The organism is Phycicoccus sp. Root101 (assembly GCF_001426245.1).
Classification (GTDB): Bacteria; Actinomycetota; Actinomycetes; order Actinomycetales; family Dermatophilaceae; genus Pedococcus.
Map to the genome: position 1 here is coordinate 455,752 of NZ_LMCM01000005.1, position 57,671 is coordinate 513,422.

The 57,671-nt window shown below is 72.2% G+C and carries 42 protein-coding genes (2 of these 42 only partly in view); 31 read left to right on the plus strand and 11 right to left on the minus strand.

Features of this window, described 5'->3' with window-relative positions; all coding sequences use genetic code 11:
* The 3 genes in view from ASC58_RS06835 to ASC58_RS06845 are tightly spaced (at most 14 nt apart) and all read left to right on the plus strand, a layout consistent with a single transcriptional unit that may run on beyond the window.
* Positions 1-1,425, plus strand: partial view of an NAD-glutamate dehydrogenase gene (locus tag ASC58_RS06835; protein ID WP_056918871.1) — the 3' portion only. The gene continues 3,459 nt to the left of window position 1, outside the view; only the last 1,425 of its 4,884 coding nucleotides appear in the window; the start codon falls outside the window, past its left edge; the stop codon is at positions 1,423-1,425.
* A complete protein-coding gene (locus tag ASC58_RS06840) occupies positions 1,422-2,117 on the plus strand; it encodes an MOSC domain-containing protein (protein WP_056918776.1) in 696 nt (231 codons plus the stop codon). The genes ASC58_RS06835 and ASC58_RS06840 overlap by 4 nt, the downstream gene beginning before the upstream one ends.
* Before the next feature lie 14 nt (positions 2,118-2,131).
* The gene (locus tag ASC58_RS06845) at positions 2,132-3,625 is read left to right on the plus strand and encodes a sensor histidine kinase (RefSeq protein ID WP_056916953.1); all 1,494 of its coding nucleotides are present in this window, start codon (positions 2,132-2,134) and stop codon (positions 3,623-3,625) included.
* Between the two features lie 89 nt (positions 3,626-3,714).
* Here ASC58_RS06845 and ASC58_RS06850 read toward each other — a convergent pair whose 3' ends face one another.
* On the minus strand, positions 3,715-3,963 hold the full coding sequence (locus tag ASC58_RS06850) for a WhiB family transcriptional regulator (RefSeq protein WP_056916954.1): 249 nt from the start codon (positions 3,961-3,963) through the stop codon (positions 3,715-3,717).
* Between the two features lie 426 nt (positions 3,964-4,389).
* Here ASC58_RS06850 and ASC58_RS06855 point away from each other — a divergent pair, with 426 nt between their 5' ends.
* The gene (locus ASC58_RS06855) at positions 4,390-4,866 is read left to right on the plus strand and encodes a hypothetical protein (RefSeq protein WP_200947749.1); all 477 of its coding nucleotides are present in this window, start codon (positions 4,390-4,392) and stop codon (positions 4,864-4,866) included.
* A gap of 103 nt (positions 4,867-4,969) precedes the next feature.
* Here the strand turns inward: ASC58_RS06855 and ASC58_RS06860 are convergent, their stop codons facing one another.
* The gene (locus ASC58_RS06860) at positions 4,970-5,368 is read right to left on the minus strand and encodes a PPOX class F420-dependent oxidoreductase (RefSeq protein ID WP_056918777.1); all 399 of its coding nucleotides are present in this window, start codon (positions 5,366-5,368) and stop codon (positions 4,970-4,972) included.
* 9 nt (positions 5,369-5,377) lie between these two features.
* Complete coding sequence (locus ASC58_RS06865; protein ID WP_056918778.1) at positions 5,378-9,652, minus strand: FtsK/SpoIIIE domain-containing protein; 4,275 nt, start codon at positions 9,650-9,652, stop codon at positions 5,378-5,380.
* 169 nt (positions 9,653-9,821) lie between these two features.
* Here ASC58_RS06865 and ASC58_RS06870 point away from each other — a divergent pair, with 169 nt between their 5' ends.
* From ASC58_RS06870 to ASC58_RS06975, 22 genes are all read left to right on the plus strand, one after another.
* On the plus strand, positions 9,822-11,045 hold the full coding sequence (locus ASC58_RS06870) for a CpaF family protein (protein ID WP_056916957.1): 1,224 nt from the start codon (positions 9,822-9,824) through the stop codon (positions 11,043-11,045).
* 10 nt (positions 11,046-11,055) lie between these two features.
* Positions 11,056-11,964: a type II secretion system F family protein gene (locus tag ASC58_RS06875; RefSeq protein WP_235529126.1), complete on the plus strand. Its 909-nt coding sequence runs from the start codon at positions 11,056-11,058 to the stop codon at positions 11,962-11,964.
* Positions 11,961-12,914: a type II secretion system F family protein gene (locus ASC58_RS06880; RefSeq protein ID WP_056916958.1), complete on the plus strand. Its 954-nt coding sequence runs from the start codon at positions 11,961-11,963 to the stop codon at positions 12,912-12,914. Before ASC58_RS06875 ends, ASC58_RS06880 begins: the two co-directional genes overlap by 4 nt.
* Before the next feature lie 22 nt (positions 12,915-12,936).
* Entirely contained in the window at positions 12,937-13,137 is a 201-nt protein-coding gene (locus tag ASC58_RS06885; protein WP_056916959.1) for a hypothetical protein, read from the plus strand.
* A gap of 3 nt (positions 13,138-13,140) precedes the next feature.
* Positions 13,141-13,545, plus strand: coding sequence for a TadE family protein (locus ASC58_RS06890; protein ID WP_082553033.1), 405 nt, complete (start codon positions 13,141-13,143; stop codon positions 13,543-13,545).
* Positions 13,546-13,565: 20 nt separating this feature from the next.
* Positions 13,566-14,009: a pilus assembly protein gene (locus ASC58_RS06895; RefSeq protein WP_157581523.1), complete on the plus strand. Its 444-nt coding sequence runs from the start codon at positions 13,566-13,568 to the stop codon at positions 14,007-14,009.
* Positions 14,006-14,476 (plus strand): pilus assembly protein TadG-related protein, encoded by a 471-nt coding sequence (locus ASC58_RS06900; protein WP_056916960.1) that lies wholly within the window; start codon positions 14,006-14,008, stop codon positions 14,474-14,476. The genes ASC58_RS06895 and ASC58_RS06900 overlap by 4 nt, the downstream gene beginning before the upstream one ends.
* Before the next feature lie 404 nt (positions 14,477-14,880).
* Complete coding sequence (locus tag ASC58_RS06905) at positions 14,881-21,660, plus strand: hypothetical protein (RefSeq protein ID WP_056918779.1); 6,780 nt, start codon at positions 14,881-14,883, stop codon at positions 21,658-21,660.
* Entirely contained in the window at positions 21,660-25,436 is a 3,777-nt protein-coding gene (locus ASC58_RS06910; protein ID WP_056918780.1) for a hypothetical protein, read from the plus strand. Before ASC58_RS06905 ends, ASC58_RS06910 begins: the two co-directional genes overlap by 1 nt.
* Positions 25,437-25,573: 137 nt before the next feature.
* Positions 25,574-26,776: an acetyl-CoA C-acetyltransferase gene (locus ASC58_RS06915; protein ID WP_056916963.1), complete on the plus strand. Its 1,203-nt coding sequence runs from the start codon at positions 25,574-25,576 to the stop codon at positions 26,774-26,776.
* Between the two features lie 60 nt (positions 26,777-26,836).
* On the plus strand, positions 26,837-27,799 hold the full coding sequence (meaB, locus tag ASC58_RS06920) for a methylmalonyl Co-A mutase-associated GTPase MeaB (protein WP_056916964.1): 963 nt from the start codon (positions 26,837-26,839) through the stop codon (positions 27,797-27,799).
* A gap of 118 nt (positions 27,800-27,917) precedes the next feature.
* Positions 27,918-29,519: a serine/threonine-protein kinase gene (locus ASC58_RS06925; protein WP_056918781.1), complete on the plus strand. Its 1,602-nt coding sequence runs from the start codon at positions 27,918-27,920 to the stop codon at positions 29,517-29,519.
* Between the two features lie 68 nt (positions 29,520-29,587).
* Positions 29,588-31,267: an FAD-dependent oxidoreductase gene (locus tag ASC58_RS06930; protein WP_369796211.1), complete on the plus strand. Its 1,680-nt coding sequence runs from the start codon at positions 29,588-29,590 to the stop codon at positions 31,265-31,267.
* On the plus strand, positions 31,264-31,704 hold the full coding sequence (locus ASC58_RS06935; protein ID WP_056916967.1) for a DUF4265 domain-containing protein: 441 nt from the start codon (positions 31,264-31,266) through the stop codon (positions 31,702-31,704). Before ASC58_RS06930 ends, ASC58_RS06935 begins: the two co-directional genes overlap by 4 nt.
* Positions 31,705-31,707: 3 nt before the next feature.
* The gene (locus tag ASC58_RS06940) at positions 31,708-32,292 is read left to right on the plus strand and encodes a GNAT family N-acetyltransferase (RefSeq protein ID WP_056918782.1); all 585 of its coding nucleotides are present in this window, start codon (positions 31,708-31,710) and stop codon (positions 32,290-32,292) included.
* A gap of 47 nt (positions 32,293-32,339) precedes the next feature.
* A complete protein-coding gene (locus ASC58_RS06945) occupies positions 32,340-33,413 on the plus strand; it encodes a GNAT family N-acetyltransferase (RefSeq protein WP_056918783.1) in 1,074 nt (357 codons plus the stop codon).
* 86 nt (positions 33,414-33,499) lie between these two features.
* Entirely contained in the window at positions 33,500-33,808 is a 309-nt protein-coding gene (locus ASC58_RS06950; RefSeq protein ID WP_056916970.1) for a thiamine-binding protein, read from the plus strand.
* Between the two features lie 132 nt (positions 33,809-33,940).
* Positions 33,941-37,033: an FtsX-like permease family protein gene (locus ASC58_RS06955; RefSeq protein WP_056918784.1), complete on the plus strand. Its 3,093-nt coding sequence runs from the start codon at positions 33,941-33,943 to the stop codon at positions 37,031-37,033.
* Positions 37,030-37,875 carry an ABC transporter ATP-binding protein gene (locus tag ASC58_RS06960; RefSeq protein ID WP_056918785.1) on the plus strand — a complete coding sequence of 282 codons (846 nt, stop codon included), beginning with the start codon at positions 37,030-37,032 and terminating at the stop codon, positions 37,873-37,875. Before ASC58_RS06955 ends, ASC58_RS06960 begins: the two co-directional genes overlap by 4 nt.
* Complete coding sequence (locus ASC58_RS06965) at positions 37,868-38,566, plus strand: ABC transporter ATP-binding protein (RefSeq protein ID WP_056918786.1); 699 nt, start codon at positions 37,868-37,870, stop codon at positions 38,564-38,566. Before ASC58_RS06960 ends, ASC58_RS06965 begins: the two co-directional genes overlap by 8 nt.
* Positions 38,567-38,576: 10 nt before the next feature.
* Positions 38,577-39,092: a MarR family winged helix-turn-helix transcriptional regulator gene (locus tag ASC58_RS06970; protein WP_056918787.1), complete on the plus strand. Its 516-nt coding sequence runs from the start codon at positions 38,577-38,579 to the stop codon at positions 39,090-39,092.
* 121 nt (positions 39,093-39,213) lie between these two features.
* Positions 39,214-40,965 carry a methylmalonyl-CoA mutase gene (locus ASC58_RS06975; protein WP_056918788.1) on the plus strand — a complete coding sequence of 584 codons (1,752 nt, stop codon included), beginning with the start codon at positions 39,214-39,216 and terminating at the stop codon, positions 40,963-40,965.
* Positions 40,966-41,029: 64 nt separating this feature from the next.
* Here ASC58_RS06975 and ASC58_RS06980 read toward each other — a convergent pair whose 3' ends face one another.
* A complete protein-coding gene (locus ASC58_RS06980; protein WP_056916976.1) occupies positions 41,030-41,677 on the minus strand; it encodes a TetR/AcrR family transcriptional regulator in 648 nt (215 codons plus the stop codon).
* Positions 41,678-41,823: 146 nt separating this feature from the next.
* Between ASC58_RS06980 and ASC58_RS06985 the strand changes: the two genes are divergently transcribed.
* Genes ASC58_RS06985 through ASC58_RS07000 form a run of 4 tightly spaced genes read left to right on the plus strand, consistent with a single transcriptional unit; the run spans position 41,824 to position 45,879 of the window.
* The gene (locus ASC58_RS06985; RefSeq protein ID WP_157598390.1) at positions 41,824-42,474 is read left to right on the plus strand and encodes a hypothetical protein; all 651 of its coding nucleotides are present in this window, start codon (positions 41,824-41,826) and stop codon (positions 42,472-42,474) included.
* Complete coding sequence (locus ASC58_RS06990) at positions 42,471-43,469, plus strand: hypothetical protein (protein ID WP_056918790.1); 999 nt, start codon at positions 42,471-42,473, stop codon at positions 43,467-43,469. Before ASC58_RS06985 ends, ASC58_RS06990 begins: the two co-directional genes overlap by 4 nt.
* Positions 43,470-43,523: 54 nt before the next feature.
* Positions 43,524-44,522 (plus strand): tetratricopeptide repeat protein, encoded by a 999-nt coding sequence (locus ASC58_RS06995; protein ID WP_056916979.1) that lies wholly within the window; start codon positions 43,524-43,526, stop codon positions 44,520-44,522.
* A 46-nt stretch (positions 44,523-44,568) separates the two neighbouring features.
* Entirely contained in the window at positions 44,569-45,879 is a 1,311-nt protein-coding gene (locus tag ASC58_RS07000) for a RimK family alpha-L-glutamate ligase (protein WP_056916980.1), read from the plus strand.
* A gap of 95 nt (positions 45,880-45,974) precedes the next feature.
* Here ASC58_RS07000 and ASC58_RS20925 read toward each other — a convergent pair whose 3' ends face one another.
* The 7 genes from ASC58_RS20925 to ASC58_RS07030 all read right to left on the minus strand — a co-directional run bounded on the left by ASC58_RS20925 (position 45,975) and on the right by ASC58_RS07030 (position 56,132).
* Complete coding sequence (locus ASC58_RS20925; protein ID WP_157581525.1) at positions 45,975-46,145, minus strand: hypothetical protein; 171 nt, start codon at positions 46,143-46,145, stop codon at positions 45,975-45,977.
* 69 nt (positions 46,146-46,214) lie between these two features.
* Positions 46,215-47,858: a phosphoglucomutase (alpha-D-glucose-1,6-bisphosphate-dependent) gene (gene pgm, locus ASC58_RS07005; RefSeq protein ID WP_056916981.1), complete on the minus strand. Its 1,644-nt coding sequence runs from the start codon at positions 47,856-47,858 to the stop codon at positions 46,215-46,217.
* Positions 47,855-48,406 (minus strand): VanZ family protein, encoded by a 552-nt coding sequence (locus ASC58_RS07010; protein ID WP_056918791.1) that lies wholly within the window; start codon positions 48,404-48,406, stop codon positions 47,855-47,857. The genes pgm and ASC58_RS07010 overlap by 4 nt, the downstream gene beginning before the upstream one ends.
* Positions 48,403-50,895, minus strand: coding sequence for a 1,4-alpha-glucan branching protein GlgB (gene glgB, locus ASC58_RS07015; protein ID WP_082553034.1), 2,493 nt, complete (start codon positions 50,893-50,895; stop codon positions 48,403-48,405). Before glgB ends, ASC58_RS07010 begins: the two co-directional genes overlap by 4 nt.
* Entirely contained in the window at positions 50,892-52,328 is a 1,437-nt protein-coding gene (locus ASC58_RS07020; RefSeq protein ID WP_056918873.1) for a hypothetical protein, read from the minus strand. The genes glgB and ASC58_RS07020 overlap by 4 nt, the downstream gene beginning before the upstream one ends.
* Positions 52,321-54,030, minus strand: a complete 1,710-nt coding sequence (treS, locus tag ASC58_RS07025) for a maltose alpha-D-glucosyltransferase (RefSeq protein WP_056918792.1) — start codon at positions 54,028-54,030, stop codon at positions 52,321-52,323. The genes ASC58_RS07020 and treS overlap by 8 nt, the downstream gene beginning before the upstream one ends.
* Positions 54,030-56,132, minus strand: a complete 2,103-nt coding sequence (locus ASC58_RS07030) for an alpha-1,4-glucan--maltose-1-phosphate maltosyltransferase (RefSeq protein WP_369796212.1) — start codon at positions 56,130-56,132, stop codon at positions 54,030-54,032. The genes treS and ASC58_RS07030 overlap by 1 nt, the downstream gene beginning before the upstream one ends.
* Before the next feature lie 144 nt (positions 56,133-56,276).
* On the opposite strand from ASC58_RS07030, the gene glgP reads away from it, so the two are divergent.
* Positions 56,277-57,671 carry the 5' portion of an alpha-glucan family phosphorylase gene (gene glgP, locus ASC58_RS07035; protein ID WP_056916984.1) on the plus strand. It continues 1,194 nt past the right edge of the window, so 1,395 of the gene's 2,589 nt are visible here — the first part of the coding sequence; its start codon is at positions 56,277-56,279; its stop codon lies off the right edge, out of view.

Sequence of the window (57,671 nt, forward strand, 5' to 3'; positions counted from 1 at the left end):
CTCTCGCAGCTCGGTCGCATCGAGGCGTCCCTGCACGGGGTGCGTGTCAACACCGACGCGATCGACAACAGCGCCGGGGTCGACACCTCCGACCACGAGGTCAACATCAAGATCCTGCTCACCGACCTCGTGCGCAACGGCGACATGACGCTCAAGCAGCGCAACACCCTGCTCGCGTCGATGACCGACGACGTGGCGCACCAGGTGCTGCGCGACAACTACGAGCAGAACGTCCTGCTGGGCAACGCCCGCGCGCAGGAGCACCCCATGCTTCCCGTGCACCAGCGGCTCATCCACTGGCTCGAGGAGCGTGGCGACCTCGACCGCGCGCTGGAGTTCCTGCCCAGCGACAGCGAGATCGACCGGCGCTTCCAGGACGGCCTGGGCCTGAAGTCCCCCGAGTTCTCGGTGCTCGTGGCCTACGCCAAGCTGGCGCTCAAGGACGACCTGCTGCCGACGGGTCTGCCCGACGACCCGTGGTTCCAGCAGACTCTCACCGACTACTTCCCGGCGGCCCTGCGCGAGCAGTTCGCCGGCGAGCTGGCCGACCACCCGCTGCGCCGCGAGATCATCACCAACTCGGTGGTCAACTCGATGGTCAACCGCGGTGGCATCACCTTCGCCTTCAGGGCGATGGAGGAGACGGGGGCGACGCCGGAGCAGATCGCGCGGGCGTTCGTCGTCTGCCGCGAGATCTTCGACCTGCCGAGCTTCGTGCGCGAGGTGGAGGCGCTGGACAACGTCGTCTCCACCGACGTGCAGAGCCAGCTCTACCTCGAGTTCCGTCGCCTCATCGACCGCTCCATCCGGTGGTTCCTCACGTCGCGTCCCTCGCGGCTCGACGTGGCCGGCGAGGTCGCCCGGTTCGGTGCGGTCGTGCGCGAGTTCGCCCCCAAGGTGCCCGAGATGCTCAAGGGCGCCGAGCTCAAGCGCCTCCAGCGCAACACCGCCAGGCTCGAGAAGCTCGGAGTGCCCGCCGACCTCGCCCTGCGCTCGGCCAGCCTGCTCGACCAGTTCTCGCTGCTCGACATCGTCGACATCGCGACCGACACGGGGGAGGAGCCGGCCGACATCGCCTGCCTCTACTTCGTGCTGTCCGAGAAGTTCGGCATCGACGGGATGCTCACGCGGGTCACGAACCTGCCGCGTGACGACCGCTGGGACGCCTTGGCGCGTGGTGCCCTGCGCGACGACCTGTATGCCGTGCTGGAGAGCCTCGTGCGCTCGGTCATGGACACCTCGACGGTCGGTGGCTCGCCGGGCTCCCGGTACGAGGAGTGGGCGAGGGCCAACGCCGAGTCGCTCACCCGGGCGACGACGGCCCTGTCCGGCATCGAGCGGCTCGACCACCCCAACATCGCTGCCCTGTCCGTCGCCCTGCGCACCCTGCGTTCGGTGATCCGCTCCGGAGCCGCCACCTCGTGACCGCGCGCGTGGTCGGGTTGTGGTGCTTCCCCGTGAAGTCCGCGGGTGGGCAGTCGCTGCCTGCCCTCGACGTCGAGGTCGCGGGTGTCGTCGGCGACCGCGCCTGGGCGGTCCACGACGCCGCGGACAAGCTCGCGTCCGGCAAGCACACCCGCCGCTTCCGGCGGATGGACCCGGTGTTCACGCTCGTGGCGAGCCTCTGCGGGGACGAGACCGTCCTGGTCCTGCCCGACGGCACCGAGCTCGTGGCGGGTGACCCGGCGACGGACGAGTCCCTCAGCCGCCACTTCGGCGAGCCGGTGAGCCTCCAGCGGGAGGGCGACATACCCCACCAGGATGCGGCACCGATCTCCTTGGTGGGCACCGCAACCCTCGCCGAGCTCGGCCGGCACGAGGGTGACGGCAGCCCGGTGGACCCGCGGCACGTGCGCGCCAACCTCGTGGTCGAGACCGAGCAGCCGTATGCGGAGGAGTCCTGGGTGGGCCGCGAGGTGACCATCGGTGGGGTGCGGCTGCGCATCACCGAACCCACGGAGCGCTGCCGGATGGTCGGGATCGCCCAGGTGGACCTGTCCGCCCGTCCGGGGATGCTCAGGGCCGTCGCGGACCACCACGACCTGGTCGCAGGCGTCTACGCCGAGGTCGTCACACCCGGCCGGGTGGCCCTCGGCGACGAGGTCGTCCGCGCCTGACCTAGGCTGCCCGGGTGCCCACGCTGAACGAGGTGCTCCACGCGTCGACCGACCTTGCCCCCGGTGAGGTCGAGTGGCTGCAGCTGCTCGTCGGGGACTGGCAGCTCATCTCGGACCTGTCCTTCGCCGACCTCGTGCTGTGGGTCCCCGGAGGGCTCGAGGGCTGGCTGGCCGTGGCGCACGTGCGCCCGACGACCGGACAGATGGTGTTCTTCGAGGACGTCGTCGGGCGGCGCACGCACCGGGGTCGGCAGTCGCTGCTGGACCAGGCGTACGCCGATCGCCGCATCGTCCGCGAGCGGGACCCGATCTTCCGTGACGACATGCCGGTGCGGGAGGAGGCCATCCCCGTCGTCAAGAACGGCCGGGCGCTGGCGGTCATCACCCGCCACACCAACCTCGCCGCGATGCGCACGCCGAGCCGCCTCGAGCTGACCTACCAGGCCTTGGCCGACGCCCTGGCCCGGATGATCGCTGCGGGGGAGTTCCCCAACGTGTCGGCCCCCACCGGCCAGCGGCGCGGCGCCCCGCGCGTCGGTGACGGCGTGATCCGCCTCGACGTCAACGGCATCGTGTCGTACGCCAGCCCCAACGCCCTCTCCGCCATCCACCGCCTCGGCCACGTCGGCGACGTCATCGGCGAGCTGCTCGCCAAGGTCGTCGCCGACCTGCTGCGCGACGAGTCGCCGGTCGACGAGTCGCTGGCCGTCGTCGTCACCGGTCGTGCCCCGTGGCGCACCGAGGTGAGCTCGCGCGGCTCGAGCGTCTCGATGCGCGCCATACCGCTGACCGAGGGTGGGCAGCGGGTCGGTGCCCTGCTCCTGCTGCGTGACGTCTCCGAGCTGCGCCGCCGTGAGCGCGAGCTCATCACCAAGGACGCGACGATCCGCGAGATCCACCACCGGGTGAAGAACAACCTGCAGACGGTGGCGGCCCTGCTGCGCCTGCAGGCGCGGCGGCTCCCCGAGGGGGAGGCGGGGCGCGTGGCGCTCGAGGAGGCGGTCCGCCGGGTCGGGGTCATCGCGCTCGTGCACGAGACCTTGAGCCAGGGCTTCGACGAGACGGTGGAGTTCGACGACATCGCCGTCCGCGGCCTGCAGGCGATCACCGAGGTGGCCAAGGTCGAGCACCCCATCACGACGAAGGTCGTGGGCTCGTTCGGGATGCTGCGGGCCGAGGACGCCACCGCGATGGCGATGATCCTGTCCGAGCTCGTGCAGAACGCCGTCGAGCACGGGCTCGCCGACGTCACCGACGGCACCGTGTGCGTCGAGGCGCAGCGGTCCACCGACGACCGGGGTGACGAGGTCCTGTCGGTGACGATCACCGACGACGGGGTGGGGCTGCCGCAGGGGTTCAGACCGGGTGCGTCCGGCCTCGGGACGCAGATCGTCGAGTCGCTCGTGCAGGACCTGCGCGGGCGGATCGTGTGGGAGCCGGCCGAGCCGCGCGGGACGCGGGCCAGGTTCGTGGCGCGGCTGCGGCCCCTGGGGCGCGACGGCTCCTAGGCAGACGGCTCGCAGGCAGCAGAAGGAGTGCCCCAGCTCGCGGGATCCGCGACCTGAGGCACTCGGAGAGGGTGGGGCAGGGGGCTGCGTCAGCCGGCGCGGCGAGCGCGAGCGTTACGACGCTTGAGCGCGCGACGCTCGTCCTCGGACATTCCGCCCCAGACGCCGGCGTCCTGGCCGGACTCGATGGCCCACTTGAGGCAGGTGTCGACGACCTCGCAGCGTCGGCAGACAACTTTGGCTTCCTCGATCTGGAGGATGGCTGGGCCGGTGTTCCCGATCGGGAAGAACAGCTCAGGGTCCTCGTCGAGGCAGGCAGCGCGGTCGCGCCAATCCATGAAGATCGTGCTCCTTGTTGTGCAGGGGGAAGTGCGCCGGTCCATGGACCCAGGGATGACGGGCCAGATGGGCACGGCGCGTCATTGCGGGGTGTGCAGGGTCATGCTCCCGGGGGAACAGGGACGACCGGCGAGCCTAGCCGACCCTCGAACCACGGGGGGTGAAAGAGGTGCGACTAGCCATTTTGGGGGGCTGGGCACAGTTCTGCCAACGGGCCGTCTCACGTTTCTGTTCCAGCGTCACAGATCGCGTCGCGTTTGGGCACCCCTGAGCGGAAGTAACCGACGTGTAACGGTGAGGTTTTGGTCACATTGCCTCCGTTGCGTGGGTATGACGCCGTGCCCGACCGTGCTCGGAAACCCGCGGGGCCCCGTTTCGAAGTGCCCGACCCGTGAGACGACGCCGACCGCGAATACCCTGTGGGGGTGAGCGACCAGCCCGGCCCGACCAGCCCTTCCGCCGCCCAGCCGACCCCGCACGGTGACCGCTCGCCGCGCGCCAGGGACGTCTACCGCGACCTGGCGGCCGCCCTGTCCGGCGCCCAGGCCCTGTCGTTGCTGGGGTTCGTCGTCTTCTACCTCTGGGAGCTGGCGCAGGGGGCCGGCAAGGACGCGGTCCTCGTGGTCATGTCGGCGCTGCTGATCCTTGTCTTCGCCGTCGGCATCGGCGCCCTCGCCCGAGGGTGGTGGCGCGGCGACAACTGGCCCAACACCCCGACCGTCGTCTGGAACCTGTTGCTCCTGCCGGTGGCGTGGAGCCTGTTCCAGGCGGGGCGGTGGGTCGTCGCCCTGCTCCTGGCGGTGGTGGCCGTCGTCGGCATCGTCGCGGCGGTCCGCGCGGACACGTCGGAGGCCTCGGACGGTTCCGACGCTGCCGGCGCCCGACCACCCACCCCTGGCTGAGGGGGTTGGACGCTACGTCACTGATCGCGCCACGCGATCAGTGACGTAGCGTCCGACGCCTCATCCCCAGCCCCTGGTGGAGGAGATCTCCGGGGCGGCGGGCTCAGGCCGACGTGATGCGCAGCATGGTGCGGTCGGTGTGGCCGCGGCGCATGATCTTCTCGATCGTCATGACGATGCGGTACTCGATCCCGTACTTGGGCCTGAGCACCGTGTCGAGCCTCCGCATCGCCTCGGGTCCCTGGACGATCTCGGCCACGGCAGCGACCGTGGGTGCCCCGTCCTCGACGGTGCCTCGCCGGGAGCACGGCTGGAGCTCGACACGGGTGTTGTTGCGCAGCCGTTTGACCTTGCCGCTCCCGCTGGGGGTGGTCACGACGAGGGCGTCGCCCTCCCTCCCGATCCACACCGGGGTCGAGACGCCGACGCCGGTCTTGCGGAACGTCGTCAGGGACACGAACTTCTCTTCGCCGAGGGCGTCGAGGGTGGGGGCAGTGGTCATGTCGCGACGCTACCCCGGTGCACCAGGGCCAGCGAGCGGGGCAGCCGCCGGGCCGTCGACGGCCCCGGTGCCAGGCCGGGCGACCTGCACAGGGCTGGCAGATCCCCGCCGCACCAGGTGACCTCGCCCCGGCCGGGCCCGGCGGTCCACGGGGACCCGCAACCCGAAGAGGTCCGCCTCCGCCGAGGATGCGGGGCCGAGGAGGAGACCCGTGCGGTGGCGTGCGACCTCGAGCGCCGCGCCGCGGTACATGGAGGACAGGGTGCTCGCGGCGGCGCCCACGACCAGGAGCCCCTGGTCACGGTCGGCTAGGTGGGAGACCTCGCGCAGGACCGCCTCGACGGGCTGGTCCAGCAGCGCGTCGACGTCGTCGGCCAGCACCACCAGCGAGGGAGCCCGCCGACGGGCCTCGACGAGACCGCCGCCGTCGGTGCCGTCGGACCAGCTGAGGACGGCCGGCTCGGCGCGCAGCACCTCCAGCGGGCCACCCCGCGGTGCGACGACCGCGACGGGTCGGCCGGCTGCGAGGTGCCGGCGAGCGAGGAGGAGCAGCGCGCTGGACACACCGGAGGCGGCGGGGCCCGTGACCAGCCAGCGTCGTCCGTCCTGCCGCGGGTCGAGCCCCAGCACGGTCGACTCGTCGCCCCCGATCCCGACGGGCACGATGCCGGCCGGGTACGGCGGCCGGTCCGGGTGCGGCCGGAGCTCCTCCTCATGCACCTCCAGGGGCAGCTCGTCCACCCGAAGGGGCGACCGCCCCGGCAGGTCGGTCGTCGGCGGACTGGTCGTCGGCGGGCCTTCCTCGTTGCGCGGCTCCGGCGGCAGGGCGAGCTGGACCTCGTTCCCCTCCATGGTGAGTCCCCGCCCGGGGCAGGTGAGGGCAGCGACCCGGCCCGGCGGCATACCGAGCAGGACCGCGTCCGTGGGATCGGCCAGGCGCAGCACGACGCGTCGGGTGACGGTGCCGGCCACCCGGCCCAGGAGGAGGGAGCGGCCGCCTGCGACGACCGCGGTGAGGCCGACTCCCTGCCCGTCCTGCAGGAGAGCGAGGAGCTGGTCGGTGAGGGTGCTGAGGGCGAGGTCGTCGGTCCGGCCGGCGACGAGGTCCCAGTCGTCGACGAGCAGGAGCATCGGCGGCAGGGCGGTCCCGTCGCCGCGGGCCAGGGCGGCACGGCGTTCGGCGACCTCGGTGGCGAGTCGCGAGACCAGTCGTTCGACCCGCCTGGGGTCGGTCCAGTCGACGACGGCACCCACCTGTGGCAGGGCCGACAGGGCGGCCAAGCCGCCACCGAGGGCGTAGACGTGCAGCGACGCGGCGTCGCGTTGGTTGCAGCAGGCCACGGCATGGGTGAGCAGGGCGGTGGTCCGGCCACTGCCCGGTCCGCCGACGACGGCCCAGTGACCGCGGGCGCGCAGGTCGAACGCCAACATCTCGCGCGACTGGCGTTCCGGCACGTCCACCAGCCCGAGGTGTGCGGTGAACGGGTCGTCGGTGGCGTCGAGGTCTGCGTGGGGAAGCTCGACGGGGAGGGGCGGCAGCCAGGCGGGGCTGGCCGCGACGAAGCCGCCCGCAGCCGTGGCCTGCCGCACGGTGTCGACGATGACGCCGAGCTCGGTGCGCGTCGCGGGACCCGTGCGCGGCTGTGCGGGAGGGTCGGCGCTCCACGCCCGGACGCGGACCGGTGTCGCCCGTGGCTGTGGAACCAGGGCGCCCACGTGCGCGGACTGGAACTCGACCAGGCCCGAACCGCCGACGCGGGCGTAGGCGCGGCCCGGCGTCGAAGGGGGCAGGGCAGCAGCCGCAGGGCTGTCGACGACGTCCTCGGAGTCGAGACGGTCACGCATGCGCAGAGCGATGCGGAGGTTGACGTTGGCCTTGATGTCGGCGGTGACCACACCCGCGGGGCGTTGGGTGGCGAGGACGAGGTGGATGCCCAGGGACCGGCCGAGGGCTGCAAGGTGGACCAGGCCGTCGACGAAGGCGGGGAGCTCGTCGGCGAGGGCTCGGAACTCGTCGACCACCACGACGAGCCGGGCCAACGGCAATGCCGCTCCTGCTGGACTCGCTTGGTACGCAACGAGATCGGCAACACCGGCAGCTCGCAGGATGCGTTCGCGGCGCGTCACCTCGGCAGTGAGCGACGTCAGTGCGCGGGCGGCCAGCTGGTCATCGAGGTCCGTGACGACGCCGGACACGTGGGGTAGGTCCGCGCACTCCCGGAAGGCCGCCCCGCCCTTGTAGTCGACCAGGACGAAGGACAGGTGCTGGGGCGCGTTGTGCAGGGCGAGGCTCGCGACCAGGGTCCTCAGCAGCTCCGACTTGCCCGCCCCCGTGGTGCCCCCGACGAGGACGTGGGGTCCGTCGGCGGCGAGGTCGATCGAGAAGACCCCGGAGCTGCTCGCCCCGATCGGCACCCTCGTGCGGTGCGGGTGGTCGTGCCAACGCCGTGCCAGGTCGGCGCCGTCCTCGCCCGCAGGTCGGTCACGGGCCAGCAGGCCGACGTTCGTGGGCAGGGCAGCCCGCCCGTCCGCCGGTGTGGCGTCACGCAGGGGAGCCAACGACCGGGCGAGCCGGTGCGGCCACCCGGGCCCGACGCCGTCCACGACGAGGTCGTGGTGCCGGTGGTCGGTGAGCGAGAGCGTGGGTGCGCCGTTGCCGGAGAGCTCGAGGACGGCACCGGCCTCGTTCGGCAGCTCACGGAGGTCCGAGCCCAGGGCCAGGGTGAGGACGCCGGCCCGTGGTCCGTCGGCGAGAACGGTCGCGAGGTCGGTCAGCTCCCGGGCCCCGACCATCGCGTCGACCACGACGACGGTGGTGGGGCCGTCCCACCGACCGGGCCGGCGGTCGGCACGGCGTAGACGGACGGTGGCTGCCAGGTCGGCGAGGGTGGTGTCGGTGTTGTCAGGCGACCCCCCTCGTCGGGAGCTGTTGTGGCAGTGCGGGATCCGGGTCACCCACTCCCAGGTCGCCCGTTCCGGGGTGTCGGCAAGGATGACGACCTCCAGGTCGGAGGGCGAGTGCATCGTCACCAGCTGGCCCACCAGCGACCGTGCACTGGCGAGGACGGCCGCTCGCTGACCGCAGAGCCCGAGAACGCCGACGTCGACGAGGGAGACGACGCACGGGACGTCCCGGAGGTGCGGCTGCACCAGGTCCCCGGCCGGTTCGCCACCGGACGTGAGGCGCAGCGAGGCATCGCGACCACACCGACCGACCGCGACGGTCCACGCGTCGTCGTCGCCGCGACGCCGCTCCCAGATCCGCTCCGTGGGTCCGGAGGCGATCCCCAGGATCGTGGCGGGGTCGGGGAAGGTGCAGTGGAGCGTGCTTGCCTCTGTGCGGCAGGTGGCCTCGATCCGTTCGCGCACGACCCGGAGCGCAGCGTCGTGCGCCGCCCGCTCACCGGCATACGTGCGGCGGGCGCCCCAGCGGTCGCTCAGCGCGGTGCCGACCATGAGCACCGGACCCATCAGGGCGAAGGCGAGCATGGTCGGGCCCACCACGACGGCGAGGACGCCGGCGACGGGTACCGGCAGGAGGACGGCGACCCATGGCACGCGGGCGCGCCGCGGGGGTGGGGGCGGGGTCGGCAGGGCGATCGTCGGTGTCGGCGCAGGGTCGACGACGCGGGGGCGGCGGTTGACGGCCACGGTGCCCTCGCCGGTCGCCCTCGTGGAGGCGGGGACCGCGCCGGTGTGGCGCAGGGCCACCACGGTGTCTCCGAGGTGGATGACGCTCGCCGTGGTGACGGGGACAGGCTGGTCGCCGACGAGCGTGCCGTCGACCCGGGAACCGTTGGTCGACCCCAGGTCCCGCAGGGTGACGCCGGACGCGTCGACACGGATCTCGGTGTGCAGCCTCGAGAGGCTGGGGTCAGCGATCTCGATGGTGGCCTCGGTGGACCGGCCGAGGGTGTGTCGTCCCGGCTGCAGGTCGAGGGTGCGCCCGCACTCGGGGCCGTGCGTGATGGCGAGGACGACCGTGGATCGGGAAGGCCGGCGAGAGCCATTGTCCTGCAACAGATGTGGAGGTTGCAGGGTGACTTCGGCTCCGTCGAGCAACGGCGGCTGTCCCACGACGGCCCCGGGCGCCACCACCCGGCCGGCAACGGCCAGGGACGGTGGCTCGGCCGTCGTGGCGGCCCGAGGTGCGAGGTGGTCGACCAGGGCATCGACGAGATCGGCCGCGGTGGAGCCGGTGACTGCGTCGACCTCCACCTCCACCGTGGCGAACCCGGCGGAGGCACCCGGGGCGCGGTGCGTGACGGTCAGCCGCAGGTGCATCTGCCGGACGCTAGGTCGTCGCCGTGTCCGTTGCGGCCGGTTATCCACCCTTGTGGATTCAGCGGGACGGCGGTGGGCGGTTCGCCCTATTATGCGGCAGACACACCGGGCTCGCGTCCGTGGCGGGGGCCACTGCGGGCACAGACGGCAGCTCGAGGGGGAGGTGACGATGGACGCGGTCCTGACCGTGGAGTCCGAGGTGCGCGAACTGATCCGGCGCTCCGGACTCGACCCCGCGCGCGACACCAAGGAGCTCACCCGACTGGTGCGTGATGCCGTGGCGGACTACGACGAACGCTCGCTGCACGGCGGACTGCCCAGCCTGCCGAACGTCGAGGACGCCGTGAAGTCCGTGATCGACGCGGTCGCCGGGTTCGGCCCGCTCCAGCAGTACTTCGACGATCCCGAGGTCGAGGAGATCTGGATCAACGAGCCGTCCAAGGTGTTCGTCGCCCGCGGTGGGGTGGCCGAGCTGACGACGACGTTCCTCACGGCCGACGGCGTCCGCGACCTCGTCGAACGCATGCTCAAGACCAGCGGGCGCCGGGTCGACCTCTCCAGCCCCTTCGTCGACGCGGTGCTCCCGGACGGCTCCCGGCTGCACGTCGTCATCCCCGACATCACGAGGTCGCACTGGAACGTGAACATCCGCAAGTTCGTCGTCCGGGCCTCGCACCTCGACGACCTCGTGGCGCTGGGCACCCTCACCCCCCAGGCCGCGACCTTCCTGGGTGCCGCCGTCGCCGCCGGGTTGAACATCCTCGTCGCCGGCGGAACGCAGGCAGGCAAGACGACCCTGCTGAACTGCCTCAGCTCCGCGATCCCTGCGCGCGAGCGGGTGGTCACGTGCGAGGAGGTCTTCGAGCTGAAGATCCCCCTGCGGGACGTCGCGTCCATGCAGTGCCGCCAGCCGAGCCTCGAGGGCACTGGCGAGATCCCGTTGCGACGTCTGGTGAAGGAAGCCCTTCGTATGCGGCCCTCACGCATCATCGTGGGCGAGGTGCGGCAGGCCGAGAGCCTCGACCTCCTCATCGCCCTCAACAGCGGCCTGCCCGGGATGTGCACCATCCACGCCAACAGCGCCCGGGAGGCGATCACGAAGATGTGCACGCTGCCGCTGCTGGCCGGCGAGAACGTCGGCAGCCGCTTCGTGGTCCCCACCGTCGCCGGATCCATCGACATCGTCATCCACGCCGCACTGGAGCACGACGGGGTGCGACGGGTCCGGGAGATCGTGGCGGTCCCGGGACGGGTCGAGGCCGACGTCGTCGAGGTCGCCGACCTCTTCGTCCAGCGCGAAGGAGTGCTGCGCCGGGCCGAAGGGTTCCCGCCGCACCCGGAGCGGTTCCGCCGGGCGGGGTTCGATGTCGCCGCGCTCCTGGCGCAGGGCTGAGGACGGCGTCGTGGACGGGTTGCGCGCGCTGGTGAGCGGGGTCGGGGGCAGCGCCACCGGCACCCTGCTCGGGCTGGTGCTGGGCTGTGGTCTGTTCTGCATCTGGTGGTCGGCCTGGGTCCCGGCTCCTCGAGCGGTGGCAACGCCTCGGGTGACCGTGTCGGACCGGCTGCGCGACGAGCTCGTGCAGGCCGGTTACGACTCGGTGGGACCGCGGAGCCTGGTCAGCGCCTGCGCCATCGCGTTCACCCTCGTGGTGCTGCTCGTGGCCGCGACCACCGGGGTGGCCCCCGTGGCGCTCTGCTTCGCAGCCATGGCCGGGTACGCCCCGATCGCCCTGGTGCGGATGCGGGCACGCCGTCGGCGCGCGAGCCTGCGCGAGCTGTGGCCGGACGCCGTCGACAACATCGCGTCGGCGGTTCGTGCCGGGATGGCGCTGCCCGAGGCGCTGAGCCAGCTGGGTCGGCGTGGACCGGAGGAGCTGCGACCGGCCTTTCGCGCGTTCGCCGAGGACTACCGCACGACCGGCCGGTTCCAGGAGAGCCTGGACCTGCTGAAGGTCCGGTTGAGCGACCCGGTGGGGGACCGGCTGGTCGAGTCGTTGCGCATCGCACGCGAGGTCGGCGGCAGTGACCTCGGTCGGTTGCTGCGGACGCTGTCCACGTTCCTGCGTGAGGACAGCCGGACCCGCGCCGAGCTCGAGACCCGCCAGGGGTGGACGGTGAACGCGGCCCGGCTCGCCGTCGCTGCGCCGTGGATCGTCCTGGCGATGCTGTGCACCCGACCCGAGTCGATCCAGGCCTACGCCAGCCCCACCGGCACGGGTGTGCTGCTCGTCGGTGCTGCCATCTCGGTCGCCGCCTACCGCATCATGATCCACATCGGACGACTGCCCGAGGACGAACGGGTGCTGCGATGACGAATCCCGTTGCGGGCGTCGAGATCTCGCTCCCCGGGGCACTGCTGGGGCTGGGCGCCGGCGTGGGCCTGCTGCTCGCGTGGGCGGGCCTGCCCCGCCGCCGCCGGGCCACGCTCGAGGACCGCCTGCTCCCGTACCTGCGCGACGCGCCCCGACCGTCGCGGCTCCTCGCGGGGCGACCGGGCTCGGGTGCCGGCGTCCTCGGGGTGCTCGCCCGGCCCCTTGTTGCCGACCTGGCGCGACGCATCGAGCGGGTGCTGGGCGGCTCGGCCTCCGTGCGACGCCGCCTGTTGCGGGCGGGGCGACCGGCCGACGTCGAGCGGTTCCGGGCGGAGCAGGTGCTCTGGGGTGCGGCCGGCCTCGTCGTGGGGTTGGTCCTGGGGGTCAGCCTGTGGCTGGGCAACGGCGGCTCCGTCGGACCGGCCGTGATCGTGACCCTGTGTGGCGCAGGGGTCGGGGTCGTCGCACGGGACCAGTGGCTCAGCCGTGAGGCGAACCGCCGCGAGGAGAGGATGCTCGCCGAGTTCCCCACCATCGCCGAGCTCCTCGCGCTGGCGGTCGGTGCGGGTGAGGGCGCCGTCGGTGCGCTCGAGCGCGTCTGCCGCCTCTCGCACGGTGAGCTGTCCCACGAGCTCGGCCGCTGCCTTGCCGACGCGCGGGCTGGCGCCAACCTGCCCACCGCCCTGCAGGGTCTGGCCGACCGCACCGGACTCGTCAGCCTGGCCCGTTTCGTCGACGGCATGATCATCGCCGTCGAGCGGGGCACGCCGCTGGCCGACGTGCTGCGGGCCCAGGCCCAGGACGTCCGGGAGACCGGTCGCCGGGCGGTGATGGAGGCCGGGGGCAAGAAGGAGATCGCGATGATGGTTCCGGTCGTCTTCCTCGTCCTACCCGTCACCGTGCTCTTCGCCATCTACCCCGGCTTCTCGTTCCTGCGGTTCTCCATCTGATGGCTCGACGAAAGGTAGACCCATGACGATCCTGACCAAGGCGCTGACCCGGGCGCAGTACGCGCTCCATGGTGCTGCGCGCCGCGACGAACGCGGTGACGTTCCGGGCTGGGTGATGATCACGCTGATGACCGCGGGCCTCGTGGCGGTGCTCTGGACCGTCGCCGACGACCAGCTGCGGGCGTTGTTCAACCGGGCCATGGGCACCGTCTCCGGCCCCTGACGCATGGCGATCAGCGACCGCCGGGGGGTCCGACGACCGCGCGAGTCAGGTGCTGCGGTCGCGGACTTCGCCATGGTGTCCGCGCTCGTGACGCTGCTCTTCGTCGCCGTGTTCCAGCTGGGTCTCGCGCTGCACATCCGCAACACCCTGATCTCCTGCGCCTCGGAGGGCGCGCGGCTCGGGGCGCGCGCGGGCGCCACGCCCGAGGAGGGTGCCCAGCGGACCCGCGACCTCGTCCGGACCTCGCTGTCTCCACGGTTCGCCGGCGACGTCACCGTGAGCACCACCGAGGTGGGCGGCGTCCGGGTCGTGGTGGTGCGGGTGCGGGCCCCGCTGCCCGTCCTCGGTCCGCTCGGGCCCGACCGGAGCCTCGACGTCGTGGGCCGCGCCTTCCTGGAGTCCCAGTGATCCGACGGCTCAGGCGAGAGGTGGACAGGCTGCGCCACCGAGGCGAGCGCGGCAGTGCCGTGGTGGAGTTCGTCGTCCTGGGCGTGCTGATGCTGGTGCCGCTCATCTACCTCGTCATGACGATGGCGCGCCTCCAGGCCGGGGCGTATGCAGCGTCGACGGCTGCTCGCGAGGCCGGCCGCGGCTACGTCACAGCGACCTCGCAGGAGGCTGCCGAGCCGCGCGCCCTGGCTGCGGCGCGAATCGCCTTCGAGGACCAAGGTTTCGACGAGGCGGAGGGAGCGTTGTCGATGGACTGTGACGGCGATCCGTGCCTGCGGCCCGAGGGACGGATCGAGGTGGTCGCGACGGTGACGGTGCCGTTGCCGTTCGTCCCGGCGTTCGCACGTGACGTCGTCCCCCTCGAGGTCCCGGTCTCGGCCAGCCATGTCGCGGTGGTCGACCGCTTCCGGACCCGTCCGTGAGCAGCGTCGACATCCGTCGCGCCCTCGCCCGCCGTGGCGAACAGGGTCAGGTCAGCATCCTCATCCTCGGCTACACCGTCGTGGCGATCCTGCTCGTCGTCGGCACGATCGCCGTCACCTCGGCCCAGCTGTCCCGGATGCGCCTGCTCGATGCCGCCGACGGGGCCGCCCTCGACGCCGCGGACTCCCTCGACCTCGGCGCCTACCAGGACGGCATCGGCACGGCGGTTCCCGTCAGCGACGCCACGGTGGCTGCCACGGCGGAGCACTACCTCGCGGCGCGGCCGCTCCCGGTCGGGATGAGCTCCTGGGGGGTGACGAGGGGCACCGGCAGCCCGGACGGTCGGACGGCAGTGGTCCGGCTGACGGGGGAGGCGGACCTGCCCCTGGTGGGCGGGTTGCTCGACGCGTTGGGGGGTTCGGTGACCATCACGGTCGAGTCCCGGGCCCGGTCGGTCGTCCGGTAGGGCGGGAGGGGAGGGCAGGGGTGTGTGGCGGCTACGTCACTGATCGCGGAGCGCGATCAGTGACGTAGCGGCGTCGAAAGGGTGGACCGGGACTGGGCGGTGTCGAGGTCGGCGCCGGCCTGCTCGAAGATGGCCTCACCCCGAGCGCGTGACGATCCGCGACACCGGCGCCGCGCGTCCACGGGCGACGGCCGTCCGGAATGACGGTGTTTGTGGCGGCGCTGATGGCGGTTCTGTGACAGGCCGTTGACCGCGGCGCCTCCCCGCTGGTTACCTGCAAACAGCACCATTGGCTTGCATTCGCTGGGGATTGGCTGCGAGGGGGAACCTGCGGCCGACCACTTTTCCGGGCGCCCTGACGGGCCGTCCTTCGTCGTGCCCGCACCCGCTCAGGGAGGTATGCCGTGTCGCTGTGGGACGAGCTCCCCGCCGGCGCGCAGAGCTCCGGTGCCCTCGACCAGGTCAGACCGCTCCTGCAGGGGCTGAACGCCATCGACGACGGCCTGCACACCGACGAGGACGGGACCTGGCACGTCTACACCGCCAGCGGCACGTGGCCCACGCCCATCACCCTCGATCCGGGCTCCGGAGGGTTCGGCAACGGCGGCACCACGAGCACGACCCCCATCGAGTTCCCCGACCCCACGGTCAGCGTCGAGCTCGCCCTGCACCAGTCGGGTGGCGTCGGCGACGGCGGCTGGCGGGTGACCCTGGGCGTGCCGATCGTCCTGGTACGACTGCCGTTCCTGCGTGGCGCCGAGCTGGACGGTCAGGGCCAGCTGCGGGCCAACGGCATGCCCGTCACCTTCACCCTCCCCGCCCTGCGGATCCGGGCCAAGCAGCTGAGCGGCCAGTCGGTCGGCGTCGAGCTGCTGTCCGCCGAGACCGGCGGCACGCCGGTCGACCACATCTACGAGTTCATCTCGATGAACCCGCCCCACGCCCTGGTCGGTCCGTCGGACGTCGTCGGCTTCGCCTTCCGGACAGCGGTGCTCGACCTCTCCGGCACCGCCGGCCCCGGGGTGCCGGCCGAAGCGCGCGCGATGCCCGCCGACTGGCAGGGCTTCTGGCTCCCCGAGGCCCGCCTCTTCGTCGCCCCGACCGGGCTCCAGGGTGTCGCGGTGAGCGCGGGTGTGCGCGACCTGTGGATCGGCCTCGGCGTCCACGCAGGCGTCACCGGGATCTTCGAGGCGGAGGTGGTCAACCGCGGCGGGACCCCGACGATGACCGTGAGCTTCCGCACCGCCTCGGGGGAGTGGATCGGCGACCCCGGCGCGGGCGCCGCACAGGTGCCGGAGCACGCGACCCTCTTCGTAGACACCGCCGGCGGGCTGGCTCCCATCACCGTCAGCATCGACGTCGACGGCACGGTCACGACCGACGACCGCGTCGAGGTCACCGTCCCCGCGACGGGCAGCCTGTCCATCACAGTGACCGCGACCGACGGTGTAGGGAACCCGACCACGCGCACCTTCAGCGCGGTGCGGCGCACGGACCCGAGCGGCACCGGTGGCAGCTCGACGGTCACGGTGACGCCGACCAACACCCGGCCGCACGCCATACGGGAGGTGCCGGGGGCCGGGACCGCCACGATGGTGCGGCTGACCACCGACCCGCCGGTGCCGGCGAACTGGACCTGGACGGGTGGCTCGGTGGGGCCGTCCGTGACCGCGGACGTCCCCGTCGCGGCGGGGGCCCGCGTGGACGTGACCGCGACGCTCCCGGCGACGCAGCCGCAGGTGATCGACGCGTACTACCTGTTCGCGAAGCCGGACCCCTTCAACCCCACCATCACCGGGGCGCTGCACACGTGGGCGAGCAACCCCGACAACGTGCGCACGGGGCAGGCGTCGAGCCGCGACAACGCCGGAGGGTCCGCCCCACTGACCCAGGCCCTCACCCCGGCGGTCATCGCCCAGATCGGTGCCGGCACGGCCCTAATCGTCAAGGGGTATGCGTCGTGGGAGGGGACCCAGCACGACACCCCCGCGGACGCGGACTACAACCGCAAGCTCAGCGAGCGCCGCCGTGACGTGATGGTGGATCTGTTGCGCAGCAAGGGTTTCACGAATGTCACGGCCGGGAGTGCGGACGGGTTCACCCTCGCGAAGTCGCATACGACGTCGGTCGAGGGGACCACGCCGCCGCCCGCGGCAGGCAGCGGCGCGTGGTGGCGTGCCCGGGCCACCACGGCAGGGAACGGTGAGGAGACCATCACCGCGAGGGTCGAGCGCGTCGTCACGCCGCCGCCGCGCGAGGTGGACCGCACCCCGCCCACCGGTGGCCGGCCGGACTGCTTCCGCAAGATCGGGGTCCGGGTCGAGCTCCTGCGCAGCACCTTCATCCGGGCCGAGGTGTACGGCGAGTTCGACATCGAGACCGCCGCGGAGACCGCCCTGCGCCAGCACGGACAGCAACAGCTGCGCCAGGGCACACGCAACCCCAGCGACGGCATCTGCACGTTCCTCGTCCGGCTGCGCATCGCCGAGGACCGCGACTCGTGGCTGGTCAGCGCCGAGTTCAGGGCGGCGGAGGCGGACCTCGACGGCCTCGCCCAGATGGACCTCGCCCACTCCAACCCCAACGCCCTCAACGTCCTCGGCGCCCTGAGCATCCTCGCGCCGCTCAGCTCCGCCGCAGCCGAGCTGAGCCCGGCCGCCGGCGCGCTCGTGTCGCTCGGGAGCATCGCCCTCGGTGCGAGCAGCCTGATCAACACCCAGAAGATCATCCTGCGCGGCGGCGAGCTCGTCGTCAGCCAGGGGGTCATCGCCCCCGACGGCTCGGCGACCGTCGACCCGCGCGGCACGACGGTGAGCATCCTGCTCGACATCGAGGTCACCTTCACGTTCGACCTGACGATCGTCCGGGTCAACCCGGAGCACCCGGTGACCACGCGCTACAAGGCGATCGGTGTCCGCTCGTCGTGGAACACCGCCCCCAACCCGTCGAACCCGGGCCACGTCGACTACCTGCCGGTCCCGGTGTTCGACCCCAGCAAGGGCTACAGCCTCGACATCCCAGCAGGCGCCCTCACCGCCAGCCCGCCGCTCGACGAGCTGCTGCGGGTCCTGGGCTTCCGCGTCAGCCGCGACAACCCGACCTACATGGAGGTGGAGGTCGGGCTCGGCCTCGACCTCGGCATCGTCACCGTCGAGACGGTCCGGATCAGGGCGCGGCTCGATGGCCCCTTCGAGCTCAGCCTCACCAAGCTCGCCGCCTCGATCGACGTGCCGGGGACGTTGCACGGCAGGGGATCCCTGGAGTTCACGCCGCTCGGGTTCAAGGGCTACTTCGACCTCACCGTCACGCCCATCAACCTGCGTGCCAGCGCCGTCCTCGCCGTCGAGACCCGCGACGGCGTCACCGGGGTGCTCATCGGGGCCGAGGTCGAGCTCCCCGTCCCGCTGCTGCTCGGCAACTCCGGCCTGGGCATCTACGGCTTCCTCGGCGGTGTGGGGATCAACTACGCACGCAACGAGGCCCCGTATGCCGCGCGGCCGGTGCCCGCCCTCGACTGGCTGCAGGCACAGCTCGAGCGGGGCACCGTCATGCACCCCGACGGGTGGACCGTCACCCCCGGCGGGTACGCGTTCGCGGCGGGCATGCTGCTCGGCACCGTGGACGGCGGGTTCGTCGTCAACCTCAAGGGCATCGTCCTCATCGAGGTGCCCGGCCCGCGCCTGCTGCTGGTCATGAAAGCCGACGTCCTCAAGCTGCCGCCGGTGCTCAAGGACTCCACGCAGAGTGCGACGTTCCTCGCCGTCCTCGACATCGACTTCGGCCGCGGCACGATCACCCTCGGCATCGTCGCCGCCTACGAGATCAAGAGCCTGCTCAAGATCCGCGTTCCGGTGACGGCGTTCTTCGACACCCGCAACCCCCAGAACTGGCTCGTCGACCTCGGCTCCTACGAGGACCGCGTGACGATCGAGGTGCTCGACGTCATCACCGGCAGCGGCTACCTCATGGTGCACGGCAACGGCATCACCATCCCCGTGCTGCCGCCCGTGACCGGCGGGATGGCCATCGCCACGGGGTTCCACATCAGCTGCGTCCTCATGGGCAGCAAGGCGGTGGGGCTCTACCTCGAGGTCGCCGGCGGCTTCGACGCGATCCTCGGGTTCGACCCGTTCTTCCTCGCCGGCAAGATCTACGTCCGGGGCGAGCTGCGGCTGTTCATCATCAGCATCGGGGCCAGCGCGGAGCTCGACGTGCTCGTCGGCCGCACGACCCCCAGCAGCCCCGACGTCACCTACGTCCACGGCGAGGTCTGCGGCGAGGTCGACTTCTTCTTCTTCAGCGTCAAGGGCTGCGTGTCGCTCACCATCGGCTCCCAGCCCAGCGAGACCCTGACGCCACCACCCCTCGTGGCCGGAGTGAGCCTTGTGTCGAGGTCGCCCGCCCTCGTCGAGGGCACCGGTGGCGAACGTGCCATCGACGGCAAGCTGGCGGACGCCCTCGGGGACGGTGTCGCGGGCACACCGCCCACGGTGCCGCTCGACGCCGTACCGGTCGTGCTCTTCAACACCGCGCCCTCGGTGGGTGGGCCGGTCCTGGGAGGTGCGCCGCTCGGCAACAGCGGGGCACGGCCCTGGGTGCGGCTCGGGGACCGCTGGTGGACCTACCAGGTCACGTCGGTCACGCTCACCGGCGACCTCCAACCGCCCGCTCCCGCAGGCAAGACCCCGAGCTCGTGGTGGAAGCAGACCTCGCCGGCGGATCCGTCGTCCGGTCCGGCGTTGGCCCTGCTCAACTGGCTGCCGACGCCGTTCAGCCGGGCACTGCCGTACGGCGAGGCTCTGACCACGAGCGTCACCGACCGGTGGGGGACGGTGTGCAACCCGGCGGCGCCACCCGCCCCAGTGCTCTGGACGTTCGACGGGAAGGCGCCCGGACCGAGCACCGTCGGGTGGCACCTCACCGGCATCCCTTGGCCCGACCCGCCCGACACGCTGCGCACCCGCCCGGTGCACGCGGACTGCGACGTCACCGAGGCGTGGCGCACGGGCGACCCGGCCATCGACGTCCTGCAGGGCACCAACCCGGCCGTGGTCGTCGGTGACGCCGTCCGCTGCTGCGAGAAGCAGCCGGGTCGTCCCCAGCCGAACCCGCTCAAGGGCTGGGTCGCCACCGCCGGCGCGACGTTCTCGCACCGGGCCGCCGCCACCGACGAGCGCGCCTGGGGCGAGGTCGCCGCGGCGCTGGCAGGCGGAGCGAGCCTCGCCGACGTGCAGGCCACCCGGCTCGGCCAGGGCTGGGACCCGGCGCTGGGTCTGGCCGTCGGGGTGGCCGGCCCGCAGGCAGCCGGCGTGGCAGTGGGTCGGGCGGCGTCCGTCGGGCTCGGCTGCGAGGGACGCATCCTCAGGTCACCGGTGCTCGACTCCGACGAGCCGGCACCCCGCGGCACCGAGTCGGACATGGAGCGGGTCAAGCGGGCGTGGGACCGGTTGAAGTTCCAGCCGGGCGACCTGCGCGACGTCCTGCGGGTCACCCCGGGCGGTGGGGCGGGCGACCTGACCATGCTGCTGCTCGTCCCCGAGGAGGTCTTCATGGACCGCCTCGTCGTCCGGTGGCTCGACGCCAAGGGCCAGGTCCTCGACCAGCGCGGCCTGGGCTCCGACGACCGGGTCGACACCGACAACCCGCTGCCCGGCGCCTGGATGGACGGCGACGGGCCGTGGGCCGACCCGATCTGCCGGGCCGGCCAGGTCGCCGCCCGCACGGCGGCACGGGCCACCTGGCCGCAGACCCTGCTGCTGGTGGGCTCGCGTGACCTGAAGGAGGTCGCCACCATCGAGATCGGTTGGGACACAGGGCGGTTCCCGAAGGACCAGCAGCCACCCGCCTTCCACCTCGTCGCGATGACGGGGGTCGTGACCAGCGAGGCATCCCGCTGGGAGTGGGACAGCTCCGTGGTCTCCAGCGAGCAGGAGGCCATCTCGACCGCGCTGGCCCAGGACCCCGACGACCACGCGCTGCTCGTACCGGGCCGGTCGTACACCGTGACGGTCGCCTGGAAGGCCGCGTCGGTGAAGCAGGACGCCGAGCCGACGGTGGCCCCGACCTGGGACGGGGGGCACAGCGACAGCTTCCGGTTCGCCGCCGACGGGGCGGACGAGTCGCCGAAGGACCTCTCGCCGTGGCTGCTGGCGACGGCGCCCGGCATGGACGACGTCGGCGTCCTGTGCGCCGAGCCGATCCGCATCGCCCTGGCCACCCAGAACGTCACGGCCCTCTTCGACGCCTACGGCAAGGAGCTGCGGGTCATCGTCCTGGCCGCCTCGGGCAAGCACCCGGTGCCGCCGGGCGGCGGGGCCCCGGGGAGCGCGTTCACCGTGCCCCTCGAGGTCGACGGCATCCACCTCAAGAAGGCCCTCGGGCTGTCCGTCACGACCCCGTGGGAGGAGGCGGTCGTCGAGGTGCTCAGCCAGGGGCAGCAGTGCATCGACGTCTCGGGTGAGCGGACCCACCACGACGTCCTCGAGCTGCCCTACGACCTGGAACCCCTCACCGACTACCTCATCGACATCCACGCCGTCCCGAAGGGCGCACCCGCAAGTGCGCGGGCCCTCGTGCACCGGATCGGCTTCACCACCAGTGCCTTCGGCACGGTCGCCCAGCTGGCCGGACTTCTCCGGGAGGCGCGCTGGCGCCATACCGTGGTCCCGGCGATCGGACCCCTCACGGCCCTGCCGGACGCACCCACCGGTGACCAGCTCGACTCCGCGTTCCAGGCCGCGGGGCTCACCGTCCCGCAGACCCCCGGCGCGCCGGTCGTGCAGGTCCTCTGGTCGACCGACGCCGTCCCCGCCCCGCTGGCCGTCGTCGTCGAGTGCAGCGAGACCCTGTGGCGCAACAGGCTCATGCCGACCCAGGTCCAGGGACCGGTCGACTCGGTCGACCCCACGCACCACTGGTGGGCTGCGCGACCGACCGACTGGTTGTCCCTGCAGGCGAGCACCGCTGCGGCACCGGCGGGTTCGCTGCCCGCCGCCGGGATCACGCGCATCATCCGTGGGCCCGGTCTGGGGCGGGCGGTGGTCCTCCTCGGCGCCGGTGCGCGCGGCACGCGCGTGGCCCTCGACCTCGTGGTCGCCGCCGATGCCCTGGCCAACGCGCCCGAGTCCCGGGCGGTCGCCGTCGACGTCCCGCTCCAACGCGCACCCTGGGAGGAGGAGCTCTGATGGCACGCAGGTCCGACTCGTCGCTGTTCCGCGCCAAGGCCGTCCGACTGCCCTGGGCGACCCTCGCCGCTCGGCAGCGCGCGCTCCTGCGCCGGCTCGACCACCTCGAGGCCGGGACGCATGCGGCGTTCGACGACCGCCGGCTTCAGCTGCGCTCCATGGACATCCACCTCAGCTGGGCGTGCGGTCCGGGCCTCGGGGTGCCCCGCAGCGCGTTCACCGTCTGGACGCGCAGCCCGAAGGACGCGCCGAAGCGCACCAAGGCGTTCGTGTCGTCCGACCGCATCCCCCTCGTCCTCTGGGGGCCCGTCGAGGCCGGCTGCGTGCAGGTCACCTGCCGCCCGGTCGACCCCGGCCAGCCGGTCGCCGTGCTGCTGTTCCGCACCGGTGACGACCCCGACCACGTCGTGGCGGCCGGCTCGCTGCAGCCGTCGAGCGCCGACCCCCTCACCATCGTCGTCCGCACGTCCGGGGCGACGTACGCCAAGGTCGTCAACGGCACCGACATCCGCGTCTCCATCGACCCGCTCGAGCGGATCGTCGACGACGACGGGTGGAAGGAGCTCGAGTACGTCGGGCTGCCGGTGGACCAGCCGTTGGCCGGGTTCGAGTACGACACCTCCGACCAGGGGCCCGTCGACCGCCTCATGCCCCCGGTCGACGCGGCCGTCCACCGGCTGCTGCGCGGCGGCCCACCCCTGGGCTGGGCACCGGTCACCGAGTCCGGACGGGCCGCGCCCCCCTGGCAGGCCCCCGACCCCAAGCTGCTGGTCGAGGAGGTGCGGCGCGACCTGTTCCCCGAGCTGCCCGCCCTCTACGACCCGGGGGTGCGCGAGTACCAGCAGTTCGCCGTCACCAGTCCCCGGGCCGTCGATCCGCCGCAGCAGGACGGGCGGACGTCGTCGCTCGGCACGACCGCCGACACCGGCCCCTGGCCGATGCTCATGCTGCCGGCCCTGAGCGACCCCTTCCTCAACCTGGCCACCGGGTTCGGCGCGAGCTACACGATGGAGAAGATGGACGACCTGCAGGTGGCGGTGGGCCGTTGCGACTTCCTCGTCACGGCGAAGTACTCCCGGCTGGCACCGCCGGAGCGCGGGGGAGGGGAGTTCGCGGCCTACGCCCCTGCTCCAGAACCGCACCTCCTCGTCCCCACGCCCACGGGGCTCACCTCGGAACGCGCCGGCCTGGTCGGCCCGGTCGTTCCCGACGCGCCGTGGCGCGAGTCCGTGCGGCTCAGCTGGGACCGTGTGCCCAAGGCCGCCGCGACGTCACCGGTGACCGAGTCGGCGCTGGCGAGGTTCGACCTGATGACCGCCGGACCAGCGGTGTCACTGCTGCCGCGACGCGACGCGGGTGGCGACCGGCCGCTGCTCGTCACCCCCGACGGCCCTGAGGGCGAGGCGGGCAACAACCGCATCGCGCTCGTCGACGGGGGACAGGAGATCCCCATCGGCAGCGGTGGCCGCCACCTCGGGTACGCCGTCGCGGTGAGCGACCTGCACGGGCTCTGGTCGCCCTGGCAGGACGTGGCGTGGAACGGGGACGAGCCCGCACCCCAGCCGACCCGCCTCATCTCCGTGGCCCTCGACACCCGGTGGACCGGGTCGTCGTCGTGCCCCGGCACGCTCAAGGCGGAGGTCGCCGTCGAGTGGGAGGAGCGCACGCCCACCCAGGTCGACCTCGTGGCGATCTACTTCCCCATGGCCTCACCGACGGCCACGCCGCCCGCGGGCCTGTCCCCGGATGCCGTCACCCCGCCCGGGTGCTTCCGCCGGGACCTCGGGTTCACGTTCGCCGGCGACACCCCGGTCCCGTCGGGCTGCACCGTCCGACCGCTGTCCGCCGACGGCACCGAGACCGCCGTGCCCGGCCCGGCCCAGGGCGACGGCGGTCGCCGCTACGCCGTGGTCGCCGACGTGCCGACGCTGGACTTCTCCGGCACCGGACGCTGGGGGGTGCAGGTCTGGACCCGGCGCCAGCTCCTCGTCGGCGCCAGCCCCACCCCCTGGGCGCCCGGGGAACCCCACCCCGCCCGCACCAGCGCCGCCAGCCCCGTCCCGGTCGTCCCCCTCCCGCCGCCACCGCTGCCCGGCGTGCCCCTCGGCAGCACCCTCGACGCGCAGGGCTGCAGCCACGTGCGGGTCGCGTGGTCGCTGCCCGGTGGGGCCGACGTGCGTACCTGCATCGTCTGGGAGGTCAACGAGACGTCCCTGCGCCAGCGGGCCGGGCTCGCGCCGAAGGCGCCCGACTCGACCGTCCCCGGCCAGCGGCTGGTCGACCTGCGCAGCGCGTACGACGCGATGACCCCGACCCAGCGCCGCGCCGCCTTCCGCAGGTTCCAGGAGGTCGACGGGGCCGTGCGCACCTATGACGCCACCCTGCCCAAGGGGTCCACCGACATCCACCTCTTCGTCGTCACCACGATGACGAAGTCCGGGGTGGAGAGCCCGTGGCCGGACTCCGGAACGCCCCACGAGCACCTCCAGGCCGTCATGGCGCCACGGCTGCGCCGGCCGTCACCTCCGCTCGCGCGCCCGTCCGTCGCCCTGGACGGCACCGTCACGATCCGTCTGTATGCCGCGAGCGACATGGCGGTGCAACGGTTCAGGCTCCATCGCACGACCTCCGAGGAAGCGGCCCGCGACGTGTCGACGATGGGTCCGGCCTTCGCCGACGTGGTCGTCACCACGGTCCCGTCGCCCGCGGACGTCGACCCCGTGCTCGGCCAGCCGGTCTGGTCGGCCACCTGGACCGGCACCCTCCCGGCGCGGTGGGACCCGTGGCTGCTGCGATCGGTCGCCGTGCCCGTGGACACGGTGCCCGCGAAGGCGGAGCGGGGGCTGCCGTCCGCAGCCTCCGACGTCGTCGCCGTCACCGTCCCACCCGGTGCCCCCGAGCTCGAGCCGCTCACCGCCGACGTGTGGGGAGGCGACCACCGGGGGGTCGTCGTGCGGTCCGCCACCTCGGCTCCGCCCCGCGTGCTGCCGGCCGGCGTGCACCGCCTCGACGGGTCGGCGGGCGCGGACGAGGTCGCTGCCGTCGCCCTGCCCGACGTCGCGCTCACCGCACTGACCACGCCACCGCCCGCCGCCGCGACGACCCCGACGTTCGAGCAGGGCGCCAGGGTCGCGGGACGGACACCGCTCGCCCTGTGGTTCACCCGCCCGGTCGCCGGCGACCCGGTCGACGTGCGGGTGCGGCTGGTCGACCCGCTCGGGCGCGAGCTCACCCGGGACCTCACCGTGCCGGGGTGGGTGGAGCCGCCCCCGGACGTCACGGTCTCGCTGGTCGACGTCTTCGCCATCGCCGGCCGCGGCGTGCACGTCGGCATCCGGACCGACGCCAGTGCCCGGCGGCGGCCCCCCTACGTCTTCGAGGTCGTCGCCTCCCAGCGCCTCGTCGGCCCCGTGGTGCTCCCCGACGGCCCCGTCCGCTTCCCCCGCGGCGCCGGTGGTGGCGCGGGTGGAGGCGGTGGCCTCCGTGGCGGGTTCCGTCGCGGGCTGCCGTTCCCGGTCGGGCCGTTCCCGCCGGTCGGTCCCTTCCTGCCGCGGGCGCGGACCCTGACCGGGACGTTCCCGTTCGACGAGATCCCGTGGGCCTCCGACGGGGTCCCGAGGAGCGGCGAGATCGTCGTCGTGCGCAACCGGCTCCGCCGTGGTCTCGGCGCTCCGCCCCCGTACGAGGCCTTCATCCCCCTCACCGGTGCCCTGTCCATCTCGGTCACCGTCGTCAGCCCCGAGGGACAGCGGGTCACGGCGACGGCGACCACGTGAGGTCGCGAGGTGGGTGACGAACCCACCTCGCGGCATACCGGCGTGTGGTCAGGGCCACCCGCCCGGGCGGTCCGACGCCCCGGTGGCCGGACTAGAGTGCCGGGTGAACCACACCAATGGCGCTGGAGGCTTGAACCATGTCTGACCGTCCCGTTTCCGTCATCGTCGCGGGGGCACGCACCCCGATGGGCCGCCTGCTGGGCTCGCTCAAGGGCTTCTCCGGGGCCGACCTCGGTGGCGTCGCCATCAAGGGGGCGCTCGACAAGTCCGGTGTCGCGCCGGAGCAGGTCGACTACGTGATCATGGGCCAGGTGCTGCAGGCCGGCGCGGGGCAGATCCCCGCCCGCCAGGCCGCCGCCAAGGCCGGTATCCCGATGGACGTCCCCGCCCTGACCATCAACAAGGTCTGCCTCTCCGGCATCAACGCCATCGCCATGGCCGACCAGATGATCCGCGCCGGTGAGGTCGACATCGTCGTGGCCGGTGGCCAGGAGTCGATGACCAACGCCCCGCACCTGCTCGAGAAGTCCCGTGAGGGCTACAAGTACGGCGACGTGACGATGCGCGACCACATGGCCTTCGACGGCCTCTGGGACGCCTTCACCGACCAGGCGATGGGGCTGCTGACCGAGCAGGCCAACACCGGGTCGCAGGAGTTCACCCGCGAGCAGCAGGACGAGTTCTCGGCCCGCAGCCACCAGCTGGCCGCTCGCGCCTGGAAGGACGGCCTGTTCGACGACGAGGTCGTGCCGGTCTCGATCCCGCAGCGCAAGGGCGACCCGATCGAGTTCCGGTCCGACGAGGGCATCCGCGCCGACACGACGACCGACTCCCTGGGCAAGCTTCGCCCGGCGTTCTCCAAGGACGGCACCATCACCGCCGGCTCGGCGAGCCAGATCAGCGACGGCGCCGCCGCAGTGGTCGTCATGAGCAAGGCGAAGGCCGAGGAGCTCGGCCTCACCTGGCTGGCCGAGATCGGCGCCCACGGCATGGTCGCGGGTCCCGACTCGACCCTGCAGCAGCAGCCCGCCCGGGCCATCGCCAAGGCGTGCGAGCGCGAGGGCATCACGCCGTCAGACCTCGACCTGGTCGAGATCAACGAGGCCTTCGCGGCCGTCGGCCTCGCCTCGGCGAAGGAGCTCGGCATCGACCTCGACAAGGTCAACGTCAACGGCGGCGCGATCGCGCTCGGTCACCCCATCGGCATGTCCGGCGCTCGCATCGCCCTGCACCTGGCGCTGGAGCTCCAGCGCCGCGGTGGCGGCGTCGGTGCCGCAGCCCTCTGCGGCGGCGGTGGCCAGGGTGATGCGCTCATCGTCCGGGTCCCGAAGACCGCCTGACTCCCGACCCCCGAGACCCGAACCCTCGAGGCACGAACCCACCGACCGGAGGACCACCGCTTGGCTCCCCGCACCGTCGACGTCCCTGCCCTGGTCGAGTCGGCCAGGGCAGGCTCGCCTCGCGCCGTCGCGCGCCTGATCAGCCTCGTCGAGGACGCCCACCCGGCGCTGCGCGAGGTGATGGCAGCGCTCGCACCGCACAGCGGCTCGGCGCACATCATCGGCGTCACGGGCAGCCCCGGCGTGGGCAAGTCGACGTCGACGAACGCGCTCGTCGCGGCGTTCCGCGCCCGGGGCAAGCGGATCGGGGTGCTGGCGGTCGACCCGTCCTCACCGTTCTCCGGGGGAGCGCTGCTCGGCGACCGGATCCGCATGCAGGACCACGTCCTGGACCCCGAGGTCTACATCCGCTCGATGGCCAGCCGTGGACACCTCGGCGGTCTGTCCTGGACGACCCCTCAGGCCCTGCGCGTCCTCGACGCCGCCGGGTGCGACGTCATCATCGTCGAGACCGTCGGCGTCGGTCAGTCGGAGGTCGAGATCGCCGGCCTCGCCGACACCACGATCGTCCTGCTCGCCCCCGGCATGGGTGACGGCATCCAGGCCGCCAAGGCCGGCATCCTCGAGATCGGCGACCTGTTCGTCGTCAACAAGGCGGACCGCGACGGGGCCGACGCGACCGTCCGCGACATCCGGCACATGATCTCCCTCGGTGACCGTACGGAGCCGAACCTCTGGCGCCCCCCGGTCGTGAAGACCGTCGCGGCTCAGGGCCAGGGGATCGACGAGGTCATGGAGGCGCTCGACAAGCACGTCGCCTGGATGGAGGAGACCGGCACCCTGCGCGAGCGCCGGGTCCGTCGTGCCGGCGACGAGATCGAGGCCATCGCGCTCCAGCAGCTGCGCGCCAAGATGGGCGACCTGCGGCACGGCAGCGGGGTCGACCAGCTCGCTGCGCAGGTCGTGGACGGCGCCACCGACCCGTATGCCGCCGCCGACGAGGTCGTCGCCGCCCTGAGCTGAGCTGCGGACCACCCCCGCTGCCCGGCTGGATCCGTGCAGCGTGGTACCCAGGTGTGCTGGAGTGTCGAGGGGACGCCGCACGCCATAGGGTGATGGGCGACCCGACGAAAGGATCCCTGTGCAGCCCGAGGTCATCGCCGGACGCTACGAGGTCGTGCGCGCCATCGGCAGTGGCGGGATGGGCACGGTGTGGCTCTGTCTCGACACCGTCCTGGGCCGCGAGGTCGCCGTCAAGCGGGTCGGGGCCCTCCCGGGTGAGCCGGCTGCTGCGGCCCGCGCCATGCGCGAGGCCCGGATCGCCGCCTCTCTCAACGACGCGAACACCGTCGGGGTCTACGACATCGTCGACCAGGACGACGCGCACTGGCTGGTCATGGAGTTCGTCCACGGCCAGAGCCTCGCCGAGACGATCCGCGACGTGGGCGCACTGTCGCCGACCAGGGTCGCCACCATCGGGTCCGCCGTGGCCGGGGCACTGGCCCGAGCCCACGAGCGCGGGATCGTGCACCGCGACATCAAGCCCGGCAACATCCTCATGGACCAGGCCGGGACGCCCAAGATCAGCGACTTCGGGATCGCCCGGGCGCAGGCCGACGACCAGCTGACCCAGACCGGGTTCATGACCGGTACCCCCGGCTACCTCTCGCCCGAGCTGGCCCGTGGCGGCGACCCGACGTCGGCGTCCGACGTGTGGGCCCTCGGCGCGACGCTCTACTACGCGGTCGAGGGTCACCCGCCCTACGAGTCGCAGGCCAACCCGCTCGCGACCCTGCAGGCGATCGCCTCCGGGGAGGCACGCCCCATGGAGAAGGCCGGGCCTCTCGCCGGCGCCATCGCCGCGATGATGCACGCGGACCCAGCGCAGCGCTGGGACATGGACACCGCCTCCGAGCGGCTGAAGCGCATCGCCGCAGGGGACACGACCATGGCCCTGCCGGCGGGGACACCCCTCGGGGCCGTCGGCGCAGGGGCTGGCGGCGCTGCGCTCGGGGGCGCTGCCGCCACCGAGCTCATCCCCGAACCGGTCGGGTCGACGCAGCGCCTCCAGCCCGATCCCGTGCCGTACGACGACCCGTTGCCCCCCGGCCCCCCGGCCGGGTACGGCCCGGGGGACGGTGGGGACGATGGCGACGGCCGCAGGCGGCGTTCTCCTCTCGTACCGATCCTCGTGGCCCTCGCGGTGCTGGGCGTGGTGGCGCTCGCGTACCTCCTGACACGCCCCAACGGCACCGGTTCCGACACGGCCACGACGCCGCCCGTCACCACGACCGCCCCCGCCGTGACCAAGACGCCCTCCAAGTCGACCAGCTCCAGCTCGTCGAGCACGAGCAGCACGAGCACCACCAGCAGCACGACGACGACGCAGACCCCGTCGACCACGACGACCACGACGACCAAGGCGCCCGACAACGCAGGGCTCGCCACGTTCATCAAGAGCTACTACGCCGACGTCACGAAGAAGAACAAGCGGGACCAGACCTTCGCCGAGCTGACCCCGGCCTACCAGAGCACGACCGGTGGGCGGGACGGTTACGAGACCTTCTGGTCGACGATCAAGTCGGTGGACGTGGGCCAGACCCAGGCGGACGCGTCCGTCGGCACGGTCATCGTTCAGCTGACCTTCCACAAGGAGGACGGCAGCGACTCGCAGGAGACGCACCGCATCACGGTGGAGCCCAAGGGCGACTCGTGGTTGATCAGCGGCGACGGCCAGGCCTGATGTCCGCGGCGGCCGCTACCGACGCGTCGCCGACGCCCGCGCGCGTCCGCCCCGCCCTGGTCCTGGCCGTGGCACCCGAACACCTGGCGACGGTCGACAGCGAGTTCTCGAGGTACGCCCGCGACTATGAGATCCGTTGTGCCGACAGCGTTTCCGGGGCGCGGGACGTGGTGGCGGCCGCGCTCGAGGAGGGGCAACCGGTGGCGCTGCTGGGCATCGGCTGGCACCTGCCCGGAGGCGGCAGCGAGCACGCGAGCGGCCTGGAGCTCATGGACGAGCTGCACGCCCTGCTGCCGACCGCCCGCCGCATCTGCCTCACCGCCCGGGGCGACTTCGGGTTGTCGCTGCCCAAGCTGCGCGAGGCCCTGCAGCAGGGGCGCATCGACACCTACCTGCTCGTGCCGCAGGGACCACGGGACGAGGAGTTCCACACCGCCGTCACGGAGTACCTGTCGGACTGGGGCTGGACGGCGTCCACGCCCGAGGTCGAGGGCGTCAAGATCGTCGACGGCGGCAACTCGGCCGAGGTAGCGCGGATCCGTGACTTCCTCGACCGGATGGGCATCCCGCACGGGGTCCACCGGCCCGACAGCGAGACCGGGCGTGCCGTCATCAGCGGCCTGCCCTCGGTGCAGAGCGGCGCGGCACCGGCGTTCCCCGTCGTGGCGTCCGGTGTCATCGGGGTGGGCGGCCAGGTGCTGGAGGGTGCCACCGCGCGTCAGGTCGCCCGCCTCGTCTACGGCTCACCCCAGGTGGTCGACACCGACGACGTCGCCGACCTCGTCGTCGTCGGCTCCGGTCCCGCGGGCCTCGCTGCCGCCGTCTACGGCGCGTCCGAGGGCCTCGACACGGTGGTGCTCGAGGAGGACGCCGTGGGCGGGCAGGCCGGCACCAGCTCGATGATCCGCAACTACCTCGGGTTCCCCCGGGGGATCTCCGGTATGCGGCTCGCGCAGCGGGCACGCTTCCAGGCCACCCGGTTCGGGGCACGGATCTACACCGGCCTCGCGGCCGAGTCCCTCAACCCGGCCTCGGCGCCGGGGGAGGCCCACACCATCGAGACCGAAGGTGGGCCGCTGCGGGCTCGTGCCGTCCTCGTGGCCACCGGCGTCCGGTACCGCCGGCTGGGCATCGAGTCCCTCGAGGAGCTCGTGGGGCTCGGCGTCTACTACGGCGCGGCCACCAGTGCCTCGCGCGAGATGGAGGGCAAGGAGGTGTTCGTCGTCGGTGGCGGCAACTCGGCCGGTCAGGCCGCCGTCCACCTCGCCCGCTACGCGCCCTCCGTCACCCTCCTCGTCCGTCGCGCCGACGTCGCCGCGACGATGTCCGACTACCTCGTGCGAGAGATCGCGGCCACGGCCCGGATCACGGTGCGGACAGCCACGCGGGTGACCGACGGGGGAGGTGACGGGCACCTGGAGTGGCTGGAGCTGACGGGGCCGCAGGGCCCGGCCCGGGTCGACGCCGACGGACTCTTCCTCCTGCTCGGGGCGGACCCCTGCGCCGACTGGCTGCCCGACGCCGTCGAGCGCGACGACCGCGGTTTCGTCTACACCGGCAGGGAGGTGCCCAAGCACCTGTGGACGGGAGGTCGGCCACCGGCCGCCCTGGAGACCACCGTCCCGGGGATCTTCGCCGCGGGCGACGTCCGGGCCGGCTCCATGAAGCGGGTCGCATCGGCCAGCGGTGAAGGGGCCGCCACGGTCGCCCTCGTGCACGCCCACCTCACCCCGCAGGAGACGCCGTGACCCCGCCCGCGCACGCCTGGGTCGCCCTCGAGCAGGACGAGGACGGCTACCCGCCCTTCGAGGCGGAACGGCTCGACGTCGAGGTGCGGCACGACGGTGCGTGCACCGTGCTGGCCGTGCCCGTGTTCACCAGCGGCATCGCCGTCGACGACATCGTCTCGGTCGTCCAGGTCGAGGACGACGACCGCTGGTGGGTCACGGGGGTCCTGCTCGCCTCCGGCCGAGGGACCGCCCGGATCGCCCCGTTGGGCTCGACGACGACCGCGCAGGTCGTGGCCGAGCTGGCGGCGCACGGGTGCGTGGCGACCGCCACCGAGCACGGACTGGTCACGGCGGACCTCCCTGCGGACGTCGACGGCGCTGCCCTCGCCGAGCTCCTCGACACCGGGAGCGCCTCGGGCCGCTGGCAGTTCGACCTCGGCGTCGAGCCCGGCTGAGCCGTGCTGTTCGCTGCCAAGCCGACCCTCACCGGGGAGCGGGTCGTGCTGCGGCCGTTCGAGGACGGTGACCTCCCGGCGATGACCGAGGCGGTCGCCGACCCGGAGGTCGGTCGGCTCACGGGTTCGTTCCGCACCACCGAGGAGACGGCGCAGCCGCCGGACCGGGAGCGGCTGCGCGAGTGGTACGCCACCCGGAACGCCCAGACCGACCGGCTCGACCTCGCGGTCGTCGACCGGGTGTCCGGGGAGTGCGTCGGCGAGGTCGTCCTCAACGAGTGGGAGGAGGCCGACGCGAGCGTGAACTTCCGGATCCTCATCGGTCCCCGGGGTCGTGACCGTGGCCTGGGCACCGAGGCCACGCGGCTCGTCCTGGCCCACGCGTTCGAGGTGGCCGGCCTGCACCGGGTGTCCCTGGAGGTGTACGCGTTCAACCCCCGGGCGCAGCGCGTCTACGCCAGGGCCGGGTTCGTGCGGGAAGGGGTGCGCCGCGACGCGCTCCGGTTCGACGGGCAGTGGGTCGATGCGATCCTCATGTCGCTCCTCGAGGACGAGTGGCGTGAGCACCGGGGGCACCCGACCGGCTGACCCGAAAACCCGTTGTGGGGGCGGCGCCACGGGCCGACACTCGTTGCATGACCGCACCGAGCACCTCGCGCACCACGATCACGGCCGCCCACCCCGGTGCGGCCGGTGGTGGATTCGTCGTCCGGCGGCTGGCCGTCGACGACGACGCCGAGGTCGCGGCCGCGCACTTGGCGATGACGGCGTCGCGCAACCACGGCCGCCCGTGGGCGAAGCGGACGTCGTTGCGGGAGCTGCTCGTCGACCTGCGGTCGACGAGCACGATCGAGCGGCTCGAACCGTGGGTGGCACTGGTCGGGGGCGAGGTCGCCGGTGTCGGGATGCAGTGGTTCCCGCTGCTCGACAACACCCGTTTCACCTGGGGTGAGGTCGACGTCCACCCCCGGTTGCGACGCCGAGGTGTCGGCGGTGCCCTCGTGGAGCGGATCGTCGACCGCACCCGCGAGGACGGGCGCACGACGGTGCTCATCGAGAGCCACGTGCCCGACGATGCGCGGGAGGACCACCCCCACGTGCGGTTCGCCCAGCAGCACGGATTCGCCCTGGCCAACACCGAGATCCGGCGGCTCCTCGACCTGCCGGTCGACCCGCCGAGGCTCGACCAGCTGGCCCGCGAGTCCGCGACCAGGCACCAGGGCTACCGAGTGGAGTCCTACGTCGGGCGCCTCCCGGAGGGGCTGCGGCAGTCCTACTGCGACTGCTGGAACCAGCTGGCCGTCGATGCCCCCACCGGGGACGTCGACTTCGAGGCCGAGTCGCTCTCCCCGGAGACCTACCTCGAGGAGCTCGACCGCATGACGCGGCAGGGGCGCACGACGATCCACACGGTCGCCACGACGCCGGCCGGCGAGGTGGTCGCGTACAACGACCTCGTCCTGTCGGCTGACGACCCCGACGAGGTGATGCAGTGGGGGACCCTGGTGCGCCGCGAGCACCGCGGTCACCGGCTCGGGATGGCGGTCAAGGTCCGCGGCCTGCAGGAGCTGGCGCGAGTCGCCCCCGCCTCGAAGCGGGTGCAGACCTGCAACGCGGAGCAGAACGCGCACATGGTGGGGGTCAACGAGGAGCTCGGCTTCCGACGCGTCGAGGCCGTGCTGGCCTACCAGCGCCACGTCGGAGGCTGACGCCCGCTGCACCGGAGGCGGGCGTCCGTGGGGGCGCGGGACCGGGTCGGGGAGGAGGACCCGGTCCCGCGGCATACGGTGGGGGCATGCTCGTCGCCTTCTCCGTCGCCCCGTCCGTCGCCGCCGACTCCACCGGCTCGGTGAGTGAGGCCGTCGCGGCCGCGGTCGCCGTCGTCCGCGCCTCCGGCCTCCCGCACCGCACCGACTCGATGTTCACGACCATCGAGGGGGAGTGGGACGAGTGCCTGGCCGTCGTCAAGGGCGCGGTGGACGCCGTCGCCGCCTACGGGCCGAGGGTCTCCCTCGTCCTCAAGGCCGACATCCGCGACGGTTTCACGGGTGAGCTGACGGCGAAGCTCGACCGCCTCGAGGCCGCCATCGACGCGCAGGAGTAGGTGCGGCGTCCGGCGCCCCAGGCCGTGAATCGTTGCCGGAATGTGCCCTTCCGGCGCACGTTCTCACCCTAAGGTCGTCCGGGAGGCGCCGGGGATGAGTCGGCGCCCGCTGGCGCGGGGAGGCGAGGGGACATGTGGGCAGCGATCAGGTATCGCCGCGCCCAGGCTGTCGTCCTCGTCCTGCTGTCCACCCTCGTCACCGCCTGCGCGGTGTTCGCGCCCCTCTACGAGCGGGCCCTCGAGCAGTCCCTGCTGCGTTCGGCCGTCGACGGTGCGCCGGTGGCGGACACCGCCCTGGTGGCTCGCGGCGGGCGTTCGGCGATCAACCCGGACCTGAGACCAGCTGGTCTGGCCGCCGCCGTCCCGGCGCAGGTGCAGGCCCTCTACTCGGCACCGATCGGCCAGATGTCCGACGTCATCAACATCGTGCCGCGCACCGGGCTCAAGGCGTCGCCGGGGCGCATGGTCGCCCGTTCCGACGTCTGCGCCCACCTCACCCTCACGATGGGGAGGTGCCCGGCGGCCGCCGACGAGGTCCTCGTGTCGGCCAAGGACCAGAAGGCGTGGAACTGGCAGCTGGGCCAGCGCTTCACCACGACCGTGCCCGGGCCGGACACCAACGTCTATCCGCGCCCGCCGGACGCCCAGGCGAAGCTCGAGGTCGTCGGCGCCTACGAGGTGAAGCCCGACCCGAGGTACTGGCTCCGCACGACGCTCGACGGCAAGTCCGGCACCCTGCTCGTCGTCGGCACCGAACCCGTCCCGGCGATCGACGACTTCGTGACCACCGAGGACACGTTCGACCAGGCGTGGGGGCAGGTGACGTCGACCCTGAGCTTCCCCCTGCGTCGCGAGCTGCTTTCCGTGGACAACCTCGACGAGGTGACCGGTGTGATCGGCGCCCGGGCGAGCACCTCGAGCCAAGGTGGTGCCCTCGTCGAGAGCGAGCTGCCGCTGGTCATCCAGGCCGTCTCCGGCGGACAGAAGCAGCTGCGTGTCATCGTCCCCCTCCTCATGGCCCAGCTGGCCCTGCTCGCCGGGGCGATCCTGCTGCTCGTGGGGCAGGCGGCCGTCGAGCAGCGCCGACCCGAGGCCGCACTCGCCCGCCTCCGCGGGCGCAGCCGCGAGGGCGCGGGGCGACTCGTCATGGCCGAGCTCGGCCTCACGGTCTCCTTGGGCCTGCCCCTCGGGTTCGGCCTCGCGTTGGCCCTGTCGGAGGTCGTCCGGCGGACCCTCCTGGCGCCCGGGGTGCCGTTCGAGGTGCCGGTCCTGTCCGTGGCGGCCCTGGCCGCGTCCGCGGTCGTGTGCGCCCTCGCGATCGTCGTCGCAGTGCGTCCACTGCAGCGGCAGGCGATCTCGTCGCTGCTGCGGCGGGTGTCCCCCAGCCGGGCGGGTGCGTTCGCGGTGGTCGACATCCTGGCCGTGGCACTGGCAGTCTTCGGCATCGTGGGGCTGGCCACCCGCACCCTGACCGGACCGCTGGCCCTGCTCACGCCGACGCTCGTCGCTCTCGCCGGTGGCCTCGTGGTCTCGCGGCTCGCCGTCCCGGTGGCCCGTTCCACCGGCCGGACCAGCCTGTCGCGGGGACGGATCGGCCCGGCGCTGACGGCCTTCGGGCTCCAGCGTCGTCCGGCGATGCGCAAGGTGGTCACCGTGGTCAGCGTGGCCGTCGCGCTGACCGTGTTCGCCGCGAACGCCGTGGTGGTGGCCAACCGCAACTGGACGGCTCGCGCCCAGCTCCAGACCGGGGCCCCGCTCGTCCTCGAGACCGACAGCGTGAACCCCACGACGCTGGCCAGGGCCGCCCGCGCCATCGACCCGTCGGGGGACCGCGTGACCCCGGTGGCCGTCATCAGGCAGACCGCCGCCGGGTCGACCCCCACCATCGCCGTGGACGCCGAGCACTTCGCGTCCGTGGCCTACACCCCGGCCGGCCAGGACCTGCGGCTGGCGGCCCTGAAGCCGCCGCCGGTCGACACCGTCATCCTCAAGGGACAGCGGATCACGGGAACCGTGACCTGGAGGCTGAGCTCCGAGTCGGACGTCCTCTCCGGATCGTCGCCGGCCAGCCCCGCCGACCTCGCACCCGTGGAGATGCGCCTGCTGGTCACCGGGCCCGACGGCACCGCGCTGATCCGCCAGGTGACCACCTTCCCCGCCAACGGGAGCGGCAGCCGGCAGCTGTCGACGCCGCTGCTCTGCCCCGAGACGTGCCGGCTCGCCGGCATCGACTTCCGTCCCACCGACCCGGCAGCCAAGACCGTGTCCGGCACCGTCACCGTCCGTGGCCTCGGCATCGACGGCACGTCAATGGGGATCTCCTCACCGAACAGCTGGAACCCTTTCGCCCCCGTGGCGAGTGGCACGACGGACGCGCTGGACCTCGCCAGCCCCTCGGCCGACACCATGGAGTTCCGCCTCCGGAGCACGGGCGTCGCCGTCGCCCGCACGTATGGCGACGTCCCCGCCAAGGTGCCCGGCCTCCTCGCCGGCGGGGTGCCGCCCGGGGGGACTGCGGCGGCGTTCACCGCCCCGAGCCTGACCGGTGCGCCGTTGTCGGTCTTCTCGGCACAACGGCCCGGCGCCCTCCCCGTGGTGGGAGCCCGTGGGGTGATGGTCGACTACGCGACCCTGCAACGGCTCGGCGGAACCCTCACCTCCGGTGGCACCCTGTCGGTCTGGCTGCGCGACCCCGGTCAGGCCGACGAGGTTCGAAAGGCCCTGCGCGACAACGGCATCGGAGTGCTGCGGACCAACACCTACGACGCGGCCAAGCAGCGCCTCGACACCTCGGGCTCCGGATGGGGTGTGCGGCTCGCGGTCTTCACCGGCCTGATGGCCGTCGTGCTCGCCGCCCTGGTCGTCATCGTCATGACGGTGACCGGTTGGCGGGTCGTGGCCCGGGACCTGGCTGCCCTCCACATGGCCGGCGTGCGGATGAGCGTCCTGCGGCGCGCCCTCGTGCGCGAACAGCTCGTCCTCGTCGGCGTCGGCACCGCCGTCGGCACGGTGTGCGGAGCCCTCTCGGCGCTGGTCGCGATGCCGCTGCTCCCGTTGTTCGACGACCCGTCGACCCCGGTCCCGGCGGTGCAGATCGCGCCGTCGGTGCTGGCCGTCCTCGTGGCCACCGTCGCCTGCCTCCTCGTGCTGCTGCCCGTCGGGGCGGCTGCCGCGGTGGGCTGCGGTCGACGGATCGCGCTGCGCCGCATCAGGGAGTCCGTGTGAAGGCCGGTCTGGGCGTGAGCACCCGTGGCCTGGTGCACATCTACCGTGCCGAGGGCCACGACGTCGCGGCGCTGTCGGGGGTCGACCTCGTCGTCGACCCCGGCGAGGTCGTCGGGCTGCTCGGTCCCTCGGGCGCGGGCAAGTCGACGCTGCTCACGCTGTTCGGCGGCCTGATGCGCCCCAGCGCCGGGCGGGTCCGGGTGGGGGAGCACGAGCTGTCCACGATGACCGAGCCCGAGCTGGACCGCTTCCGCGCCGCCGACGTGGGCATCATCCTGCAGGGAGCTGTACGCAACCTGCTGCCCTACCTGACGGCCCGACAGAACGTCGAGTTCGCCCAGCGGTCAGCCGTGCGCGCCGGACGTGGGGTGCCGGCGGCCGGTGAGGTGCTCGAGCTCGTGGGGCTCGACCACGCCGCCACCGCACCGCTCGACTCGTTGCCCCCGGGGCAGCTGCAGCTCGCGGCGCTCGCCGTGTCGCTGGCCAGCCGGCCGGGCCTGCTGCTCGGCGACGAACCGACCAGCCAGCTGCACCACACCTCGCGCGACGTCGTCCTCGACGCCCTGCACCGGGTCAACGAGGAGTGGGGCACGACCATCGTCGTCGTCACCCACGACCCCGACGTGGCTGCGCGACTGCCGAGGACCGTCACCATCCGCGACGGTCGCGTGGGCAGCGAGGGTCGCGCCGGCGAGGAGTATGCCGTCGTGTCCGCCGACGGGTCGCTCCCGCTCCCGGCGGCGGCCGTCGACGCGTTCCCGCCGGGCGCCCTCGTGCGGGTGCACCACGTCGACGGGGTCTGGACCCTCATCCCCCAGGTCGGAGGTTCGTCCGATGACTGAGCGCCACTCGTGGGAGCCCGACGAGGAGCTCGAGACCCCGCCGCTCGTCGTGGACACCGTCACCGTCCGGTACGGCGACACCGTCGCCGTCGACGCGGCCTCGTTCGACGCCTACGCGGGTGAGTTCATCGCGGTCACGGGTCACAGCGGTGCCGGCAAGTCCTCGCTGCTGTGGGCCATCGCCGGGGCGGTGCCCGCCGAGGGCGGGGTCCGGCTCGGCGACGACCTGGTCACCGACCGCTCCCAAGGGGCGTCGCTCGGCATCGAGGTGATCCCGCAGGGGAGTGCCCTTGCGGTCCTGCTGACGGCGCAGGAAAACCTCGAGCTGCCGCTCCTCGCGCGCGGGGTGTCCGCCGAGCACACCCGCCACCGGGTCCAGGCGGCCCTCGCCGCCGTGGGCCTCGAGGAGTCGGGCAGCCACCTCGCCGAGGAGCTGAGCGGTGGACAGCAGCAGCGCGTCGCGGTCGCTCGCGGCCTGGCCCTGCGGGGCCGTGTGCTGCTCGCCGACGAACCCACCTCGGAGCTCGACCACGACAACCGGGAGAAGGTCCTCGCGTTGCTGCGGGCGGAGGCGGAGCGCGGCGCGATCGTCGTCATGGCGACCCACGACCCGGAGGCCGCGGCGCAGGCCGACGGGGAGATCCGTCTCGATGACGGACACCTCGAGACGGTGCGCGTTCCCCGCAGCTAGCCTGCTGCGCGTGCCCAAGCCCATCCGCCTGCCGTTCGACCCGATCACGCGTGCGGCACAGCTGTGGACCAAGCGCTGGGGGCGGACGTCCCAGCCCCTGGCCATGGCCAGCGCCACCTCGATCATGCGGGTCCAGCAGCTCCTCATCACCGACTACGACGCCCTGGTCGGGCGCCACGGCCTGAGCTTCGCGCGGTACGAGGCCCTGGTGCTGCTGGCGTTCAGCCGCGACGGGCGCCTCGGCATGAGCAAGATCGGCCAGCGCCTCATGGTGCACCCCACCAGCGCGACCAACATCGTCCAGCGCCTCGACGCCCAGGGCTTCGTCGAGCGGGTTCCCAACCCCGACGACGGCCGCGGCACCCTCGCCGTGATCACCCCGGCCGGGCGGGATGCCATGGAGGCGGCGACCAAGGACCTGGTCGAGTCGCGCTTCGGCCTCGGCATGCTCACCGCCGCCGAGCACGAGCAGCTCTTCGAGCTCCTGCGCAAGGTCCGCATCGGCGCCGCCGACTTCGACGCCTGACCCAGCCCGGCACCATACCCTCTGCCGTTTGGGTGCCCAGACGGTCGGATTTCCGACCCTCTGGGCACCCAATCCAGCGAGGGATTGGTGATTAGTAGGACGTCCTAGTAAATTGCCGGGTATGACGCAGACCACTCCCGACCAGACCGGCGCCGCGCGCTGGCAGGCGCGCTACGACGCAGCCCAGTCCACCGGTCGGGTGCGCGACGCCGACTTCACCACGCTCTCCGGGATGGAGGTCCAGCCCGCCTACGGCCCCACCGACGGCGAGGCCCCCGAGCGCATCGGCTGGCCGGGGGAGTTCCCCTTCACCCGTGGCCTCTACCCGACCGGGTACCGAGGTCGCACGTGGACGATCCGTCAGTTCGCCGGCTTCGGCAACGCCGTGCAGACCAACGAGCGCTACAAGATGATCCTCGAGCGTGGCGGCGGCGGGTTGTCCGTCGCGTTCGACATGCCGACCCTGATGGGCCGCGACTCCGACGACCCCATGGCGCTCGGCGAGGTCGGCCACTGCGGGGTGGCGATCGACTCGGCCGCCGACATGGAGGTGCTGTTCAACGAGCTCCCGCTCGAGCAGATCACCACGTCGATGACCATCAGCGGCCCGGCGGTCCCGGTGTTCTGCATGTACCTCGTCGCCGCCGAGCGCCAGGGCGTCGACCTCGGGGTGCTCAACGGCACCCTGCAGACCGACATCTTCAAGGAGTACATCGCGCAGAAGGAGTGGCTGTTCGCGCCCGAGCCGCACCTGCGCCTCATCGGCGACCTCATGGAGTACTGCGCCGAGAAGATCCCCGACTACAAGCCGCTGTCGGTCTCCGGCTACCACATCCGCGAGGCCGGCTCCACGGCCGCGCAGGAGCTGGCGTTCACGCTCGCCGACGGCTTCGGGTACGTCGAGCTGGGTCTCTCGCGTGGACTGGACATCGACACCTTCGCGCCCGGCCTCTCGTTCTTCTTCGACAGCCACCTGGACTTCTTCGAGGAGATCGCGAAGTTCCGTGCGGCCCGCCGCATCTGGGCCCGCTGGCTGCGGGACGTGTATGGCGCGAAGACGGACAAGGCGCAGTGGCTGCGGTTCCACACGCAGACCGCCGGGGTCAGCCTCACCGCCCAGCAGCCGTACAACAACGTCGTCCGCACCGCCGTCGAGGCGCTCGCCGCCGTCCTCGGTGGCACGAACTCGTTGCACACCAACGCCCTCGACGAGACCCTGGCGCTCCCGAGCGAGCAGGCCGCCGAGATCGCGCTGCGCACGCAGCAGGTGATCATGGAGGAGACCGGTGTCGTCAACGTCGCCGACCCGCTCGGCGGGAGCTGGTACGTCGAGGCGCTCACCGACCAGATCGAGGCCGAGGCCGAGAAGATCTTCGACCGCATCCTCACCATGGGCGGCAGCGACCTGACGACCAAGGACACCGAGGGGCTGGCGTCGCTCGTCGCGGAGAACACCGGCAAGCCCGGCAACGAGTGGCCCATGACGCGCGGCATCCTGCGTGGCATCGAGGAGGGCTGGTTCATGTCCGAGATCGCCGAGGCCGCCTTCCAGTACCAGGTGGCCCTCGAGAAGGGTGACAAGAAGGTCGTCGGCGTCAACTGCCACACCGCCTCGGTCACCCACGAGCTCGAGATCCTGCGCGTCAGCCACGAGGTCGAGACCGAGCAGGTGGCGGCTCTGGCCACCCGCAAGGCGGCCCGCGACGAGGACGCCGTCCGTGCCGCCGTGGCCCACATGGTCGAGGTGGCCCGCACCGACGACAACATGCTCCCGGCGATGCTCGACGCGGTCCGGGCCGAGGCCACGCTGGGAGAGATCTGCAACGCCCTGCGCGACGAGTGGGGCATCTACCGCGAGCCGGCTCGCTTCTGACCGGACGGTCGACACCGACCGAGGGTCGGGCGGAGCTGCACGCTCCCGCCCGACCCTTACTCCGTCAGCGGTCCTGGGCGGCGCGCGCAGCGCTGGCGGCGCGGTGCAGCCGGGCGTACGCGACGTCGGCGAGCAGCTCGATGAGGCCGTCGACGAACGCCTGGTCCGGCACCCCGGTGGCCAGCGAACGGTGCATCACCGAACCCACCACCACGTCGGCGAGCAGGTCGACGTCGACCATGTCGTCGCGGATCTCCCCGCGCTCGATGGCCCGGGCGACCGACGTCGCGACGAGGGCGTGCAGCCGCGTCGACAGCGACTCGCGGACCTGCTTCCCGACGCCTTCGGGGTCGCGGGCCGACTCGGCGAGCAACGCGGCATACGCTCCGCCGGTGGAGGGGTCGCGCAGGAGGCGGGCGGCCTCCTCGATGCCCGAACGCATGTCCTCGGCGAGCGATCCGTGGTCGCCGACCTCGATCTCGTCGAACGTCGCGGCGACGGCGTGGACGGCCAGCTCGACCTTGCTCGGCCACCGCCGGTACAGCGTGCTCTTGGCCACACCGGCCTTGGCCGCGACGTGCTCCATGGACATCCGCGCGACACCCTTGTCGGCGAGCACCTGGCGTGCCGCGGCCGTGATCGCCTGCTCCGTCGACTCCTCGCGGGGGCGTCCGGGTCGGCGGTGGCGACTGTGCCGGGCTCGAGTGGTCATTAGGGGCGATCATGCCACCGACGTCCCGGTTTGTGGGGCGGAGGATTTGTCCTCTGGAGGCGTCTGGGTCATGGTGGAGGACGATGCCGGTGCGGGGAACTCTCCCGTGCCGGCCCACTCACGTAAGGAATCTGACTGTGTCGAAGGTGGCCAAACGCGCTGTGCTGGCCGTGCTGACCGTGGTCGGGATCGTGCTGCTCGGCCTGGGGTCGTGGTTCACGTTCCACCTGGGTCCCACCGGTAGCGCGACGTTCACGACCACGCCCGCGAAGGGGAGCATCGTCGTCGTCGAGCCCTCCGTCCTCAACCGTGTCGACCGTCCCACCACGGTGACGGTGGTGACGCGCGGCAAGAGCCCGGTGTTCGCCGGCCGCGCCACCCCGTCCGACGCCGAGGCGATCGTCGGCGGCGCCGACGTCACGCGCGTCACCGGTGCGCACGTCCGCTCCTGGTCGCTCGTCGCGTCGCAGTCGGGTGCCGGTGCGGCGCCCGCTCTCGCCGGAGCCGACATCTGGCGCGAGGCGGTGCAAGGGAACGGCCGAGTGCGCCTCCAGGTGCGCCAGGAGAACGCCCCCGAGGCGGTCGTGCTCGCCACCGCCGACGGCAAGCCCGCCGACATCAGCCGCCTCACCGTGACCATCGAGCGCCGCACCTGGTTCTTCCAGGCCCTGCTCGTCAGCCTGGTCGGCCTGCTCGCCGCCGCGGCCGGTGTCGCCGGGCTGTGGCAGGAACGCCGCCGCGGAGCCCGCCCCGCCACGACCGAACCTGCCCGCCCCACCGAGGAGGCGACCGTATGAGGAGCCTGAACACCCCCGCGATCGTCGCCGCCGGGGCCCTCACCCTCGCCCTCACGGGCTGCGGTGCGGGCAGCGCCCTGGTCGGTGTGGACGACGCACCGTCCCAGGTGACGACCACCGCCCCGGTCGACGCGGGCAGTGCCCAGAAGATCGCCGAGCGCGTGATCGCCCAGGCCGACGAGGCCGCCGCGGCCCCCGCCGCGGAGGGCCAGGCCCTTCGTGAGCGGGCCCTGACCGGGAGCGCGCTCGCCGTCGCGAACGCCGCGAGCAAGCTCGAGGTCGACCCCGCCGCCACCACGACTCCCGCCCCCCTCAAGCGGACCGAGGCGCCCAAGGTGCTCGCGGTGTCGCGCGGCACGACCTTCCCGCGCCTGATCCTGGCCCAGACCACGACGGCGACGGGAGCGGCCCGGCTCAACCTGCTGACCTCGCCCGACGCGAAGACGCCGTTCCGCCTGAGCACGTCGGTCACCATGGCGCCCGGCACGCAGGTCGCTGCTCTGGACTCCCTGGACTCCGGTTCCCCCATGGTCACCAAGGACACCAGGCTCGCGGTGGCCCCCGACGCGCTCGTCAAGCAGTATGCCGCCAGCCTCGCCTACCCCTCCCCGGCCAAGGCCGAGGCGGTCGGCACCGATGACCCCTTCGCGGCCTCGGTGCGCGCCAACGCCGCCGCGCAGGCGAAGGCCTTCGGCAAGCTCGCGACGCTCAAGCAGGTGCACGAGGCGCAGCCGGAGCAGACGGTGTCCATCGCGCTGCGCGGTGGCGGCGCCCTGGTGTTCTCCCTCCTCGAGCGCACCGACACGATCACGCTCAAGGCGGGCGGCAAGTCGCTCACCCCCAGCGCCGAGTTCCAGCGCCTGGTGAAGAAGAAGACGCTGACGACCAGTGCCGAGCTCAAGTCGTACGAGACGGTGGTGTTCACCGTGCCCGCCGACGGGACGGCCGGTGTCGTCGGCGCCGACGAGGTGCTGTTCTCCGCCAAGGGTTCCTGAGCCTGCAGGAGGCCGCGTACGCACGAGGTCGCGCAGTGAGGAAGAATCGGGACCATGACTGAGCAGCCGTTCACCGCTGGAGGCCTGCGTGGGGCCGTCGACCTCACCGGCCTGAAGGGCACCACCCCGACCCGGGCTCCGGCCGGGGCCGCCGGCGCCGGTCCGGCTGCGGGCCAGGGGGCGGCGAGCCAGGGCGGCGCCGCGGCCACGGGCGTTCCCGGTCGCTCGGGCCTGGTCGTCGAGGGCACGGACGCGAACTTCCAGGAGGTCGCGAACGCCTCGGTCAGCGTCCCCCTCCTGCTCGTCCTGTGGGCTTCGCAGGTGCCGGAGTCCCGCGCCTACCTCGACACCGTCGTCGAGCTGGCCGGGGCGCACGCGGGTCGCCTCCAGGTGGTCAGCGTCGACGTCGAGCAGAACCCCACGCTGCTGCGCGCCTTCCAGGTCCAGAGCGTCCCGGTGACCATGGGCCTGGTCCAGGGCCAGCCGGTCCCGATGTTCGCGGGGGTCCAGCCGGCCGAGGCCGTGCGCCCGATCCTCGAGGAGTTCCTCGGGCTCGCGGTGCAGCACGGCGTGACCGGCCGGGTCGAGGTCACCGCGGCCGAGCCGCAGGACGGCGACGACGAGGCGGCCGAGCCGCCGCTCCCGCCGCTGCACCAGGAGGCGTACGACGCCATCGAGCGGGGCGACCTCGACGCCGCCCACGCGGCATACACGCAGGCGCTCAAGGCGAACCCCGCGGACGGCGACGCCGAGCTGGGCCTGGCCCAGGTCGGGCTGATGCAGCGCACCGAGGGGGCGGACCTCCAGGCAGCCCGCGCGGCAGCGGCGGAGAACCCCACGGACGTCGCCGCCCAGAGCCTCGTCGCGGACCTCGACATCCTCGGCGGCCACGTCGAGGACGCGTTCCTGCGCCTCATCGACCTGGTGCGTGCCACGAGCGGTGACGAGCGTGAGCAGGCGCGGGTCCACCTCGTGCAGCTGTTCGCCGTGGTCGGGGCGCACGACGAGCGGGTGCGCAGGGCGCGGACCTCCCTGATGAGCGCGTTGTTCTAGACGTCTCCACTTTCGGGCAGGCGCCCCAGCCGACAGGATGGGGCGCATGGCGAACTCGAAGGAACACCTCATCGGCCTGCTCCTCGGCGCGGAGGGTGACTGGCCGCGCGCGTTCGAGACGCTCGCGCAGCGCATGGGCGTCGTCACCGGGCCGGACGGCACGGAGCACCGGGTCTCGACCGAGCGCGTCACGATCGAACCCTTCAACCTGCGGGACAAGCCCCGGCACGACCTCGTGATCGACCGCCTCGCGCACTGGTACTACCACCCGCGCGAATGGCTCAAGAAGGTCGCCCTGATGGACGACGTGTACCTGCTCAACAGCCCGTTCACGTTCCAGTCGATGGAGAAGCACTCGGCGTACTGCGCGTTGCTGCGGCTCGGCATGAACGTCCCCGAGACCGTCCTCGTGCCGTACAAGAACCCCCTCGACAACGCGCGCTGGGCCTTCACCTCCGAGAAGTACAACAAGTCCTTCGACCTCGACCGCATCGCCGACGAGCTCGGCTACCCCATGTTCATGAAGCCGTTCGACGGTGGTGCCTGGCGCGGTGTCTCCCAGATCAAGGACCGGGCCGACCTGCACGAGGCCTACGACGACTCCGGCGAGATGCTCATGCACCTGCAGAAGTCGGTCGACGGGTTCGAGGTGTTCGCGCGGGCGCTGACCATCGGGCCCGAGAGCATGGTCATGAAGTTCCGCCCGGACGAGCCCATGCACAACCGGTATGCCGTCGAGCACGGCTTCCTCTCCGAGGGCGTCGGCACCGAGGCGGTCACCATCGCCCAGACGGTCAACGCGTTCTTCCGGTGGGAGTTCAACTCCTGCGAGATGCTCGTCAAGGACGGAGTGGTCTACCCGATCGACTACGCCAACGCCTGCCCCGACGTCGCGGTGACGTCCCTGCACTACTACTTCCCGTGGGCGATGAAGGCGTTGCTCAAGTGGTCGGTGTTCTGCGTCGCGACCGGTCGCAAGGCCAAGACCCAGGTCGACACCGGGCCGTGGTTCGAGATCGCCGACGACCCCGCGCTGGACTACCAAGCCAAGCTCGCGGCCTACCAGGGGCTCGCGGACGACCACTTCGAGACCGACCGGTACCGCGAGTTCTGCGATGCCGCCCTGCCGCACCTCGACGAGATGGTGCTCGAGTGGGTCGACTCAGCCGACTTCCGCGGGCTCCTCACCGACACGATCCGCTCGACCTACCCACAGCACGAGTGGGACAAGTTCGAGGGCCACTTCGGTGGCCTCACCCGGCTGTGGGTGTCCGACGAGACGTCCCGGCTGCGCCCCGGGCCCTCGGCGGCTGACGAGGCCGTCGTCGGTGGGCCGGCGCCGGCCCTGACGGACTGACCGACGGCCCCGGACACGACTGACGGGCCCCCGGACACGACTGACGGGCCCCGCCGAGGTGGCGGAGCCCGTCGGACGACAGGAGTGGTGGGACCTCAGCAGGCCCGGCACTCCTGCTCGATCTGGTGGCGGCGGGCCTCCGGCTGCATGAGCCTGGGGCGGCGCAGGCCACGGACCCGGTCGAGGGTGGCGAGGTTCGGACCGGTGCTGCTCGCACGCGGGAAGGTGCGGGGCCCGGGCTGGCGTGGGGTGTTCGTGGGCGTCATGTCGGTGTCAACGCCGACGGATGTCCGAGTTGTTCCTCACACCTGTCCGCTCACAGCGAAGCCACGGGTTCAGCCGCGCAGGGCGGCGTCGACGACCTCCTTGGCCTCGGCCTGCACCTGGGCCAGGTGCTCGGGGCCCTGGAAGGACTCGGCGTAGATCTTGTAGACGTCCTCGGTGCCGGAGGGGCGGGCGGCGAACCACGCGCTCTCCGTCGTCACCTTCAGCCCCCCGATGGCCGCGTCGTTCCCGGGGGCCCGGGTGAGCTTGGCCGTGATCGGTTCTCCTGCAAGGGACTTCGCAGCGACGTCCTCCGGGGACAGGGCCGCGAGCTTCGCCTTCTGCTCGCGGTCGGCGGCCGCGTCGATGCGGGCGTAGGCCGGGTCCCCGTGGCGGGCGGTCAGGTCCGCGTAGTGCTGGCTCGGTGACGTGCCGGTCGCCGCGAGGATCTCGGACGCGAGCAGGGCGAGGAGGATGCCGTCCTTGTCGGTCGTCCAGGCAGCGCCGCTGCGCCGCAGGAAGGACGCACCGGCCGACTCCTCGCCGCCGAACCCGAAGCTCCCGTCGATGAGCCCGGGCACGAACCACTTGAACCCGACCGGCACCTCGACCAGCCGTGCCCCGAGGTCGGAGGCCACGCGGTCGATCATGGACGAGGACACGAGGGTCTTGCCGATGGCGGCGCCGTCCGGCCAGTCGGGGCGCGCCCCACCGAACAGGTACTGGATCGCCACGGCGAGGAAGTGGTTGGGGTTCATCAGTCCCGCGTCGGGGGTGACGATCCCGTGGCGGTCGGAGTCGGCGTCGTTGCCCGTGGCGATGTCGTACTCGTCCTTGCGGGCGATGAGCGAGGCCATGGCCGAGGGGGACGAGCAGTCCATCCGGATCTTGCCGTCCCAGTCGAGCGTCATGAAGCGCCAGGTGGGGTCGACGAGGGGGTTGACCACGGTGAGGTCGATCCCGTGGCGGTCGGCGATCTCGCCCCAGTACGCGACGGCAGCGCCACCGAGGGGGTCCGCGCCGATCCGGACGCCGGCCTCCTTGATGCGGGCGAGGTCCACGACGTCGGGCAGGTCGTCGACGTAGGTGCCGAGGAAGTCGTAGCCCTGCGCGTGCTTGCGGGCCCGCTCGAAGGGGATCCTGCGGACGTCCGCCAGGCCGCCGGCGATCAGCTCGTTCGCCCGGGCGGCGATCACCTTGGTGGCGTCGGAGTCCGCCGGCCCGCCGTGGGGAGGGTTGTACTTGAACCCACCGTCGTAGGGCGGGTTGTGCGACGGGGTGACGACGATGCCGTCGGCCAGGGCGGTGCCGCTGGTGCGTCCCTCGTTGGCGCGGATGATGGCGTGGCTGACGGCCGGGGTCGGCGTGTACCCGTCGCGGTCGTCGACGAGGACGATGACGTCGTTGGCGGCGAGCACCTCCAGGGCCGAGGCCCACGCGGGCTCCGACAGCGCGTGCGTGTCCCGGCCGACGAAGAGCGGACCGTCGTACCCCTGCGACGACCGGTAGTCGCAGATGGCCTGGGTCGTCGCGAGGATGTGGGTCTCGTTGAACGCGGTGCGCAGGCTCGAACCCCGGTGCCCGGACGTGCCGAACGCGACCTGCTGGTCGAGGTCGTCGGGATCGGGGACCAGCGTGTAGTACGCGGTGACGAGATGGGGCACGTCGACCAGGTCAGAGGGTTCTGCGGGCTGTCCTGCGCGCGGGTCGTTCATGGGGCCACTCTGCCAGCGTTGCGGCCGGCTGCCCACCGCAGTCCCACGACGAGGGCGCCGGCGGCCAGGCCCAGCAGGACGCCCGTGAGGTTGTCGGCGAGGTCGGTGGTGTCGCACGCGCGGTCCAGGCCGCGGAACACCTGCTGGCCGGTCTCGAACACCACGGGCAGTGCCGCGGCGCCGATGACGACCAGCAGCGCGACGGGACCGCGCAGCCGGCCCGCGACGGCGGCGGCCAAGAACCCGACGGGCAGCAGGAGGAGGACGTTGAGGATGCGTTGGTCGTCGGCGGTGACCGCCGCGAGCCCGAGGTCGACCGCGTGGATGGCGCAGGACCGGTTCGGTGCCAGCACGCCGTTGTCCGCCCGACCGGGCGGCGACATCGTCACGACGGAGGCGAACACGACCGCGCCACCGAACAGGACCCGCTCGAGGGTGACGGCGAGGTGGGCGCGGCCGCGCCACACCCACCACGCCGCCACCGCGGCATACGCGAGGACCACCGGGACCACGAGCAGCGGGATGCGGTAGCCCCAGACGTGGGTCACCCGGCGGTGTCCTCCCCGGCGGTCACCTGGCGCGACCCGGCGACGGAGGACTCGACCGACGCCTGGTCGCCGTTCGACACGGGGGCGAGGTAGACGGCTGACAGGGCGGCCACCCGGACCTCGACCGACCAGGGCTGGCCCTGGGCCCCGTGCTCCTGGGCGGTGACGACCACCTCTGCCTGGCTGGGCGTGCCGAACTCGTCGTAGCCGCTGGTGTCGAGGATGACCTTCCAGTCGCCGGCCCGGGGAACCCCGAGGCGCAGGGACTCCCGCGCGAGGCCGCCGAAGTTCACGGCCACCGCGACGACAGGACCCTGGCGGTCGCGGGTGCCGAAACGCAGGTAGGAGTAGGTGTTGCCGGCGTTGTCGTCGGCGTCGAGCCACTCGAAACCCGCGGGGTCGGAGTCCAGCGCCCAGAGGGCGGAGTTCTCTCGGTAGACGCGGTTGAGCTCCTTGACGAGGTTGTGCACGCGGTAGTGCGCCGCGTGGTCGAGCAGCCACCAGTCGAGCTCGCGGCCGTCGGCCCACTCGGCCTCCTGGGCGAACTCGCTGCCCATGAACAGCAGCTGCTTGCCCGGGTGGCTCCACAGGTAGGCGAGGAACGCCCTGACCGTGGCCAGCTGGTCGTAGCGGCTCCCGGGAGCCTTGCGCAGCAACGACCCCTTCCCGTGGACGACCTCGTCGTGGCTGATCGGCAGCAGGTAGTTCTCGCTGAAGGCGTACATGAGCGAGAACGTCAGGAGGTGGTGGTGGTACTGGCGGTGGATGGGGTTCTCCTTGAGGTACTTCAAGGAGTCGTTCATCCAACCCATGTTCCACTTCAGCCCGAACCCGAGCCCGCCCTCGCTCGTGGGCTTGGTGACGCCCGGCCACGACGTGGACTCCTCGGCGATGATCACCACGCCGGGGACCCGCTTGTAGGCCGTGGCGTTGGCCTCCTGGATCAGGCCCACCGCCTCGAGGTTCTCGTGACCGCCGTGGATGTTGGGCACCCACTCGCCGTCCTTGCGGGCGTAGTCGAGGTAGAGCATCGAGGCCACGCCGTCGACGCGCAGGCCGTCGACGTGGAACTCCTCGAGCCAGTAGACCGCGTTGGCCACGAGGAAGTTGCGCACCTGCATCCGGCCGAAGTCGAAGATGTAGGAGCCCCACTCGGGGTGCCAGCCCTTGCGCGGGTCCGGGTGCTCGTAGAGCGGCAGACCGTCGAAGCGGGCCAGGGCCCACGGGTCGGTGGCGAAGTGGCCGGGCACCCAGTCGAGGATGACGCCGATGCCGGCCTGGTGGAGCCGGTCGACGAGGTAGCGGAAGTCGTCCGGGCGGCCGAACCGCGCGCTCGGCGCGTAGTAGCTGGTGACGTGGTAGCCCCAGGACGGGGGGTACGGGTGCTCCATCACCGGCATGAACTCGACGTGCGTGAAGCCGAGGTCGGCCACGTAGTTGACCAGGTGCTCCGCGAGGTCGCGGTAGGAGTGGCCCCGGCGCCACGAGCCGAGGTGCACCTCGTAGATGCTCATCGGCTGCTCGTGGTGGTTGCTCCCGGTGCGCTCGGCCAGCCACTCGGCGTCGTTCCAGTCGTACCGCGACTGGACGACCGAGGACGCCGTCGCCGGCGGCAGCTCCGTGGCCTGGGCCATCGGGTCCGCCTTCTCGCGCACCTTCCCGTCGGCGCCACGGATGAGGTACTTGTACATCGTCCCGTCACCGACGCCGGGGACGAACAGCTCCCAGACCCCGGACTCGCCGAGCAGGCGCATCGGGTGGCTGCGGCCGTCCCAGCCGTTGAAGTCACCGGCCACGTGCACGGCCTGCGCCCGGGGCGCCCACACGGCGAAGGACGTGCCGACGACGTGGCCGAGCGGACCGTCGTACTCGCGCACGTGGGCGCCGAGGACGGTCCACAGCTGCTCGTGGCGGCCTTCACCGATGAGGTGCAGGTCGATCGGGCCGAGCGTCGGGGCGAACCGGTACGGGTCGTCCATCTCGTGCTCGACGCCGTCCGCGTAGCTCACGGCGAGGCGGTAGTCCTGGGTCTCGGTCTGGCCCTCGCGCAGCCCGCCCCACACGCCGTCGGACTCGTGCTCGAGGTCGAGGCGGGTGCCGTCGGCGAACCGCACGGCAACGGTGGACGCGAACGGCCGGTAGGCGCGCACGCGCAGCCCGGCCGGCTCGAGGTGGTGCCCGAGCAGGTCGTGCGGCTGCTGGTGGCGGCCGTCGGCCAGGGCGCGGATCGCCTCGGCCGGTGTGGACACGGGCGGCAGCGGCTCGGGGGAGCGGTCCACGGGCGGCTCGGTCGTCGGTGCCGTGGGCGCCGACGGCGAACCAGCCGGCTTCTCGACCAGCGTCTCCTCGGGCGAGGTGTGCGGCGCCACGGCCTCCTGCACCGTCGGTTCGACGGCGGCCGACTCGGCGGCCGCCGCGACCGGCTCAGTGGCGGCAGCGGTCTTCTTCGCCTTGGGGGCTTTCTTGTCCTTCTTGCCGAAAGGGCTCACGGAAGGTCCTTCCTCGCATCGTCAAGCAATCGGACCACCGCGGTGGTGGGGATGGTCAACCAGGTCGGCCGGTTGCGGGCCTCGTACACGACCTCGTACAGCGCCTTGTCGAGCTGGAACGCGGTGAGCAGCACCGCGTCCTCGCGGGGGTCCCGCCCGGACTGCGCGGCATACCCCTCGAGGAAGGCGCGCTGGGCGGAGGCCACCCACTCGCGGGCACTGTGCCCCGGGTGGGCCTGTTCCCACGAGCCGCCCGCGTAGTCGAAGGACCTCAGCATCCCGGCGACGTCGCGCAGGGCGAGGTCGGGCCGGGTGCGCTCGGACAGCGGTCGCAGCGGCTCGCCCTCGAAGTCGAGGAGCACCCAACCGCGGCCAGCCACCTGGAGGACCTGGCCGAGGTGGTAGTCGCCGTGGATCCGTTGCAGCGCGGGCCAGCTCGCGTTGACGGCCCGGTCGAACAGCGTCGCGATGCGTTGCTCGTGGGCGGCCAGCGCGGGGACCTCGGAAGCGGCGGCGACGTATCGCCCGCGCATCCCGGCGACGGTGGTGGCCACGGCCTCGGCGGTGACCGGTTCGGTCGGCATGACCCCGGCCAGCCGGGAGTGGACCTCCGCGGTCGCGGCCCCGAGGTCGCGGGCCCGGTCCGAGAAGTCCTCCGTGGCAGCGATGGCCCGAAGTGCCACCCGCCACGCGTCCTCGGTGCCCGGGAAGAACTCCTGGGCGAAGGCGAGGTGGCCCACGTCGGAGCCCTCACCGTCGACCGACGGCCAGGTGGCCGAGACGGCCCCGACCATGCCGGGGACACGGAGCGAACCTGCCTCTGCGAGCGCGCCCTGCACGACCACGTCGGGGTTCTCGCCGGCCTGGAGCGTGCGGAACACCTTGCAGATCAACGGCCTCGGTGCACCTGAGTCGTCGACACAGTCGAAGATGACGGAGGTGTTGCTCTGCTCGCCCGAGAGCACGCGCGATCCCGTGAGCGTCGTCTCCGTCGTCCACGACGGGTGCCGACGGGGCGCCACCGCGGGCTCGGGGGTGTCGGAGGCGCTCCCGGCCTGCGGGGTGGTCTGCTCCAGCACGAGGGCCAGGAGCTGGGCTGCGTAGACCGGGTCGTGCACGCCGTCGTAGACCCAGCGCGGCCCGAGGACGCTGTGCTCCATGGTCCCGACCAGCGCGTGCTGGCCGCCCTCGAGCGGCGCGCCACGGTAGGTGAGGGGCACCTGGTACACGACCGTCTCGGGGCCGCCCTCGTCGGCGACGAGGAGGGTCTCGATGCCCACGGTGCCGGCGGGGTCGTCGAGGCGCCACGACCAAAGCTTGCGCAGCACCGGCTGCCGGCCCTTGGCGGCATACCAGCGCTGGCGCGCCATCCACGGGCCGACGAGCTCGAGCTTGGTCGGCGTGATGCTCGCGGTGGTGTGGATCTCAGCCACGGGCAGCACCCGGCACGAGCCGAAGCCAGAAGAAGTCGCGCGACCCGAGGGTCACGGTGATGGTGCCGTCGTCCGAGATCTTCGGGAACCCGTTGCCGCCGAACAGGTCGGCGAGCTGGGCGCCCGTGAACTCGTCGGGCACCCGGATCGTCGTGGCCTGGGGCCGGCTCGACAGGTTGTTGACGCAGAGCACGGCCTCGGAGTCGGCGCCGTCCTCGTGGTCCCACTCGACGCGCAGGAACGACAGGATGGCGTCGTTGTCGGACGGGCAGACCTCGAACGCACCACGACCGAAGACGGGGTGGCGCTTGCGGATCTCGAGCATCGCGCGCACCCAGTGCAGCAGCGACGAGCTCGTCGCCATCTGGGCCTCGACGTTGACGTTGTTGTAGTGGTAGACGAGCGAGGAGACCACCGGCAGGTAGAGCTTGCCCGGGTCTGCGGCGGAGAACCCGGCGTTGCGGTCGGGCGTCCACTGCATCGGCGTGCGGACCGCGTCACGGTCGTTGAGCCAGATGTTGTCGCCCATGCCGATCTCGTCGCCGTAGTAGAGGCACGGTGAGCCGGGCAGCGACAGCAGCAGGGCGTTGATCAGCTCGATCTCGGCGCGGCTGTTGTCGAGCAGCGGCGACAGGCGGCGCCGGATGCCGACGTTCGCGCGCATGCGCGGGTCGGGGGAGTACCAGCCGTACATCGCGGCGCGCTGCTCCGGCGTCACCATCTCGAGGGTCAGCTCGTCGTGGTTGCGCAGGAAGGTGCCCCACTGGGTGCCTGCCGGGATCGGCGGGGTGTCGGCGAGGACGTCGATGATCGGCGCCGCCTTCTCCTCGCGCAGCGAGTAGTAGAGCATCGGCATCACGGGGAAGTGGAAGCACATCTGGCACTCCGGCTCCTCCTCGGTGCCGAAGTAGTCCACGACGTCGGCCGGGGGCTGGTTGGCCTCGGCGAGCAGGATGCGGCCCGGGTACTCCGTGTCGACCATCTTCCGGAGCTTGGCGAGGAACTGGTGCGTCTTGGGGTGGTTCTCGCCGTTGTGGCCCTCCTCCTCGTAGAGGTAGGGGACCGCGTCGAGGCGGAAGCCGTCGATGCCCATGTCCATCCAGAACCGCACCACGTCGAACATCGCCTCGTGCACGGCGGGGTTCTCGAAGTTGAGGTCCGGCTGGTGGGAGAAGAACCGGTGCCAGAAGAACTGGCGGCGGATCGGGTCGAAGGTCCAGTTGGAGACCTCGGTGTCGATGAAGATGATGCGGGCGTCGGAGTACGGTGCGTCGGTGTCGGACCACACGTAGAAGTCGCCGAACGGGCCCTCGGGGTCCGAGCGCGACGCCTGGAACCACGGGTGCTGGTCGCTCGTGTGGTTCATGACGAAGTCGGTGATGATCCGGATGCCCCGGGCGTGCGCCTGCGACACGAGCTCCTGGAAGTCCGGCAGCGTGCCGAACTCGGGGAGTACCGCGGTGTAGTCGGCGATGTCGTACCCACCGTCGCGCAGCGGCGAGGCGTAGAACGGCGGCAGCCAGAGGCAGTCGACCCCGAGCCACTGGAGGTAGTCGAGGCGGCCGATCAGCCCGGTGAAGTCACCGGCCCCCGAGCCGTTGGAGTCGCCGAAGCCGCGGACGAGCACCTCGTAGAAGACCGCGGTCTTGAACCACTCGGGGTCGTGCTTGAGGCCGGGCTGGTTGAGGTTGAGACCCTGCATCAGAACCTCCGGATGGCGACGATGTGGACGGGCTCGGTCTCGGGACCGAGTCGGACGTAGACGTGCTCGCCCCAGTGCCAGGACGCTCCGGTCAGGAGGTCCTGGGCGGCGATGCCGTCCTCGTAGCCGAGGCCCAGGGCGGGCATGTCGAGGTGGACGGTCGACTCGCGCGTGCTGTGCGGGTCGAGGTTGGCGACGACGACGATGATGTCCTCGCTGCCGTCCGGGAGGGTGCGCCGCTTCGAGAAGGCCATGATGTTCTCGTCGTCGACGTGGTGGAACGTGATGTTGCGCAGCCAGTGCAGGGCGGGGTGCTCGCGGCGGATCTCGTTGATCCTCGTGAGGTACCCGGCCAGCGACTGGCCCTCCTTCGGGCCGCCGGGCTCGTAGTCCTCCCAGTGGCGGTTCTTGTACTGGTACTTCTCGTTGTCGATCTGCTCCTCGGCACCGGGGCGGGCGACGTGCTCGATGAGCTCGTACCCGGCGTAGATGCCGTAGGTCGGCACCAGCGTGGCCGCCAGGGCCGCGCGCAGCTTCCAGGCGGCCGGGCCGCCGAACTGCATGTAGGGCGTGAGGATGTCGTGCGTGGTCGGCCAGAACGACGGACGCATGTATGCCGCGGCCTCACCGGAGAGCTCCTCGAGGTACTCGGTGAGCTCCCACTTCTGGTTGCGCCAGGCGTAGTACGTGTACGACTGCTGGAACCCGACCTTGCCCAGCGAGTGCATCATCGCCGGCTTGGTGAAGGCCTCCGCCAGCCAGATCACCTCGGGGTACTCGCGGGCGACGTCGTCGATGAGCCACTGCCAGAACTCGACCGGCTTCGTGTGCGGGTTGTCGACGCGGAAGATCTTGACCCCGTGGTCGATCCATACCTGGATCATCCGGCGCATCTCGGCGTAGGACCCCTGCGGGTCGTTGTCGAAGTTCAGCGGGTAGATGTCCTGGTACTTCTTCGGCGGGTTCTCCGCGTAGGCGATGGTGCCGTCGGCCCGCGTGGTGAACCACTCGGGGTTGGTCTCCACGTAGGGGTGGTCGGGGGAGCACTGGAGGGCGATGTCCATCGCCACCTCCATGCCGAGCTCTTCGGTCCGGGCGACGAACGCGTCGAAGTCGTCGAACGTGCCGAGGTCCGGGTGGATGGCGTCGTGCCCGCCGTCGGGCGAACCGATGGCGTACGGGCTGCCCGGGTCGTCGGGCCCGGCCTCGAGCGTGTTGTTCGGCCCCTTGCGGGCCGTCGTGCCGATCGGGTGGATCGGCGTGAGGTAGACGACGTCGAAGCCCATGGCCGCGATGGCCGGGAGGCGCTTGGCGGCGGTCTGCAGGGTGCCGCTGGTCCACTTGCCGGTGGTCGGGTCCTGCACCGCGCCCTCGGAGCGGGGGAAGATCTCGTACCACGCGCCGTACAGGGCCCGCTCGCGCTCGACGAGCAGCGGTAGGTCGGTCGAGGGGCTGACGTGGTCGCGCAGCGGGCGGGCGGCGAGCTCGCGCTCCACGGAGGGGTCGGTGCCGGCGTGCAGGCGGGCCAGGGGTGGGCGTCGGGTGTCGCGGAGCGCGGTGACCGCGTCCTCGAGCACCGCCTTCTGCGTCGCGTCGCGGGGGACCTCGGCGGCGGCCCGCTCCAGGATGCGGGCACCCTCCTCGAGCATCATCTCGGCGTCGATGTCGGCGGCGACCTTGATGGAGGCGTCGTGCTCCCACGTGCCGTAGGGGTCGGACCATCCCTCCACGCGGTAGGACCACCAGCCGACCGTGTCGGCCTCGACGACGGCCTCCCAGGCGTCGAGGCCGGGGTTCGTGCTCGTCATCGGCAGGACCCGCTCGGTGCCGTCGGGCGCGGTGAGCACCACGGACGCGTTGACCGCGTCGTGGCCCTCGCGGAAGACCGTCGCGGTCACGGTGAACTGCTCACCGACCACGGACTTCGCAGGCCGGGCCCCGCCGTCGACGACGGGGCTCACGTCCTGGACCGGGATGCGGCCGATCGGTGTCTGGGGTGGTCGGGTGGTCGGTGGGGGCGCCGCCTGGGGGCGGGTGCCGGTGCTGCCCGTGGAGGGCGCGTCGGGGGAGGTGGGTGTGGTTGCCGGGGGCGTTGCAGTCACGCGCCCGACGCTACTCGGTCTGGGGCCCCGTGCACCTCCCCGCGCCAGCGCGTGGGCGGCTGGGGTGCCGCCGTCCTGAAACTTTCTGAAAGATCTGCAAGAAGGCGTCATTGCCGGCGGCCGGTGGGCCTATGATCACCCCTCGTGAAGGCGATTCGACGCTTCAGCGTCCGTACTGTCCTGCCGGAGCCGATTGCCGCTCTCGGCGACCTGGCGAGCAACCTCCGGTGGTCCTGGCACCCCCCGACGCGCGACCTGTTCGAGCGCATCGACCCGCAGCGTTGGGCGAAGGTCCGCAAGGACCCCGTCCGCCTGCTGTCGGCGCTCTCGCCGGCCGAGCTCGCCGACCTCGCGTCGAGCAGCGAGTTCGTCGCGGCCGTCGCCTCGGCCAAGGCCGACCTGGACACCTACCTGACCGAGCCGCGCTGGTACCAGGCGTGGGCGCAGGCCCAGGACGAGGACGGTTCGGGCGCCCCAAAGGCGATCGGCTACTTCAGCCCGGAGTTCGGCATCACCGAGGTGCTGCCGCAGTACTCCGGTGGCCTCGGCATCCTCGCCGGCGACCACCTGAAGACGGCCTCCGACCTCGGTGTCCCGATCGTCGGTGTCGGCCTCTTCTACAAGACCGGCTACTTCAAGCAGAGCCTCAACCGCGACGGTTGGCAGCAGGAGACCTACCCCGTCCTCGACCCAGACGGCCTGCCCCTGAGCATGCTGCGCGAGGACGACGGCACCCCCTGCGTCATCACCCTCGAGCTGCCCGGTGGACGGGAGCTGCACGCCCACGTCTGGCGCGCCCAGGTCGGCCGGGTCCCGCTGCTGCTCCTGGACTCCGACGTCCCGGACAACGACGAGGCCGCCCGCAACATCACCAACCGCCTCTACGGCGGTGGCGGCGAGCAGCGTCTCCAGCAGGAGATGCTCCTCGGCATCGGTGGCGTCCGCGCCCTGCGCCTGTGGTCGCGCCTCACCGGCGCCCCGACCCCGGACGTCTACCACACCAACGAGGGCCATGCCGGGTTCCTCGGCGTCGAGCGCATCCACGAGCTGACCCAGTCGGCCGGGCTGTCGTTCGACGAAGCCCTCGAGGCCGTCCGCGCCGCCACGGTCTTCACGACCCACACGCCCGTCCCGGCCGGCATCGACCGGTTCGGCGCCGACCTCATCGAGCTGCACTTCGGCGGTGAGCAGGCGGTCGCCGGCGTGCCGGTCGAGAAGCTGCTGGCCCTGGGCGCGGAGGACTATCCGGGCGGCCAGTCCGGAATGTTCAACATGGCCGTCATGGGCCTGCGCCTCGGCGGTCGCGCCAACGGCGTCTCCCAGCTGCACGGTGTCGTCAGCCGCGGCATGTTCGACGGACTGTGGCCGGGGTTCGACGACGACGAGGTCCCGATCACCAGCGTCACCAACGGTGTCCACGCCGGCACCTGGGTCGACCGCCGCGTCTACGAGCTCGCCGACAAGCACCTCGGCACCCACGACCTCGAGCGCGACGACGCCTGGGACCGCATCGAGGAGGTCCCGCGCGACGCGATCTGG

Bases quoted from the DNA above. Each gene is read 5' to 3' on its own strand.
- ASC58_RS06950 (WP_056916970.1), top strand. From the start codon at position 33,500: ATGCTCGTCGCCTTCTCCGTCGCCCCGTCCGTCGCCGCCGACTCCACC.
- ASC58_RS06980 (WP_056916976.1), bottom strand. From the start codon at position 41,677: ATGACCACTCGAGCCCGGCACAGTCGCCACCGCCGACCCGGACGCCCC.
- ASC58_RS06955 (WP_056918784.1), top strand. From the start codon at position 33,941: ATGTGGGCAGCGATCAGGTATCGCCGCGCCCAGGCTGTCGTCCTCGTC.
- ASC58_RS06995 (WP_056916979.1), top strand. From the start codon at position 43,524: ATGACTGAGCAGCCGTTCACCGCTGGAGGCCTGCGTGGGGCCGTCGAC.
- ASC58_RS06850 (WP_056916954.1), bottom strand. From the start codon at position 3,963: ATGGATTGGCGCGACCGCGCTGCCTGCCTCGACGAGGACCCTGAGCTG.
- ASC58_RS06975 (WP_056918788.1), top strand. From the start codon at position 39,214: ATGACGCAGACCACTCCCGACCAGACCGGCGCCGCGCGCTGGCAGGCG.
- treS (WP_056918792.1), bottom strand. From the start codon at position 54,030: ATGCAGGGTCTCAACCTCAACCAGCCCGGCCTCAAGCACGACCCCGAG.
- ASC58_RS06910 (WP_056918780.1), top strand. From the start codon at position 21,660: ATGGCACGCAGGTCCGACTCGTCGCTGTTCCGCGCCAAGGCCGTCCGA.
- ASC58_RS06915 (WP_056916963.1), top strand. From the start codon at position 25,574: ATGTCTGACCGTCCCGTTTCCGTCATCGTCGCGGGGGCACGCACCCCG.
- ASC58_RS06890 (WP_082553033.1), top strand. From the start codon at position 13,141: ATGGCGATCAGCGACCGCCGGGGGGTCCGACGACCGCGCGAGTCAGGT.
- ASC58_RS06945 (WP_056918783.1), top strand. From the start codon at position 32,340: ATGACCGCACCGAGCACCTCGCGCACCACGATCACGGCCGCCCACCCC.
- ASC58_RS06865 (WP_056918778.1), bottom strand. From the start codon at position 9,652: ATGCACCTGCGGCTGACCGTCACGCACCGCGCCCCGGGTGCCTCCGCC.
- ASC58_RS20925 (WP_157581525.1), bottom strand. From the start codon at position 46,145: ATGACGCCCACGAACACCCCACGCCAGCCCGGGCCCCGCACCTTCCCG.
- ASC58_RS06965 (WP_056918786.1), top strand. From the start codon at position 37,868: ATGACTGAGCGCCACTCGTGGGAGCCCGACGAGGAGCTCGAGACCCCG.
- ASC58_RS07000 (WP_056916980.1), top strand. From the start codon at position 44,569: ATGGCGAACTCGAAGGAACACCTCATCGGCCTGCTCCTCGGCGCGGAG.
- ASC58_RS06860 (WP_056918777.1), bottom strand. From the start codon at position 5,368: ATGACCACTGCCCCCACCCTCGACGCCCTCGGCGAAGAGAAGTTCGTG.
- ASC58_RS06880 (WP_056916958.1), top strand. From the start codon at position 11,961: ATGACGAATCCCGTTGCGGGCGTCGAGATCTCGCTCCCCGGGGCACTG.
- ASC58_RS06870 (WP_056916957.1), top strand. From the start codon at position 9,822: ATGGACGCGGTCCTGACCGTGGAGTCCGAGGTGCGCGAACTGATCCGG.
- ASC58_RS06885 (WP_056916959.1), top strand. From the start codon at position 12,937: ATGACGATCCTGACCAAGGCGCTGACCCGGGCGCAGTACGCGCTCCAT.
- pgm (WP_056916981.1), bottom strand. From the start codon at position 47,858: ATGAACGACCCGCGCGCAGGACAGCCCGCAGAACCCTCTGACCTGGTC.
- ASC58_RS06990 (WP_056918790.1), top strand. From the start codon at position 42,471: ATGAGGAGCCTGAACACCCCCGCGATCGTCGCCGCCGGGGCCCTCACC.